Origin of the sequence: Acinetobacter qingfengensis (assembly GCF_008693185.1) — a bacterium.
Taxonomy (GTDB): domain Bacteria; phylum Pseudomonadota; class Gammaproteobacteria; order Pseudomonadales; family Moraxellaceae; genus Acinetobacter; species Acinetobacter qingfengensis.
Genome location: NZ_VXKN01000005.1, coordinates 115,344 through 173,014 on the forward strand (window position 1 = coordinate 115,344; position 57,671 = coordinate 173,014).

General features: G+C 38.8%; 50 protein-coding genes and 1 CRISPR repeat array (2 of these 51 cut by a window edge). Of the genes, 26 read left to right on the forward strand and 24 right to left on the reverse strand.

Annotated elements, in window-relative coordinates:
• Positions 1–742, forward strand: the 3' portion of a protein-coding gene (locus tag F4V57_RS08280) for an AlbA family DNA-binding domain-containing protein (RefSeq protein WP_070070720.1). 722 nt of this gene lie to the left of the window's left edge; 742 of the gene's 1,464 nt are visible here — the last part of the coding sequence; its start codon lies off the left edge, out of view; it ends in the stop codon at positions 740–742.
• Between the two features lie 66 nt (positions 743–808).
• Here F4V57_RS08280 and F4V57_RS08285 read toward each other — a convergent pair whose 3' ends face one another.
• Positions 809–1,939 carry an XRE family transcriptional regulator gene (locus tag F4V57_RS08285; protein ID WP_227515714.1) on the reverse strand — a complete coding sequence of 377 codons (1,131 nt, stop codon included), beginning with the start codon at positions 1,937–1,939 and terminating at the stop codon, positions 809–811.
• A 20-nt stretch (positions 1,940–1,959) separates the two neighbouring features.
• Positions 1,960–2,649 carry a hypothetical protein gene (locus tag F4V57_RS08290; RefSeq protein ID WP_070070718.1) on the reverse strand — a complete coding sequence of 230 codons (690 nt, stop codon included), beginning with the start codon at positions 2,647–2,649 and terminating at the stop codon, positions 1,960–1,962.
• Positions 2,650–2,823: 174 nt separating this feature from the next.
• On the opposite strand from F4V57_RS08290, the gene F4V57_RS08295 reads away from it, so the two are divergent.
• Positions 2,824–3,861 carry a restriction endonuclease gene (locus tag F4V57_RS08295; protein ID WP_070070717.1) on the forward strand — a complete coding sequence of 346 codons (1,038 nt, stop codon included), beginning with the start codon at positions 2,824–2,826 and terminating at the stop codon, positions 3,859–3,861.
• Between the two features lie 595 nt (positions 3,862–4,456).
• On the opposite strand, the gene F4V57_RS08300 is transcribed toward F4V57_RS08295, so the two are convergent.
• From F4V57_RS08300 to gacA, 3 genes are read right to left on the reverse strand one after another with little or no spacing between them, the layout of a single operon-like run.
• Positions 4,457–5,875, reverse strand: coding sequence for a sigma-54-dependent transcriptional regulator (locus F4V57_RS08300; RefSeq protein WP_070070716.1), 1,419 nt, complete (start codon positions 5,873–5,875; stop codon positions 4,457–4,459).
• Positions 5,876–5,913: 38 nt separating this feature from the next.
• Entirely contained in the window at positions 5,914–7,491 is a 1,578-nt protein-coding gene (locus tag F4V57_RS08305) for a sensor histidine kinase (protein WP_070070715.1), read from the reverse strand.
• A 9-nt stretch (positions 7,492–7,500) separates the two neighbouring features.
• On the reverse strand, positions 7,501–8,136 hold the full coding sequence (gene gacA / locus F4V57_RS08310) for a response regulator transcription factor GacA (protein ID WP_070070714.1): 636 nt from the start codon (positions 8,134–8,136) through the stop codon (positions 7,501–7,503).
• Between the two features lie 180 nt (positions 8,137–8,316).
• Between gacA and F4V57_RS08315 the strand changes: the two genes are divergently transcribed.
• Positions 8,317–9,402, forward strand: coding sequence for a D-alanyl-D-alanine carboxypeptidase family protein (locus F4V57_RS08315; RefSeq protein WP_081409267.1), 1,086 nt, complete (start codon positions 8,317–8,319; stop codon positions 9,400–9,402).
• Between the two features lie 120 nt (positions 9,403–9,522).
• Here the strand turns inward: F4V57_RS08315 and F4V57_RS08320 are convergent, their stop codons facing one another.
• Positions 9,523–11,238, reverse strand: a complete 1,716-nt coding sequence (locus F4V57_RS08320; protein ID WP_070070713.1) for an electron transfer flavoprotein-ubiquinone oxidoreductase — start codon at positions 11,236–11,238, stop codon at positions 9,523–9,525.
• Positions 11,239–11,468: 230 nt separating this feature from the next.
• Between F4V57_RS08320 and F4V57_RS08325 the strand changes: the two genes are divergently transcribed.
• From F4V57_RS08325 to F4V57_RS08345, 5 genes are all read left to right on the forward strand, one after another.
• Positions 11,469–12,029 (forward strand): DUF1285 domain-containing protein, encoded by a 561-nt coding sequence (locus F4V57_RS08325; protein WP_141729281.1) that lies wholly within the window; start codon positions 11,469–11,471, stop codon positions 12,027–12,029.
• A gap of 68 nt (positions 12,030–12,097) precedes the next feature.
• A complete protein-coding gene (gene murI / locus F4V57_RS08330) occupies positions 12,098–12,958 on the forward strand; it encodes a glutamate racemase (RefSeq protein WP_070070712.1) in 861 nt (286 codons plus the stop codon).
• Positions 12,959–13,078: 120 nt separating this feature from the next.
• Positions 13,079–14,074 carry a DUF4062 domain-containing protein gene (locus F4V57_RS08335; protein ID WP_070070741.1) on the forward strand — a complete coding sequence of 332 codons (996 nt, stop codon included), beginning with the start codon at positions 13,079–13,081 and terminating at the stop codon, positions 14,072–14,074.
• A gap of 88 nt (positions 14,075–14,162) precedes the next feature.
• On the forward strand, positions 14,163–15,170 hold the full coding sequence (gene hemH / locus F4V57_RS08340; protein WP_070070740.1) for a ferrochelatase: 1,008 nt from the start codon (positions 14,163–14,165) through the stop codon (positions 15,168–15,170).
• 14 nt (positions 15,171–15,184) lie between these two features.
• Positions 15,185–15,823 carry an MBL fold metallo-hydrolase gene (locus tag F4V57_RS08345; protein ID WP_070070711.1) on the forward strand — a complete coding sequence of 213 codons (639 nt, stop codon included), beginning with the start codon at positions 15,185–15,187 and terminating at the stop codon, positions 15,821–15,823.
• 100 nt (positions 15,824–15,923) lie between these two features.
• Here the strand turns inward: F4V57_RS08345 and betA are convergent, their stop codons facing one another.
• The 3 genes from betA to betI form a co-directional block, all read right to left on the reverse strand.
• Entirely contained in the window at positions 15,924–17,618 is a 1,695-nt protein-coding gene (gene betA / locus F4V57_RS08350) for a choline dehydrogenase (RefSeq protein ID WP_070070710.1), read from the reverse strand.
• Between the two features lie 75 nt (positions 17,619–17,693).
• Positions 17,694–19,163 carry a betaine-aldehyde dehydrogenase gene (gene betB, locus F4V57_RS08355; protein ID WP_070070709.1) on the reverse strand — a complete coding sequence of 490 codons (1,470 nt, stop codon included), beginning with the start codon at positions 19,161–19,163 and terminating at the stop codon, positions 17,694–17,696.
• 21 nt (positions 19,164–19,184) lie between these two features.
• Positions 19,185–19,790 carry a transcriptional regulator BetI gene (gene betI / locus F4V57_RS08360; RefSeq protein WP_070070708.1) on the reverse strand — a complete coding sequence of 202 codons (606 nt, stop codon included), beginning with the start codon at positions 19,788–19,790 and terminating at the stop codon, positions 19,185–19,187.
• Positions 19,791–20,202: 412 nt separating this feature from the next.
• On the opposite strand from betI, the gene F4V57_RS08365 reads away from it, so the two are divergent.
• Positions 20,203–22,263 carry a choline transporter gene (locus tag F4V57_RS08365; RefSeq protein ID WP_070070707.1) on the forward strand — a complete coding sequence of 687 codons (2,061 nt, stop codon included), beginning with the start codon at positions 20,203–20,205 and terminating at the stop codon, positions 22,261–22,263.
• Between the two features lie 105 nt (positions 22,264–22,368).
• Positions 22,369–24,016: a CRISPR direct-repeat array (repeat unit 28 nt; unit sequence TTTCTAAGCGGTGTATGCCACCGTGAAC).
• Between the two features lie 132 nt (positions 24,017–24,148).
• On the opposite strand, the gene cas6f is transcribed toward F4V57_RS08365, so the two are convergent.
• From cas6f to cas1f, 6 genes are all read right to left on the reverse strand, one after another.
• Complete coding sequence (cas6f, locus tag F4V57_RS08370; protein ID WP_070070706.1) at positions 24,149–24,754, reverse strand: type I-F CRISPR-associated endoribonuclease Cas6/Csy4; 606 nt, start codon at positions 24,752–24,754, stop codon at positions 24,149–24,151.
• Positions 24,754–25,797 (reverse strand): type I-F CRISPR-associated protein Csy3, encoded by a 1,044-nt coding sequence (gene csy3 / locus F4V57_RS08375; RefSeq protein WP_070070705.1) that lies wholly within the window; start codon positions 25,795–25,797, stop codon positions 24,754–24,756. Before csy3 ends, cas6f begins: the two co-directional genes overlap by 1 nt.
• A gap of 2 nt (positions 25,798–25,799) precedes the next feature.
• Entirely contained in the window at positions 25,800–26,903 is a 1,104-nt protein-coding gene (gene csy2, locus F4V57_RS08380; protein WP_070070704.1) for a type I-F CRISPR-associated protein Csy2, read from the reverse strand.
• Positions 26,904–28,235 (reverse strand): type I-F CRISPR-associated protein Csy1, encoded by a 1,332-nt coding sequence (gene csy1 / locus F4V57_RS08385; RefSeq protein ID WP_070070703.1) that lies wholly within the window; start codon positions 28,233–28,235, stop codon positions 26,904–26,906.
• 387 nt (positions 28,236–28,622) lie between these two features.
• A complete protein-coding gene (gene cas3f / locus F4V57_RS08390) occupies positions 28,623–32,120 on the reverse strand; it encodes a type I-F CRISPR-associated helicase Cas3f (protein WP_070070702.1) in 3,498 nt (1,165 codons plus the stop codon).
• Positions 32,117–33,082, reverse strand: a complete 966-nt coding sequence (cas1f, locus tag F4V57_RS08395) for a type I-F CRISPR-associated endonuclease Cas1f (protein WP_070070701.1) — start codon at positions 33,080–33,082, stop codon at positions 32,117–32,119. The genes cas3f and cas1f overlap by 4 nt, the downstream gene beginning before the upstream one ends.
• A 246-nt stretch (positions 33,083–33,328) precedes the next feature.
• On the opposite strand from cas1f, the gene F4V57_RS08400 reads away from it, so the two are divergent.
• A complete protein-coding gene (locus F4V57_RS08400) occupies positions 33,329–33,715 on the forward strand; it encodes a hypothetical protein (protein WP_150330549.1) in 387 nt (128 codons plus the stop codon).
• Positions 33,716–33,775: 60 nt separating this feature from the next.
• Here F4V57_RS08400 and infA read toward each other — a convergent pair whose 3' ends face one another.
• A complete protein-coding gene (gene infA / locus F4V57_RS08405) occupies positions 33,776–33,997 on the reverse strand; it encodes a translation initiation factor IF-1 (RefSeq protein ID WP_001284370.1) in 222 nt (73 codons plus the stop codon).
• Between the two features lie 228 nt (positions 33,998–34,225).
• On the opposite strand from infA, the gene F4V57_RS08410 reads away from it, so the two are divergent.
• Entirely contained in the window at positions 34,226–35,239 is a 1,014-nt protein-coding gene (locus F4V57_RS08410; protein WP_070070699.1) for an AraC family transcriptional regulator, read from the forward strand.
• Positions 35,240–35,264: 25 nt separating this feature from the next.
• Here the strand turns inward: F4V57_RS08410 and truA are convergent, their stop codons facing one another.
• From truA to asd, 5 genes are all read right to left on the reverse strand, one after another.
• Positions 35,265–36,062 (reverse strand): tRNA pseudouridine(38-40) synthase TruA, encoded by a 798-nt coding sequence (gene truA, locus F4V57_RS08415; protein ID WP_070070698.1) that lies wholly within the window; start codon positions 36,060–36,062, stop codon positions 35,265–35,267.
• Positions 36,063–36,071: 9 nt separating this feature from the next.
• Positions 36,072–37,043 (reverse strand): asparaginase domain-containing protein, encoded by a 972-nt coding sequence (locus F4V57_RS08420; protein WP_070070697.1) that lies wholly within the window; start codon positions 37,041–37,043, stop codon positions 36,072–36,074.
• 48 nt (positions 37,044–37,091) lie between these two features.
• The gene (locus F4V57_RS08425; protein WP_070070696.1) at positions 37,092–38,387 is read right to left on the reverse strand and encodes a hypothetical protein; all 1,296 of its coding nucleotides are present in this window, start codon (positions 38,385–38,387) and stop codon (positions 37,092–37,094) included.
• Positions 38,388–38,468: 81 nt separating this feature from the next.
• Positions 38,469–39,782 carry a type IV pilus assembly protein FimV gene (locus tag F4V57_RS08430; RefSeq protein ID WP_141729279.1) on the reverse strand — a complete coding sequence of 438 codons (1,314 nt, stop codon included), beginning with the start codon at positions 39,780–39,782 and terminating at the stop codon, positions 38,469–38,471.
• Between the two features lie 86 nt (positions 39,783–39,868).
• Positions 39,869–40,987 (reverse strand): aspartate-semialdehyde dehydrogenase, encoded by a 1,119-nt coding sequence (asd, locus tag F4V57_RS08435; RefSeq protein ID WP_070070694.1) that lies wholly within the window; start codon positions 40,985–40,987, stop codon positions 39,869–39,871.
• A 175-nt stretch (positions 40,988–41,162) separates the two neighbouring features.
• Here asd and F4V57_RS08440 point away from each other — a divergent pair, with 175 nt between their 5' ends.
• A complete protein-coding gene (locus tag F4V57_RS08440) occupies positions 41,163–42,260 on the forward strand; it encodes an endonuclease/exonuclease/phosphatase family protein (RefSeq protein WP_070070693.1) in 1,098 nt (365 codons plus the stop codon).
• A 289-nt stretch (positions 42,261–42,549) separates the two neighbouring features.
• Here the strand turns inward: F4V57_RS08440 and F4V57_RS08445 are convergent, their stop codons facing one another.
• The 3 genes from F4V57_RS08445 to F4V57_RS08455 all read right to left on the reverse strand — a co-directional run bounded on the left by F4V57_RS08445 (position 42,550) and on the right by F4V57_RS08455 (position 46,093).
• The gene (locus tag F4V57_RS08445; RefSeq protein ID WP_070070692.1) at positions 42,550–43,083 is read right to left on the reverse strand and encodes a serine acetyltransferase; all 534 of its coding nucleotides are present in this window, start codon (positions 43,081–43,083) and stop codon (positions 42,550–42,552) included.
• Between the two features lie 33 nt (positions 43,084–43,116).
• Entirely contained in the window at positions 43,117–44,055 is a 939-nt protein-coding gene (locus tag F4V57_RS08450) for an LpxL/LpxP family acyltransferase (RefSeq protein ID WP_070070691.1), read from the reverse strand.
• Positions 44,056–44,185: 130 nt separating this feature from the next.
• Positions 44,186–46,093 carry an ATP-binding cassette domain-containing protein gene (locus F4V57_RS08455; RefSeq protein ID WP_070070690.1) on the reverse strand — a complete coding sequence of 636 codons (1,908 nt, stop codon included), beginning with the start codon at positions 46,091–46,093 and terminating at the stop codon, positions 44,186–44,188.
• Positions 46,094–46,125: 32 nt separating this feature from the next.
• On the opposite strand from F4V57_RS08455, the gene F4V57_RS08460 reads away from it, so the two are divergent.
• The 14 genes from F4V57_RS08460 to F4V57_RS08525 form a co-directional block, all read left to right on the forward strand.
• Positions 46,126–46,371: a SlyX family protein gene (locus F4V57_RS08460; RefSeq protein ID WP_070070689.1), complete on the forward strand. Its 246-nt coding sequence runs from the start codon at positions 46,126–46,128 to the stop codon at positions 46,369–46,371.
• Between the two features lie 187 nt (positions 46,372–46,558).
• Positions 46,559–47,128 (forward strand): hypothetical protein, encoded by a 570-nt coding sequence (locus F4V57_RS08465; protein ID WP_070070688.1) that lies wholly within the window; start codon positions 46,559–46,561, stop codon positions 47,126–47,128.
• A gap of 12 nt (positions 47,129–47,140) precedes the next feature.
• On the forward strand, positions 47,141–47,791 hold the full coding sequence (locus F4V57_RS08470) for a hypothetical protein (RefSeq protein WP_070070687.1): 651 nt from the start codon (positions 47,141–47,143) through the stop codon (positions 47,789–47,791).
• A 10-nt stretch (positions 47,792–47,801) separates the two neighbouring features.
• Complete coding sequence (locus F4V57_RS08475; RefSeq protein WP_070070686.1) at positions 47,802–48,689, forward strand: FG-GAP repeat protein; 888 nt, start codon at positions 47,802–47,804, stop codon at positions 48,687–48,689.
• A gap of 126 nt (positions 48,690–48,815) precedes the next feature.
• Positions 48,816–50,069: a glycosyltransferase family 4 protein gene (locus F4V57_RS08480; protein ID WP_070070685.1), complete on the forward strand. Its 1,254-nt coding sequence runs from the start codon at positions 48,816–48,818 to the stop codon at positions 50,067–50,069.
• Positions 50,070–50,087: 18 nt separating this feature from the next.
• Positions 50,088–50,642, forward strand: a complete 555-nt coding sequence (locus tag F4V57_RS08485; protein WP_070070684.1) for a phosphatase PAP2 family protein — start codon at positions 50,088–50,090, stop codon at positions 50,640–50,642.
• Positions 50,643–51,177: 535 nt separating this feature from the next.
• Positions 51,178–51,378: a Fe-S cluster assembly protein IscX gene (gene iscX / locus F4V57_RS08490; RefSeq protein WP_070070683.1), complete on the forward strand. Its 201-nt coding sequence runs from the start codon at positions 51,178–51,180 to the stop codon at positions 51,376–51,378.
• A 130-nt stretch (positions 51,379–51,508) separates the two neighbouring features.
• A complete protein-coding gene (gene ndk / locus F4V57_RS08495) occupies positions 51,509–51,940 on the forward strand; it encodes a nucleoside-diphosphate kinase (RefSeq protein ID WP_070070682.1) in 432 nt (143 codons plus the stop codon).
• Positions 51,941–52,099: 159 nt separating this feature from the next.
• Positions 52,100–53,323 carry a 23S rRNA (adenine(2503)-C(2))-methyltransferase RlmN gene (gene rlmN / locus F4V57_RS08500; RefSeq protein ID WP_070070681.1) on the forward strand — a complete coding sequence of 408 codons (1,224 nt, stop codon included), beginning with the start codon at positions 52,100–52,102 and terminating at the stop codon, positions 53,321–53,323.
• 22 nt (positions 53,324–53,345) lie between these two features.
• Positions 53,346–54,155 carry a type IV pilus biogenesis/stability protein PilW gene (gene pilW, locus F4V57_RS08505; RefSeq protein ID WP_070070680.1) on the forward strand — a complete coding sequence of 270 codons (810 nt, stop codon included), beginning with the start codon at positions 53,346–53,348 and terminating at the stop codon, positions 54,153–54,155.
• Positions 54,146–54,940, forward strand: coding sequence for a helix-turn-helix domain-containing protein (locus tag F4V57_RS08510; protein ID WP_070070679.1), 795 nt, complete (start codon positions 54,146–54,148; stop codon positions 54,938–54,940). Before pilW ends, F4V57_RS08510 begins: the two co-directional genes overlap by 10 nt.
• A 21-nt stretch (positions 54,941–54,961) precedes the next feature.
• Positions 54,962–56,077, forward strand: coding sequence for a flavodoxin-dependent (E)-4-hydroxy-3-methylbut-2-enyl-diphosphate synthase (ispG, locus tag F4V57_RS08515; protein ID WP_070070678.1), 1,116 nt, complete (start codon positions 54,962–54,964; stop codon positions 56,075–56,077).
• 7 nt (positions 56,078–56,084) lie between these two features.
• Complete coding sequence (hisS, locus tag F4V57_RS08520; protein ID WP_070070677.1) at positions 56,085–57,377, forward strand: histidine--tRNA ligase; 1,293 nt, start codon at positions 56,085–56,087, stop codon at positions 57,375–57,377.
• A gap of 24 nt (positions 57,378–57,401) precedes the next feature.
• On the forward strand, positions 57,402–57,671 hold the 5' portion of the coding sequence (locus tag F4V57_RS08525; protein WP_070070676.1) for a YfgM family protein. Its footprint extends 453 nt past the window's final position; the window shows 270 of its 723 coding nt (coding positions 1–270); it begins with the start codon at positions 57,402–57,404; the stop codon falls past the right edge of the window.

Consider the following 57,671-nt stretch of genomic DNA (forward strand, 5'->3'; position numbering starts at 1 on the left):
GCAAACAGAAATTTTTATTAAAAATCATTTGTCTTTGCGTGCCGAAATTCGTGGTTTAAAACGTTACGATTATTTGGAAATTCCAGAAAATGCAATTCGTGAAGCCTTAATCAATGCCTATGTTCATCGGGACTATAGTAATTTTGGGCGTAATATTAAAGTCGCTATCTATGATGATCTAGTCAATATTGTATCTCCAGGTGGATTGCCTAATGGTTTAACCGAAGCAGATTTATTGCAAGGACGTTCAGAAATTCGTAATCGGGTATTGGCTCGTGTGTTTAGAGAACTAGGCTATATTGAGCATTGGGGTAGTGGTCTGCAACGGATAAAACAAATCTGTGAAGCAGAACATTTAACCACACCTGAATTTCTGGAAACTGGTGATTTTTTTGATGTGAAGTTATATCGTCCTGTGATTGAGTCGTTAGGTGGCTCAATCGAAGATTTAGGTGGCTCAATAGGTGGCTCAATCGAAGATTTGGGTGGCTCAATGGTAGACACTGAAATATTGACTGACCGACAAAATAAGATTTTAGTTTTAATTCAACAAAATCCCAAAATTTCTTATCGTGATATGGCGGTACAGTTGGGTATCAATGATTCGGCAGTAAAAAAACACCTCAATCATTTAAGAGATACAGGTTGGCTTGAGCGTGTTGGTGGAACACGTGGGTATTGGCTGGTTAAAAAAAGTTTTAATGTTGATCACCTATCATTAAATAATAAAGATAATGGATGAGTGTGTGTTTATAATCATCCACGTATCTCTATATTTTATCGAGCTATAAGCTCAAATAGGATAGTTTTAAATCACTGTGAGCATACTTCTACGTCTTTCAGCTTCAAGGTTATAACGTTTAGAAGCTATATGGAAAGTAAGATTGTTAATTTCCTCTAGCGTTATATTTAAAGCATTAGTAAGCTCAGATAGCTGAAACTTTTCGTCTGATAAGGCTTGAAAGACTTTATCTAAAAGAAGTGATGTTTCATGGGCTATAGGGTTTGGTTCGTTATTCTTTCCTCTTTGAGCTAATTGTTTATAAATGCTGGTGGCATTCCAAGTCGAAATAATCCCCAATTTATGGTAACGATAAGTTAAAGCAGCAGCAGAAACACGCCAGATACTTTTCTTCATTACAATGCTTTTAAGTGATGGAGATCGGATTGGTTCCGCAGATATGCTGCGCCTCGGCATTAAAAATGCGGATGCAAAAGCATTGGCTTCCTGCTCTTGAATGCCTTCAACGACTCCATGTTTGTGCATTACTAAATGCCCTAATTCATGTGCTAAGTCGAATCTACATCGTTCAGCAGTTTTAGATGTATTTAAGAAGATAAATGGACGATCATTAGTCCATCGGCAACAAGCATCTACGTCTTGAGCATCGTTTGTTAAAGAAAAAACACGAATACCTTTGGATTCTAATAGTGCAATTAAATTACCAATAGGTTGCTCACCTAGCCCCCATGCTTTGCGAAGAGTTTCAGCACATATTTCTGGAAAAGAAAATTCTAAATAATATTGTTCATTATCTTCATCTATCTCATCTAATGATTGGAAATTGTCTATAGAAACATCATTTCGTAATTCATGTAGATCAGGCACATCTGGTGCTGGTAAATCAAAATTCTGATCAATCCATTTGCTGAGCATTTCGGCTAAAATGGTTTGACTAATTGCCATGTCTCTTTTTTTAGCAGTCATTTTTGAAAGTGCTCTAAAACTTACTGCTTGAGCTTCTACTTTCTCAAAATCATCACCATAGAAAAAATTGACAGGAAAATCTAGGATTTCTGCTGCTTTCTGTAAAATACGGTCATCAACTTCTTGATTGCTATACCAATTTGAAATGGTTCTATCGGTTACATCTAAACGATGAGCCAGTTCTCTCTTTGTCAATCCACGGCGTTGACGAGCGAGATCAAAACGACTCATATTAAACATAGTATTGCCTCTTAAGCCTTTTTACGTCTAATTTGAAAATCAATAGACGGTGTAGGGTCTGGAGAATTAGGGGAAAGAATAGTATCAAATTCAGATTCAGGATCAATACTGATTTCTTTCAAAATTATACGTTCATGATATTCTGAAAAATATTTTCCATCTGGCGTTAATTGCGATGGGCATGATAGCTCACTTCTAATTATTTGATTTTTATAATCAATATAATACATTAGAGCCCAACACCATGTATCAACATGAAGTTTCTCTGTAAGCATATCCCCATCTAATTGAGCTTTTGCAATTAAGGAAAACATAGTGCCTTTAGGATTTCGATTTCTTGCTGTTTTAACCTCTTGAAATTGCTCTTCATTAGACGGAGTAAAACCTTTACGCCCGACATTGGCATTGCCTGCCATAAAGTTAATTAATATACCTAAACTTTTATGTTGAACCCATTCAGAATTGCTTCTTGAAAATTTACTGTACCCAAGAGGTATTAGCCTTTCTCGTAAAAAGGCTATGCCTTCAGCATATTGTTTAATTCCCCCATAAATTTTTGGATGATTCTTTGTTGTGCCTTTACGTTCAACAAAGCTATCATCTATAACACCTAAAAGTAGTTTTTGATCAAAATTGAATACTTCTTTTAACCTTGTTTTTACGAAATCTGGATCATCAATTGTTCGATTTAATGGTTGCATAGGATGGAATCTCTTTAATCTCAATCAAACTGATAATAACTAAAAATAAGTAAAAAAAATAGAAAAATTCATAATTTTTGGTGGAAAAAATAGAAATTAATGTATAAGCTTTGTCTTAGTTAATTTAGTAGTTAAGTTATTTTTATAAAAATTTATTAATATTAAAGGGTTGGTATGTTGAATTTTCAAGAGCTTCCTAAGAGTGGAGTGAAATTTGAACAATTAATTAGAGAACTTTTACTTAAAAAAGGACTTAGACCACAATGGACTGGAATAGGACCTGATAGTGGACGGGATTTATTGGTTGAGGAAGAGCTCAGAAGCTGTATAAAGGATAGTAAGCGAATTTGGTTAGTTGATTGTAAACATTTTGCTAATTCAGGAAAGACGGTTGGGGTAGCAGATATTATTGATATTAGGGATAGGTGTGACCGTGTAGGCGCAAAAGGATTTCTACTTGTATGCTCCACCACTGTATCATCTGAACTTTCTCGGAAGTTAGATGAGATTAATTCGAATACTAATATTGTAACAGAAATTTGGGATTCTATAACTATTGAGAAATTATTATTAAATCCAACGTCTTATTCCATTGCTCAGCAATTCTTTCCTGTTTCATTAGCAATCCCTGCTTGGCAGATGTTTTATACTGAACGTGAAGAAAGATGGATGTCACATTATAGAGGTTATTTTTTATATGTAGAAAGTCGTTCTGGTATAGAGCCACCTTGCTTAAGCGATTTAGAGGCAATCATACGTGAGTTAGAGCGTGTGGAGCTAGGCGTAAATGAATCATTGAGAATTCGTGCAATTTGGCATGATACACCAAATGGGCCAATATATAGTGTTTCTGCTGACTATTTAGTTCCATCAGAAAACTTGCCAGTATTGTCACCTTTAGATATTAAATATCAATTAAATGATTATTGTGTTAGTGGTGGCTTTGTTTATTGGCATATTAAATTACAAATAACATTACCTCAATCTGATTATTATTCTCCAGATGATCCTGCTTATTATAGTCTATTTAAGCAACCATTATTTAATGCTTTTTATGGTATAGGTGAGCTTTCACGAATAGCAGAATATAATAAATGGGTCAATCAAGAGCCACCTCTTATTAGAAATTTTAATGATCAGATGATATGGGAACATAATAAGGAGAAGTTTGGATATACAAAATTGGGAGATTTAGCGTGTCGTATATTATAAGTTAAGATGTGATGAGCGTGTTCACAGAAAGTTATTGTCTAAGTTGAGTTTCCAAAGTGGTGAATTGGGAATTATTTAAATCCTACTAAGAAATCCAAACATAGATAAGTTAAAAAGCTATGTGCAAAGATAGAGTTGTTAAAATATGTAAATATTTTTAACAAAAAAATTACGCCATTTTTACGCCATTTTGAAAATATAATTTAATTAAGTTTTTGATTTAATTTACTAAATTTATTTAGAGTGTCCAATCCATCATCGGCGCTACGCTGATTCTGAAATCTTTAGTATTTTTAAGGTTGTCTGATTTAATCATTAAAAATCATCCATTTCTATTAAAATTTATACAATAAGTGTGGGTTCTTCATAGTGTAAATTTTGCGGGCACTATATCATAATTTCATTGAAATTAATGAGTAATCCTTTATTTGGACTAGATCAATAGTGTCTTTATTGTACTGTAAGTCAGGCTATTATTGTGTAATTCAAAATATGGCATTTTTTATGTGAATTCTGCATCAAATAATCTTGATATCAAGTTCATTACGCCAATAAATATAATTGATATGCGCTATAAATTTTGGAGAACTTAATTTCATAGTTCTTCATCATCTAGCCCAAATTTTTTCAGACGATAACGTAAAGAGCGAAAACTCATGCCAAGTTTTTTTGCTGCTAGCGTCCGATTCCAGTGAGTGGAATCCAGAGCTTGAATCAATAATTGTTTTTCAATATTCGCGAGATACTCTTCTAGTCCTTCTTTGGGTAATGGGGTTTTTTCAGCGGCAGATTGAATTGATAGAGTATTAGGTGATGCTGAATTAAAGGGAGTTTGAGGAATATTTGAGATCTGTGGTTTGGTAACTTGTAAATGTTCAATATCAATCAATTGCCTATCACATAAGGTGACAGCACGCTCCATAATATTACGTAACTCTCGAACATTGCCTTCGTAGTAACCATTGAGAAGGTGTTGTTTTGCCTGCTCAGTTAGATAAAGTCCTTCAAGTTGCCAATCAGCACAAATTTGTTGTAAAAAATGTTCTGCTAGGATGATGATATCTTGTCCACGTTCACGTAAAGGTGGAATAAGAATATCAATCACGTGAATACGGAAATATAAATCCTGACGAAATTTACCATCTTGAATAAGTTGTTCCAGATTTTTATGGGTAGCACTTAGAATACGGATATCTACAGCAATTTCCTGATCACTACCAATTGGGCGAATTTTCTTCTCCTGAATGGCGCGTAATAATTTTACTTGCATGGTCAAGGGTAAATCCGCAACTTCATCCAGAAATAATGTGCCGGTATGTGCTGCCTGAAATAAGCCGATTTTATCCTGATGCGCACCAGTAAAGCTTCCTTTTTTATGGCCAAAAAATTCACTTTCCATCAATTCCTGTGGAATGGCACCACAGTTTACAGGCACAAAAGGTCCCTGATTACGGTTACTCAATTGATGGATCAGTCGAGCAACAACCTCTTTTCCTGTCCCGGATTCACCAGAAATATAAACCGGTGCCTGCGAACGGGCGAGTTTATGCAGTGTACGTTTGAGTTGCTGCATTACTGCTGATTGACCGATTAGGGTTTGATCTTCAATTTGTAAATCCAGTGCTGTAATGGGATGGTGGCCAACATCTAGAGCATGTTCTAGTAAAGCTTTGAGTTGAGCTTTCTGGATAGGTTTACTGACAAAATCAAACGCACCTGCTTTTAATGCAGAAATCGCAACATCCATATTGCCATAAGCACTGATAACAGCGACCGGTAGACCTGTATAATGTTGCTGAATATGTTGTACCAGATCAATGCCATTGCCATCAGGCAAGTTTAAATCAGTCAAACAAATACTAAACTGATGTTTGGCCAGTAAATGTTGTGCATGTTGCAGATTTTCCGCAGTTATGCACTGCACACCTAGACGTTTTAGTGTCATGGTCATGAGAATACGTAAATCCTCTTCATCATCCACAATAAGCGCTGGTAAATTCTCGTAAATTGTCATTATATTAAATCATTAAAATTCAAAGATTAAATTCATATTTAAGACTTATCTTCAGGTAAACATTCGATACGAAAACATGCTCCCTCAGATTGAGAAATATATTTTAGCCGAGCATGATTGGCTTCACAAAATGTTTTGGATAGATAAAGTCCTAAGCCTGTACCACTGGTTGCTGTACTGTAAAATGGCTCGAAAAGATTGTGCCGTTGCCGTTCAGATACCCCTTGTCCCTGATCCATAATATCTAAAAAAACCAGATCTGCAACTTGATGTGCTGCAATTATTACCTGACTTTCAGGCGATTTTTCATGTCCATGACGAATGCCATTACGAATCAGGTTAATGAGTACCAAGCGTAACTGATTTGGATCAAAAGTGATACATACCTTGTCTTCAATAGTCAAATGTAAATACTGTTGAATATCTACTAAATCCTCCTGAATAAAAGCTTTTAGCCATGGATACAATACAATTTGCTCAGGGTGTGTCTGATTCTGCCGTGACATGTTTAAAGTGTCTTCAATAATATGATTAATTCTGGAACATTGGCGTTGAATCATTTTGGTTAGAACTTGTTGTTCTACTTCGACCTCACTATCAAGAAGTTCATTGGCTTGAGCAATTGCGGCAAGTGGATTACGAATTTCATGAGCAATACTTGCAGAAAGTTGTCCTAACGAAGCCAATTTTAACTGTTGGACTTGTTGATCAATTTTAATTAGGCTTTCAATAATTAATAACGTCAGTTGCTGTTGATTGGAGCTGATTGGACGGTATTGAATGGACAGTTCTTCGGCCTCTGGATGTGGTTTAAACTGAAAAATACCCCGTAATTGTGCCTGAGTTTGTATTTGTAATAAATGATATAGCTGAGGATGAATTTGTGATAACTGATGTAGATGAGCAGAAGTATAAATTGGTAAAAATAATAAAGTACGTGCTGATTCATTAAAGGTAATAATTTCTCCTTTAGTATCAATCACCATAAAACCAGTATCAAGCTGTTCAATAATATTTTGATTAATGTGCTGTAACTGGACAATTGCACTACGCTGACTGACTGCAATCGACTCAACAAAATGCAGGCGTTTTACCGCAGCCTGCCCAAGGGCATAAGTCGCTAGAAATACCAGCGTAATAATACTGGAAGTACCAACAAAAGTGATGTGTTCACTTTCAAAAATACTGTAAAAAAATTGCTGATAGACTACAGCAATGATACTGAGTAAAGTTAGGGCTAAAGCTTGTTTAGAACTGAGCAGCATATTGGCTGCCAAAACCACCACAATAAATAGTAATATGGTAACAATATTGGGACCAGAGCTGATATACAGCATAATGGTCAAATGTAAAACATCAATAATCAGATAAGTAAAAAGCTGGCGTTGTAAGAGTTTTCGATAAAATTTGAAGCTGAAAAAGTTGATAAAACAAATAACAAAATAAGTAACACACAGTGCAAAATACAATGCAGGATATTTTTCGCCGAGGAAAGTATCATGTTGTGTTAATAGGACAGTAAATAATAATCCTGAAGCCAGAAATAAGCGATAACCCGTATAGGAAAGACCTAAGCGGTGTAGGGTTTCGTCTGCAATAAATCTGGTTTGACTCATGTAAATAGATTAAGGTTTGATTAATCCATAACGTACAGCAAGATGAGTCAATTTAACATCACTATCTACATTTAACTTTTCAAAAATACGATAACGATATGTATTTACAGTTTTGACACTCACAAACAATTTTTCGGCAATTTCCTGTGCACTAATACAATTAACCACCATCATTGCCACCTGCATTTCTCGCTCGGATAAAATATCAAAAGGCGATTGTTGTGTTTCTGATAAGTAAGAACTGGCCAATTGTTCGGCAATATCTGCACTAAAATATTTACCACCTTGCATTACTTTTTTAATGGCTTTGACCATTTCGATGAGCGGTGCTCCTTTGGTGATATAACCTTTGGCACCAGCTTTAAGCAATAATGATGGATAAGGTTCTTCTGCCAAGCCACTTACAGCCAATATATGTGTTTCGGGAACAGATTGTAATAATCGCCGAGTCGTTTCTACACCACCGATGCCCGGCATATTCACATCAAGTAACACCACATTAGGATGAAGTTGTCGAGCAACCTGAATGGCATCTTCTCCTGATTCAGCCTGACCAATCACATTAATATCGGGATGATCCTCAAGCATACGACAAATGCCTGTGCGGACTAATTCATGATCGTCAACAACTAAAACAGAGATCACATATTTCTCCTTAAAAGACGGGATTTTTGTTACATAAAGCAAAATTTGCTTGCAATTACACCACGATTTTAGCAATCCTAGTACAGTAGCCTCCACCTGCACCCTATGATTTCCCCGAGTTGTGGTCTAATTACGACAACATTGAGGTGGCTGGCACACTATTCAATAGGAAGCTGAGATATGATCGAAAGTCGTGTAAAAGTCATACATAATCACAAACCGCAATCAAAAAAGACCTCAAAAATCAGTCTGATATTACTGGGGCTGTTGAGTTGTAGCGTGAGCTTTGCTGACATTACAGTACATCAGAGTGTTGCGCCTTCGGCTACAATGGCATGGTCAGACGCACAAGCCAATCAACTGTTAAGTAATGATCAGCCAGCAGCGCAGGTTACGGTTCAGATACAACGTACAGAAAGTAAACCACGTACATCAGGCACAGTGCTAAACAATAGCACGGTTGCGAATAAATATCCAACAACAGCAAACAATTACAATACCGCCCGCGCAGGTCAGCCAAATGTGAGTGCACGTGCTGCAATTGTAATGGATGCACAAACCGGTGAAGTATTATATGGTAAAAATACCAGTTCTACGGTTCCGATTGCGTCAATTACCAAATTGATGACAGCGGTGATAACGGCGGATGCCCGTTTGAACATGTCAGAAAAAATCACTTTGCAGCCAATTGATTTTGCTGGTGCGGGTGGTAAAAACTCTTCTTCTACCTTACGTGCTGGTGATACATTAAATCGTGCAGAAGTCTTATTGCTTGCTTTGATGAAGTCTGAGAATCCGGCAGCTGCAGCATTGGCACGTACTTATCCTGGTGGCCGCCCTGCTTTTGTGGCCGCAATGAACGCTAAAGCTCGTCAATTGGGGATGACATCAACACATTATGTTGAGTCTACTGGTCTTGATCCAAGTAATGTATCTTCGGCTCGTGATTTGGCGATCCTAGTTAGCTCTGCATCACAATATGGCTTAATCCGTCAATTTTCAACTACAGCACATTATGATTTTAATCTTGGATATCGAGTGTTAAAGTCAAATAATACTAATGCATTAGTACGTAACGGTGCCTGGAATATTAATATTTCTAAAACAGGTTATATTAATGAAGCAGGACGTTGTGTGGTAATGTCTGCAACGGTAAATCAGCGTCCAGCTGTTATCGTATTATTAGGTGCATCTTCTACTGTTGCACGAAATAATGATGCAACTAATCTTCTTAACTGGTTAAGTAGTGGAATTACTACATTATAGTTTATAATTTTTACACGACTGAAACCTGTGTCAAACCACAGGTTTTTATTTTTCCAGCAAAAATCCGATTCATAATGAATCGGATTTTTAAATTTAAACTGGCTTTATTCATACTTCAAGTTACATATTCGGATAGTTAGGTCCACCACCACCTTCCGGTGTTACCCAGGTAATATTCTGTGAAGGATCTTTAATATCACAGGTCTTACAATGCACACAGTTGGCAGCATTGATCTGGAAACGCTTTGAACCATCCTCATGGTCCATGACTTCATACACACCAGCAGGACAATAACGCTGTGCTGGTTCATCCCATTTGGGTAAATTGACCTGAATTGGAATCTCTGGATTGGTCAATTTTAAATGTGCTGGTTGATTTTCTTCATGTACTGTGTTGGATACAAATACTGAAGATAAACGGTCAAAGGTCAGTTTGCCATCCGGTTTTGGATAGTTCGGTTTAAAGTGTTCGGCATCTACTGTTTTAATCACAGCAAAGTCTTGTTTCAGGTCATGTAAGGTAAACGGTACTTTAAAAATATTTTGGTCGATAAAGTTAAATGCACCGCCAACCCACTGACCAAATTTATGCATGGCTGGGCCAAAGTTACGGGCATTGTAAAGCTCTTCTTTTAACCATGAGTTGTTATACTTTTCAGTATAACTCGTCACTTCCTGAATAAAATGATCCTCGCCCTCAATGACACGAGCCACCATCAAATCACCACCTTTTTCGGCACCCGCTTGAATGGCTTCAAATACCGCTTCGGCACACAACATGCCGGACTTCATGGCCGTATGTGAACCTTTGATTTTGGAGAAGTTTAGGAAGCCTGCATCATCACCGATTAGGCAACCACCCGGGAAAGTGAGTTTGGGTAGGGCATTAAAGCCGCCTTTAACCACAGCACGAGCACCATAAGAAATACGTTTACCCCCTTCAAGGTATTGTTTGATCAGTGGATGGGTTTTCCAGCGTTGCATTTCCATAAATGGATACATATGTGGATTTTCGTAGGACAAATCCACGATCATGCCGAGTGTGACCTGATTATTCTCGGCATGGTACAACCACCAGCCGCCAGATGAGCCGGTTTCAGACAGTGGCCAGCCGGCACCGTGCATCACCAGACCCGGTTTGTGTTTGGCAGGATCAATTTCCCACAATTCTTTAATACCAATCCCGTAATGCTGTGGATCTACATCCTGATCAAGATTGTATTTAGCAATCAAGCGTTTACCTAGATGTCCACGACAACCTTCGGCAAACAGGGTGTATTTGGCATGTAGTTCGTAGCCCGGCGTGAAATTGTGAGTAGGTTGACCATCTTTGCCAATGCCCATGTCACCAGTCTGGATACCTTTGACGGTTGAGCCATCTTCATGATAGAGAATTTCGGCAGCAGCAAATCCGGGAAAAATAGATACTTCCAGCTCTTCGGCTTTTTGTCCTAACCAACGGACGACATTGCCTAATGAAATGACGTAGTTGCCTTCATTATGCATGGATTTTGGTACCATCCAGTACGGCATTTTCTGGGATTTTTCATCTGACAGCAGGAAATAGGTGTCATCTTGTGTGACTTCAACTGTTACAGGTGCGCCTTGATCTTTCCAATCTGGAAATAATTCGTTGAGTGCACGAGGTTCCAGTACTGCACCGGACAAGATATGTGCGCCAACTTCAGAGCCTTTTTCCACGACACATACGGACAGGTCAGGTAAATTATTTTCAATCGCAAGCTGACGCAAACGGATCGCAGCCGATAGACCGGATGGGCCTGCGCCTACGATGACAACGTCAAACTCCATCGCTTCGCGTTCGATGTGCTCCATGCAGAACTCCTCAAAATGTAAAGGGTGGCAACCGTAATACATTCGGTGCTGCCTTGAGTATGCAAAAAGAAAAGACACAAAAATCGTGTCAGAATAGAAATTACGATAGTATAGTTACAATGGGCAATGAAGCCAAATGGCAATGTACATTATTTTTACTGTCAATCGGGCAAAACGCAGTGCTGGTAAAGCGTTTTGATAAAAATGGACGCACCAGTCAGAGATCAACAATGAAAGATAAACAAACATTTGCCAATCTGAGCGATTTTTTACAACAGCTTCAGACTACACCAACAATTCCACCAGTACATTTATGGCAACCTGAATATTGCGGAGAAATGGATCTGGTTATTAAGGCCAATGGTGAATGGTGGCATGAAGGGCGGCCGATTTTGCGTCAACGCATGATTGATTTGTTTTCTAGAGTGTTATGGAAAGAAGGTGAGGACTATTATTTAAAAACGCCTGTAGAGAAAATCAAGATTGAGGTTGAGGATGTCCCGTTGTCGATTACTTGCGTAGATCAAATTGAACAACAGGGACAATCTTACATCCGTATGCAAACTGCAAATCAGGATGTATTTATCCTGAATGAACAACATCCACTCAGTTTGCGTGAATTTAAAGGTGAAATCCGACCTTATGTCAGAGTACGTTACGATTTGGAGGCTTTAATTCAAAGGCAGGCATTTTATCATCTGGTCGATCTAGGAGAGTTATTTGAACAAGAAGGTAAAACTATTTTGAAGCTATCCAGTGGTTCAACTTTCATGGAATTGATCGTGGCATAAAACAAATATCGGTGTATTATTTCCGATAATCCATTTTCTTTATATTCTCTCATTTCGCTATGCATGTGATGACCGCTTTTAGCCAACATAATTTAGCTATGCCGACTCCCGATATCAATGCGCCAATAGGTATTTTTGACTCTGGAATTGGCGGCTTATCTGTTGCTTTGGAAGTATTAAAATATCTTCCCAATGAGCGAATTCTATTTTATGCCGACACAGCAAATGTTCCTTATGGCTCCCGTGGCGATGCGGAAATTCAGCAATTAACTGCGCAAGCTATTGAATGGTTGTATCAGCAAGGATGTAAGATAGCGATTGTTGCCTGTAATACCGCATCAGCATTTAGTCTGGATTATTTGCGTGAACATTATGGTGAAAAATTCCCCATTATTGGTTTAGTTCCTGCGGTAAAACCTGCGGTAATCCAGTCTATCACCAAAGTTATTGCTGTTTTAGCTACGCCAGCCACGTTTCGGGGTAAATTAATTCGGGATGTGATTGATCATTTTGCAGTGCCAGCAGGAATAAAAGTTTTACCAGTGACTTGTCTGGATTTAGTACCATTGATTGAGCAGGGAAAAGCCATGAGCGCTGAATGCTTATTGATATTACAGCAGTTATTACAACCGGTAATGGATGCCGGCGCAGATTATCTGGTGTTGGGATGTACACATTATCCATTTTTGCGTCCTGCAATTGAGCAATTGTATCAGGATCGGTTGATTATGGTGGATTCTGGATTGGCAGTTGCACGGCAAAGTGGACGAATCTTGGCAAAACAGAATTTGCTTACCAGTACCATGATGCTGGGGCCACGACTTATTTGTGTGTTTAGTGGTAATAATAGCCAGGCCATGCGGCCGATTTTACAAAAAATGATTGGTGTACGAAATGATTGGAAACTTATTGATCTTTCCAACAGTTAAAAAATAGTGCATTCTGGTAAAATTTTTATCATAAAAAAAATTTTTGGGGTTGTGGTATTGGGGGTTGTTGCAAAGGGTAATTTTAAACCTTTTGTGTTTACCTTAGCTAAGGATTTAGTCATGGCAAATAAACGCTATTATGTTTATCTCTCTTCTTTTTTTGATGATGTGAAAGTTGAGCGATTGAAATTAGAAAATTGTTTATTGAATTTGGATACATTTCCCTGGGGCTTACATGAGCGCCGTTCTTCCTTGAATACAGCATTAGTTCGCCGTCAAATTGATGATAGTGATTATGTAATTGTTTTATTGGGAGGTAAATATGGTGACTTATCTGCTTCTGGATTAAGCTATTTACATCTGGATTTTTTATATGCGCTTAATAAACAAAAAATTATGATTAGTTTGGTGGATATGTTTCCTGACAAACGTTCAAATCAGGAACAAGATCAGCACCCTGAATTAATTAAGAAACTTGATCATTTTCGTCAATTGCTTAAAAAAGACAGCCAGTATTATTATGAATTTAAAAGTACACTGGATTTAGAAAGCTCTATGCGCCGTATTTTTGCTCAAGTGGTACAGACACATCCAGCTTCAGGTTGGATTAAATTAAATGAGCATGAAGCACAAGATCAGGCTTCACATATTAATACATCAAAATTTATCACTACAGCCGTAAAAAAATTGCCAGAACGTCATACTGTATTAGATACATTAGAAACAAAAGTCAGTGGAGATGAAAATGTCATTGTACGCTATCATGCTCATGCCTATCAGGATGGTAATTTACAGGATATTCGGCCACAAAGACACCTAGGCTGGTTTCAAATTCTACAAATCTTATCTACACATTTTCAGACGCCTGCACTTGAAAATAACTTTGCCAGAGCACTAAATCAGTATTTGGAAAGTACAGCATTATCTGATGCCCGCCAAATATTTCCTCGGGCACATGCTGTTGCCAGAACACAAATTGATGAACAATGTTTACAGGAAATTAAATTACAAATGAAGTGGAATAACTGGATTGTCCCTTTAGCACAACATCAAGCGGGCGCCAGAACATATTGGGAATTAACCATGGAAGCCAAAAAATTACTACAGGTAATGTAGTTTTATCGCATAGTGATTCTGGCAGAAGTGTTTAATTCTCCAAAAAACTGTTATGGTAAGGCAGTTTTTTGATATGCAGAATGCTTCTATGGCTTATCGACCTAAAATTGCGGTGATTATGGCAAATTTGGGCACACCTGATGCCCCGACACCAGCAGCAGTACGAAAATTTTTAAAACAATTTTTATCGGATCAACGCGTGATTGAGATCCCAAAGTTACTCTGGCAAGTGATTTTACGTTGTTTTGTTTTGCCTTTTCGTCCTAAAAAGGTTGCACAAGGCTATGCTGCAATTTGGCAAACTGATTCACCCATGCGGGAAATTTTATTTCAGCAAGTTGGATTAACACAACAACAGATCAAACAGGATTTTCCTGATCTAGAGGTTAATGTTATCGCCGCCATGACTTATGGCAGCCCTAATATTCAGGATATTCTGCAGAATATTGCGCAACAAAATTATGATCATGTATTATTGCTGCCATTATTTCCACAGTATTCAGCTACATCAACAGCACCACTGTATGATGCTTTGGCAAAATGGAGCGTAACCCAGCGAAATTTACCCGGAATTTCAATTATTCGGGATTATTATGCGCATCCGGCATATATCGATGCATTGGCACAAAGTGTACAGAAATTTCAGGCAGAACATGGCCCAGCAGAGAAATTACTGATGTCTTTTCATGGTATTCCACAACCTTATGCTGATAAAGGCGATCCTTATGCAGATCGTTGTCAGGAAACGGCTAAACGTGTTGCTGAGAAATTAAATTTACAGACAGATCAATGGGCGATTAGTTTTCAATCCAGATTTGGTAAACAGGAATGGGTAAAACCTTATACCAATGAATTGCTTACACAATGGGCACAACAAGGCATCAAGTCTGTACAGATTATGAGTCCGGCATTTTCTGCCGATTGTCTGGAAACCCTGGAAGAGTTGGCCGTAGAAAATAGGGGTGTTTTCTTGACAAATGGTGGACAAGATTACGCCTATATTCCGGCACTCAATACTGATTCAGGACATCTTGATTTGTTTCATGCTTTACTTGCACCGCAACTTACTGCCTTATCCGCTCAGTTTGCTAAATAAATAAGGAGATCGTCATGTTACATTGTCAAATCGTAGCGGTGACAGCATTTTCACAGAACTGTAGTATTCTTTGGGATGATGAAACCATGCAGGCTGTATTGATTGATGCAGGTGGCGAGGCCGAAAGATTACAGCAAATGATTACAGATTTAGGTGTAACGGTTATTGCGCTTTGGAATACACATGGACATCTGGATCATATCGGTGCAGTTGGTGCTTTGGCGAAGACTTATAATGTGCCCGTGATTGGGCCTAATCAACAAGATTCATTCTGGATTGACATGTTGCAGGATGTGAGTAGGCAATATGGGTTTCCAATTCCTGAACCAGTACAGGTTGATCAATGGTTAGCTGGCGGTGAAATACTAAGTTTAGGTAAATATCGTTTTGAAGTTCGCTTTACTCCGGGGCATACTCCCGGACATGTTGTATTTTACTGCGCAGAACTGAATATGCTCTGGACGGGAGATGTATTATTTAAAGGTTCTATTGGACGTACCGATTTTCCCAAAGGAGATTTTGATACGTTAATACATTCCATTCAGACACAATTGTTGACTTTGCCTGATGAAACACAATTTATTTCTGGACATGGTGCAACCAGTAGTATTGGCTTAGAAAAACAATTTAATCCTTTTTTGAAGGGCATATAAATTTTATTTATTCAGATATTTTTTAATTTCAATAAACTGTTTTTTATTGGTTAAAAGTACAGCATCTTATCAATAAAGATGCTGTAAGGTTAATATGCCATTATTTAAATGGGCGTATTGGTGTCTGCCGTACAGGTGTTTTACCTGCTCTAAAATAGGGTGCATCAGAATGTGGTAAAGATTGCCCGCGAATTTGATCTGCAATTTTTTCTGCCATCATAATGGTTGTCGCATTAAGGTTTCCTGTGATGATGACTGGCATGATTGAAGCATCGATGACACGTAATCCTTGTAAACCGTGGACACGCCCCTGACCATCAACGACTGCCATCTCGTCTTCACCCATTTTACAGCTACAGGATGGGTGATAAGCTGTTTCAGCATGATTTTTAATAAAATCATCAAGTTGATCATCAGATTTTAAATTTAGGCCGGGACTAATTTCTTCACCACGATAGGCATCAAGCGCTGGTTGATGCATGATTTCGCGGGTAATTCGAATGCTATCGCGAAACTCACGCCAATCCTGTTCTGTAGACATATAATTAAATAAAATACTTGGATGTTCAAAAGGATCTTTGGATTTCAGTTTAATTCGGCCACGTGATGGAGAACGCATCGAGCCGACATGTGCTTGAAAACCATGTTCATTGACTGCGTTACTGCCATTATAGTTAATTGCAACAGGTAGAAAGTGGTATTGAATATTGGGCCATTCAAATTCTTCAGAAGAACGGATAAATCCACCCGCTTCAAATTGATTACTGGCGCCTGTACCTGTTCCGGAAAATAGCCATTCTGCACCAATAGCAGGTTGGTTATACCATTTTAATGCAGGGTAAAGGGAAACAGGTTGTTTACATTTATATTGTAAATACATTTCTAAATGATCTTGCAGGTTTTCACCCACACCAGCCAAATCTTGTACGACTTCAATATCCATCGATTTAAGAAAAGTGCTTTGTCCAACACCTGAACGCTGTAAAATTTGTGGAGATGCAATTGCACCAGCACAGAGCAGTACTTCACGTTTGGCATAAGCCTGATGAAGACGATTTTGATTCGCACCAATCATATATTCTACGCCAATGGCTTGTTTCTGATTAAATAAAATTTTATTGGTCATGGCGTGGGTAATAATATTCAGATTTGACCGCGATTTTGCCATATCCAGATAACCACGCGCTGTACTGGAGCGTCGACCATTTGGTGTTACCGTGCGATCCATGGGGCCAAATCCTTCCTGTTGATAACCATTCAAGTCATCAGTCCGAGGATAGCCTGCCTGTACTCCAGCTTCAATCATGGCATGGAATAATTCATTATTTCCCTGTTTGGGGGTTGCTACAGAAACCGGTCCGTTGTCACCATGATAGTCGTTTCCGCCAATATCACGAGTTTCAGCTTTTTTATAATAGGGTAGACAATCAGTATAACGCCAGTTTTCCAGTCCTTTGAATGTTGCCCATTGATCTAGATCCATGGCATTACCACGAATATAACACATACCATTAATTAGGGATGATCCACCTAATCCTTTACCTCGACCACATTCCATGCGTCGATGATTCATGTGAGGTTCGGGATCGGTTAAATATGCCCAATTATAGCGGCGTCCTTGTAAGGGAAAGGCTAAAGCAGCAGGCATTTGTGTGCGGAAATCTAATCGATAGTCAGGACCGCCAGCTTCCAATAATAGAACGGAAATATCGGCATCTTCTGTTAATCTAGCTGCAAGTACATTACCGGCTGAACCTGCACCAATAATAATATAATCGTATTCTTGCTTAGTCATAATTGTCCTGAATTTATATATAGAGAAGAACTGAATGACTGCTGTCATCCAGTTTAAGAAAAAGAAGATAAAGAATTAAAAAATACTTTGGTAATCACCAAGTTCAACTTGAATGGATTTAACACGAGTATAATGCATCAATGTACTGATGCCATTTTCTCGACCAACTCCGGATTGCTTATATCCTCCTACTGGCATTTCCGCAGGAGACTCGCCCCATGTATTAATCCAGCAAATACCAGCTTCAATTTGGTGAATAATACGATGTGCTTTATTGATGTCAGGTGTAACAATGCCAGCTGCCAATCCAAAGGTCGTATGATTGGCACGTTGAATGACTTCATCTTCAGTTTTATAACTTAAAATACTCATGACAGGACCAAAGATTTCATCCTGTACAATTTTCATATCATCATGACAATCTGTAAACACCGTGGGCTGTACATAGGCACCTTCTGAAAATTCGCCTGTTGCACGTTTACCACCAATGAGTAGTTTTGCACCTTGTTGTTTGCCTGATTCAATGTAAGACAGGACTTTTTCCAGATGTGAAAAACTGGTCAGTGGCCCAAAATTGGTTTGATTGTCAAGAGGATCGCCCATACGAATGCGCTGGACACGTTCAACGATTGCTGCCTCAAAGGCTATTTTCATGGATTCTGGTACAAAAACACGAGTTCCATTGGTACAGACTTGCCCAGAACTAAAGAAATTTGCCATGACAGCAATATCAGCAGCTTTATTAATATCTGCATCATCACAAATAATGAGTGGTGATTTACCACCAAGTTCCATGGTGACTTCTTTTAGTGTAGAGCTGGCAGCACTTGCCATGACTTTTTTACCTGTTTCTACTCCACCAGTAAAAGAAATTTTTTCAATGGCAGGATGTTCGGTAAGCCATTGCCCGATATCACGGCCAATACCCTGAACGACATTGAAGACGCCATTGGGTACGCCTGCTTCGGTATATATTTCTGCCAGTTTATAAGCCGTTAATGGTGTGATTTCACTGGGTTTAAAAATCATGGCATTACCTGCTGCAAGGGCAGGAGCTGATTTCCAGAGTGCGATTTGAATCGGGTAATTCCAGGCTCCGATACCTGCAACTACACCTAAAGGTTCATGGCGCGTGTAAAAAAAACTGCTGTTTCTTAAAGGAACTTGCTCACCTTGAATTGCAGTTGCAAGACCTGCGTAATATTCAAGTACATCTGCTCCTGTAACAATGTCAACGGTTGATGTTTCGCTATAAGCTTTACCCGTATCTAGTGTTTCCAGCTTAGCCAGTTCATCATTACGTTCGCGTAAAAGATCGACTGCACGGCGTAGAATTCTGGAACGTTCCATTGCTGTCATTGCCGCCCAGACTTTTTGTCCTTCCTGAGCACTTTGTACTGCTTTTTCAATATCCTGTTGAGAAGCCTGTTGAATGGTGGCAATTACTTTACCATTGGCTGGGTTAATACTGTCAAAAGTTAAAACACTGTTTGCAGGGGTATATTGACCATGGATATATAATTGATGAATATTCACATCATTCACGTGATTTTTCCTCTTATTTATTCATTTAAGTTTGGCTCGCTGAAACTGTATTTCCAGATAATCATAGGCAATGTGCCGAACTGCTTGTTGATCAAATTGATCATGCTGGTTTAAACCACCACGTAACCATAACCCGTCAATTAGGGCAGCCAGGCCACTTGCAGCAATATCTGCTTGATGCTCTGGGAGTAGTTTTAGAAACTGATATTTCAGATTCGAATATAAGCGCCGATCATTAACCCGTTGTAAACGGGCAAGTTCAGGTGTATGCATACTGGCAGACCAGAAGTCTAACCAGACGCGCATGGCTGTTTTATTCACCTGACTCAAATCAAAATTGGCATTGACGATTGCCTTGATGTAATGCTCTGGTTGTGGATCATTAACTTCGGACTTATATTGCTGGGTAATTTGATACAGTCGTTTCAGCATTTCTCGCATACAGGTGGTCATCAGCCCTTGTTTGTCACCAAAATAATGACTCACAATACCTGTAGAAACCTGAGCTTTTTTGGCAATTTGTGCAATCGTTGTATTCGATAATCCAACTTCATAAATCACAGCAAATGCCGCATTGATAATTTCTTCACGTCGCTCATGCTCAGGTTTCACTATGCGTTTTTTCATACTCTGATGCCATAACTCATTAAAATTTAAACCGATAATAAAACATTTACAGAACACAACAAGTCGTGATCTATATCTAGCATACCCCTTATTGATTGAATGTTCAATCAATAAGGGGTATGCTAGATAATAACAGGGTTTTTATATCATCATTTTAAAGATCATCGGGTGTGACTATTAAAGTGTTGACGTAATGATCAGTATCTTCAATTTATAGAGGAAATGTCTATTTTTATGATGAGATAAACTTTTGATTATATTTTTAATGTATCAAAGGTAAGCAGATTAAAGTCTGATTTTTATAAACTGGTTGAACGATCTAGTATCGCTTGATTTTTCAGATGTTATGTTTGTCGCAGCTATTTTAGGTTAGGCAAACTAACATATATTTTTTAATTTACTTGAGGATTGTATGGTGACAGATAATCCAAGAGCAGTTGACAATTCATCCATTCAAACCAAAGATCATTTGAATCGTGTGGTCTTTTATGTTTCAGCGCTCATTATTTTAATATTTTCATTAACCACGATTTTCTTTAATGATTTTGCCAATCAGGTCTTAAATACAGTGCTCGCTTGGGTCAGCTCCACGTTTAGCTGGTATTACTTGCTGGCAGCTACATTATATTTAATTTTTGTCATTTTTATTGCTTGTTCACGTTATGGTGATATCAAGCTAGGTCCAAAACATTCCAAACCAGAGTTTAGTTTGCTCAGTTGGTCAGCAATGTTGTTTGCTGCAGGAATCGGAACAGATCTAATGTTCTTCTCTGTGGCCGAACCATTATCTCATTATATGAATCCACCTGTAGGTGAAGGGCAGACGTTTGAGGCTGCTCGACAAAGCATGGTATGGACGTTGTTCCATTATGGGTTAACAGGTTGGGGCATGTATGCTCTGGTTGGGATGGCGTTGGGCTATTTTAGTTATCGTTATAACCTACCCTTAACGATTCGCTCAGCGTTGTATCCGATTTTTGGTAAAAGAATTGATGGTGCCATTGGACACAGTGTTGATACTGCTGCAGTAATTGGTACGATTTTCGGGATTGCAACAACCTGTGGGATCGCAGTTGTTCAGTTAAATTATGGACTACACGTTTTATTCGATTTACCTGAAAATTTATGGGTACAAACCATCTTAATTTTAGTTGCGGTGATTGTCACAATTATTTCTGTTACAACCGGTGTTAATAAAGGAATTCGAATTTTATCGGAAGTTAATGTTTATGTTGCAATTGGTTTAATGCTATTTGTCTTGGCATTAGGGAATACGGAATTTTTACTCAATGCACTGGTACAAAATTTTGGTGACTATATTACCCGTTTCCCTAGCTTGGCACTGGAAAGTTTTGCTTTTGAACAACCTAAAGATTGGATGAATAGTTGGACAATATTCTTCTGGGCTTGGTGGGTTGCATGGTCACCTTTTGTTGGCCTCTTCTTGGCACGAATTTCTCGTGGACGAACAATTCGTGAGTTTGTATGTGGCACCTTGATTATTCCATTATTATTTACCATGACATGGTTATCTATTTTTGGAAGTAGTGCTTTATATAGTGTAATTTTTGAAGGTAATACTACACTGGCCGAAACGGTACTCGTTAATCCTGCACATGGATTTTATGACTTATTGGCACAGTATCCAGGGTTCTCATTTATTGCCGGTGTTGCGACAATCACCGGATTATTATTTTACGTTACTTCGGCAGATTCTGGTGCATTAGTCTTAGGTAATTTTACAACTAAATTTTCTAGCATTGACAATGATGCACCTCGCTGGTTAAGAGTATTCTGGGCAGTTGCAATCGGTGTATTGACGCTTGCAATGTTAATGGCCAATGGAATTACTGCATTGCAAAATGCAACAGTAATTATGGGGCTGCCTTTTAGTTTTGTCATGCTGTTAGTCATGGTAGGGTTATATAAATCCTTGCGTTTGGAAGATTATCGAAAAGCAAGTCGTAGCCTAAATGCTGCTCCAGTGGTTGGAAATGTTGATATTCTGAATTGGAAACAACGTTTATCTCGAGTCATGCAGCATCCGGGCACAACAGAAACCCTTAAAATGCTAAATGAAATTTGTTATCCAGCAGTTAATACTGTTGCTGATGAATTAATTAAGCAGGGTATGCAGATTGATGTAACAACTACACCACTTGATGAAAGCGAGGTCCTGTATCACCTCGATCTAACAATCCATCTCGAAGACGATCATAATTTTGTCTATCAAATATGGCCTGTTCGTTACACTGCACCACAGTTTAGTGAAAGAGGAAAGTCAGGCAAACGGTTCTACTATCGTCTAGAAACCTTTCTTTACGAAGGTTCACAGGATAATGATTTGGCCGGTTATACGAAAGAACAAGTGATTAATGATATTCTGGATAAATATGAACGTCATATGTCATTCTTGCACATGAATCGTATTCAACCAGGAAATCGTCCATTATTTCCTGATTCTTACGATTAAAAAGGTGATTTAAAAAACCAATCATTTACTGAATCTATAAATATGGATTCCACACAAATATAACTTATTTATGTGGAGTCTTTATTTAGGTCAATCGACTAAAAAATTTTAAGCGGTGTATGCCAGCGTGAACGTTCTGATCATTTTTAGAATCCTTGCTTTTACTTTCTAAGCGGTGTGTGCCACCGTAAATAGCGGAAGCTAATCTTCGGAGAGCCAATTTTTTTTCTAAGCGGTGTATGCCACCGTGAACCATGACTGGATGCACTGGTCAATCAGTGCTTTTTTCTAAGCGGTGTATGCCACCGTGAACAGTTTGAGGAAAATATCGTCTCAAACTTGTTGTTTCTAAGCGGTGTATGCCACCGTGAACACAGATCAGGAAAAACTTGAATATGAGCATCATTTCTAAGCGGTGTATGCCACCGTGAACAATGCTCACTAGCATCTATAAGAGCATTCAAATTTCTAAGCGGTGTATGCCACCGTGAACTTTGGCAGGATATGTCTTTGATTTTATTTATTTTTCTAAGCGGTGTATGCCACCGTGAACGCCATGGCACCCCAAGCAATTTTTATATCTTCTTTCTAAGCGGTGTATGCCACCGTGAACTATTTATACCCGTTTTCTGGGTTAATGTAATCTTTCTAAGCGGTGTATGCCACCGTGAACCAACAAATGATTGTTGCGACAAAGTCTTTTCTTTTCTAAGCGGTGTATGCCACCGTGAACATGAACCAAATAATTCAACTTCTTGTTTTACTTTTCTAAGCGGTGTATGCCACCGTGAACGCATTGGTGGTTTTGCGGCATCCGGGCTAAAATTTCTAAGCGGTGTATGCCACCGTGAACCTGTACTGATTGTTGAAAAAGCTATTTTTGATTTTCTAAGCGGTGTATGCCACCGTGAACCCCATAAGCCAAAGGGAACTTTAGCTTTCTGCTTTCTAAGCGGTGTATGCCACCGTGAACTGAGTATTTAAGAGCGGTGGCGTGATGGATAATTTCTAAGCGGTGTATGCCACCGTGAACTAATTGTCAGAAATCTACTTGATGGCGTTGAGTTTCTAAGCGGTGTATGCCACCGTGAACGGTGGTACTTTCCCAAGACCCTCATGCCTATCTTTCTAAGCGGTGTATGCCACCGTGAACGATCGGTGATGACTGCATCAATTGAATTTTCTTTTCTAAGCGGTGTATGCCACCGTGAACAACAGCTTCATCACTGCTTCGTTTCATGTAAATTTCTAAGCGGTGTATGCCACCGTGAACAGACATAAAAAAACCCAGCTTTTGCTGGGTATTTTCTAAGCGGTGTATGCCACCGTGAACTAGATCGTCTCGGTGAAGCACGCCGTGGTGAATTTCTAAGCGGTGTATGCCACCGTGAACATCGAATGGCCCAAAGTTACCAATTTTTTACCTTTCTAAGCGGTGTATGCCACCGTGAACTGAAAGCTGATTATTTAAAATTGCTTGATGTCTTTCTAAGCGGTGTATGCCACCGTGAACTTAAAGATCTGTATGATCACAGGGTTGATAATTTTCTAAGCGGTGTATGCCACCGTGAACTGAATCACTAGGCTTAAATCAGTTTCCAGTTCTTTCTAAGCGGTGTATGCCACCGTGAACTAGAGTCTGTAAATCAGGACAAGGCTGCGTCATTTCTAAGCGGTGTATGCCACCGTGAACGAATTTCTCTCGTTATCGTCGGTGCGCGTGTATTTCTAAGCGGTGTATGCCACCGTGAACAGTGATAATAAAGTAAAAATATAAGTTACAACAGGTATTTATCATGGATTTTTGTGTCTTACCCAATGAAAAAATGACCAGTTGTAACTTATTGATTTTATTAAGCTGTTAAAGAGTTAGAAAAATATTGGGTTAAAACTCAGGGACTGTTGCCGTTCGGCTTAGTCCATATGTTCCAAATTTACCATCTCTTGCCTCATCAGCAGGGGATTTACCAATATAAAGTCGGTATTCTCTATCAATATTTTCCTTACGTTTTGCACTCAGGCTTTTTAAACTAACATAAGGCTCAACGATTGGTTGTTCAACATATTCCTTAAAGTATTGTCTGGCTTCATCTAAAGAAATGTTATGACGTTGTGCTTGATGAGCAATCCGTTCATCTAAGCCCATTTTTGGATTGACACGATAATAAAAGGCATAGCCTTTGATATCCTGTGGAACTTTGCTTGGTGTTTTAATATGTACATAATCCATCAATCGTTCTAGCCATTTTTCTAAATGAAGCTGTTGTAATTCATTTTCTGAATTGGCAAAGATACGAATTTTTGTACCCAAAGAAAGTTGCTTTCGTTTGTTCATACGATATTGGGGAAAAGATACGCCAAAAGGTATCTTTTCTTGCTCATCAATATGTTCAACAAAAGCAATATGTAATTGGGTATAAACTTTTGACCAAAGAAAATATGCAGAGGTATCTTCATTGGGTAAAAGTGTAAGCTCAATATAATATTGCATTATTTATCACTCTCACCAAAGACACCACCACGCACTAAAACAGCCATAACATAGTGTTGTTGTTCAATTTCAGGGGTTTTACCTGTATTTACCCAACCATCGAATAGGGTATAAAAGTCTTGATTTTCTTTAGGTTGACGATAGGCTTTGCCTTCCGAAGTGACTGAGCCATAAGGTTCAACTGCAATAGGTTTAGTTGCATCTGGATACCATGTATCAATGGTACGCAGGGCGTTACCAATTTTTTGTGAGTGAATGCCTGCTTCTTTATCTTTAATTGCATAAAGGGTTTTACTTTTTTTACCTTTAGTATTACCAGTATCAAGAATTAATTCTTGAGATGGATAAACTTCTTGTCCTTCACCTAAACGGGCAAAACCAGTAATGCTTAATAAAACGTGTTCATTACCATTTAAACCAGCTTGAATCCATTGAGCCAACTGTTCTAAAGATTTTTCTTGCTCTTGATGAACAGTGATTTCATTTAGGCGGTTTACTAAGGCATCAAAACTTAATTTTTCGGTGGGTTTTCCATTAATGATACGCTCAATGCTAACATTGACATTTTCTGCACCAATACGATTACGCCATAAAAAACGACCATTAGCGAGATTTACCGCATAGCGTTGAGCAAGTTCCTGAAATTGTGTTGCAGATTTATAGCTTGAAACCACAGCATCAAGACGTTGTGCAAAACTTTCATCATTACATGCTGATGGTTGCCCCACATTTGGTAATACACGCAAAGTAAAAGTTACAGCAACAGTATCTTTGCCTTGTGGTAATGCAGCAATATCCACTGTTTGTAAATTAGCTTTTTCAACTGCGGCATTAATTGCAGCCGCATCAGCTGCTTCTTTGGCATTTTTAGGACGGTTAGAAATTGTACCTCGTACAGATTTTTCCTGAATTTGAATTACTGTTGTACCTGCACCGTGTTGAATATCATTCCAATTTACCGCAGTCATACGTCCATCTGATGGATCTAAATGACGGTTAAATGATAATACTGATGCAGTTTTGATTTTTGGTTCTTTAGCCATGATTAATGTTCCTCATCTTCGGAATTTGGGTAACTATCAAATGAATCTTCTTCAAAATCATCTGATGTCAGTTGAATAATTGATTTTGGTGCAAATGGTTGTACTAATTCATAAACACCATTTTGGGGTGCAGGGTTATATGTCCATAGAATGTGTGTTAAATCCTCAATACGATGTGGACTTTTCCATTCCCCTAAACTTAATAACGTTTCTACAAAAGTTGCAGGAAATCGATTATCCCGTATTCCTGTAATTGAACCTTTCTCTTGTAATGTGGTTAAAGCAGCATAACCAATCGGAATAGGAACGAGCCAACCTTTAAGATGTTCGGGGCGAGGGCGGACTTGCCAATCGCCTTTTTTTTCACCATCAGGGGTAAATTGATTTGTCGCAACGCTATTCAGGTTTAAACGGCTAATATCAAGTAAAGTATCCAGTAAATTGGGTGCTTGTCCTTGAGTGTTTAAACAAGGTTGATATTGGCTTAGCCATTGTTGATGTGCTGTTAGAACTTCATGTCGATGAAGTAATGCAAAACTAGGTAATAACCAATGACATAACTTTTTAGTTTTTTCCGCAGCTTCTGATAACGACCAGTGAATAAATCTAGGCTTAACTCGTTTATGAGGAAAAATTGAACCACCTGCCAATCGCATACCATAAACAATTTGATTAAGCTGTTGAATCAAACTTTGTGTAACTGAGTTAAGCTCATTATCATTAGCTGATAAATGTTGGTCTAAGCCATCACCTGTTAAACCAATGATTAGACTCACATCAAGATGACCTTTGCCTTCTTCCACCATTGCAGGGGGAGAACCGTCAGATTCTAAAGGGTGTCGAGCAAGATTAAGTTGATATGGTGAATAACGGTAGTCACTGCTTTTGGTCATTTGAGGACTAAACTGATGACAGAGAATCCCCACCCCACAACATTCAATATCATGATATTGGTCAAAGGTATTGAGTTTACGTTGTAGAGCATGGGCAAAGCCTGTAAATGCACTTGGTGCAGGAAATCCCCATGTTAAATGACTGCTGATGATAGAGGCATTTTCAATCTGTAAACGTATAATATACAATGCCTTAGGATAGCGATAACTCATTTAGGCAAATTCCTCTTTTAGCAGTTGTAATTTCTCTCGTAATGCCAATGACCAGACACGAGCTTCATAATCATCTAAATCAGGTAACTTGCCTTTAGTGGTTAAGATTTTATTTAACCAGTGACCAAAGTTATAACCCACGTCTGTATGCCAATCTCGTTCACGATAGGCTTCTAACCATTCTGCTTCCTCATTAGTTAGTTCATTTTGGTCTTCTTTGTCAAAAAGTTCTTCACGATAGGTACGGTCTAACCAGAAACTCTCTGCCTGATTAAACTTACGATGTGGTTCAAGTGTCCAACCTGAAATTGTACTTTGTTGCAGTTCAAGGCTCATATCAATGACACAATCCACCAGTTGATTGACTAAATCATTTCTTTTATCACGGAATTCAATATTATTTCGCTCATATTGATGACGGTACATATGAATGATGGATTTTAAAATCGGTTTAACATCTTTACGATTAGTCAGATAGCCTGTAAATACTGAACCTGATTTTGGTAATTCCACCACTTGACCTTGCCAAACAGGAGGTAAAGAGGGTAGTAACCACATAGAGCCACGACGGTCACTATTTAATTGTGAGATATTCTGTGGTTTTGAGCCGCCATAGTTATGTACCAATAAATTTGGATATTCTCGGCTTTCCTGTGTTTGATGTAGCTTTTTAAAGCGTGCTTCACGCAAGATTTTATTCTGTTCACCAAAACGGTCATTTAAAATCTGTTGATAGGCACAATGCACTAAAGCACTTGGATATAAAAGAACCAAGACATGATAACCCTCTTTATAAACAGGAAAATAAACTTGTTTAGATAATTTACCTGCATTGAGTTCAGAAGGAAGTTCACTAAATGCCAAAAAGCGTTTATAACGAATTTCTGCTTGTTCATGATTTGTAGAAAGGGCAGAAATTAAATCTTTATCTGCTTTAAGTAAGCGTTCAAGCAATGAAATATGGTTAAACTTTTGCCGTAATAATTTAAAAACATCTAAAACCGCAGCATTCCCAATCACATCAGGTTCAAGCACAATATTTTGTGAGCCAACAAAATCATGGGTTTTATTTTGTTGAACGTAAAACATTGCGGACGCTTTAGAGCTTGGATGATGTTGTTTTGGCGTATGCGTTGCTAGACGAATTTGACTAATTCGTAAACTGGCATCTTCTAGCCATGTTTCAGGTTCATACTTTGCCAATAGCTTTTCACGTTCGGCAATGTCATCGGCTTTGAGTTTATCCAACTTTTCATTTAAACGTCCCTGAATGTATTGCTCAATCAAGGCTCGAATGGTTGGGGGTGAAGCATCTTCAATTTCTTCCGTCATTATTTTTCCTTAATGTTTACAAAGTAAAGTAGCCTTTTAAGGTTTATGTTTGTTATCATTCACGATAGTTTAACTACCGTAAATGATGTGAAATACAAAATGGTTAGACCCTTCTAACCAAATGTGTGCCAAACATTATTTCCTCCTTACCCTATTGGGTGATGTGATGATCCTGCCAGATCGGTAGTTAGACTATATTTTAAAATAAACCTAGTCTGTAACTTATATTAATTTTTTAATATTTACTCAAAATAAAACATTTTCTTTGGCTTTGCAATACTGCTTTATGTAATAATTCTAATATTACCGTATAAGTAATTTAGAAATAGTCTGTACATATCACTTCTCTCTACCGCATAGGTAGCCTAAAGCTAAGGATATAAGGGGTCATTCCCTTATAAATCCTAGCCAGTCATGGTATAACCATTTCTTTTGATCTTTGAGTTTAGGTAAATTTAAACTTAAATAGCGAGAACAGCTTTCAACCCAACTACGTTCTGATAAAGTTGTATCCAAATATTTCTGCAAAGCCATTTCAGGTTTTTGATTTATCCAACAATGAATTTGTGGATTTTTAGTGAGTTCAATTCGTTTGACTTGACTTTCAACCAACAACCAATTTCCTGTTTTTTCATTGTATTGATACAGTTTTAAGGGCTGTTCTTGGTCTTCTGACCGTAATGCAGTAAAACTTTCAGCTTGTGATTGTCTAAAACGGCTTAGCGTTTGCAAAATTCCTGTGTAGTGAATTTTACTATCCCAAAATCGATAAGCAGGGAATTTGATTGGTGATGTACCACTTGGATGTATTTCAGGATAAATACCATGACCTAATAAAATATGGTGCATCCGATCATGTTCCAAATCAGCTAAACGAGGATAGCCATTTTTTTCATAGAATTGCTTTGGATAAATTGTTGGAGATGGTTGTACTAATCGAGGAATGGAATCGAGTTGTTTAAAATGTTTGAGATCCATTAGACCTGCATTTTTAGTATCATCTTTACCTCGTAAAAAATGCCGATTTATATGAAATTTAAAATTTTCTGCTTCAAAACCAGGGCGAGAAAAGCAGGTCTGTTGAGAATATTTAAAATGACGGATATTGGTTTCCATAATAAATACATTCGGTTGCTGATATGCATCAAGGCGGTGTCGTCGTACCCGACCCGAGGCTTGAATAATCGAACGCATAGATGAGGGTTCAATCATCATCCAGTCATAGTCGTGGTCTCGACCAACTTCACAAACAGGGGAAGCGAGAATTAAAATAATGTGATTTTGTTCGGGATATTTCTGCAACCAATTTTGCACTAAATGATGGTCATGGGGGTGTTTTCCATGATTACGATCTAAGATTTCATCTAGATATTTTTCAATATTTGTTCGTATTAAGAGTGGAAACCGGGAGTGATAAACACATAAATGAATTCGAGTATTGGCATCAATCTTTTGCTTTAATAAGTGTTGAGCAATTTCCGCCATTGGATCAATATTGGCAAAACGTACCAATCCTACAGTATATTGTTTATGCGTTTTTGGGTCAGTAATCGCATTAAGTTGATGAGCTTTTTGGCTTGTCGCTAAAATATGTTGAGTAAAAATATCTTTCCATGTGTCAGGAAAATTAATTTGTCTAGGTAATCCTACCCATTCTAAAGTACGTCTTTGTGTAGATTCAGCATGTTCATTTAAGTAAGTTGCTCGTTTTTTGGTAAATTGCCGATGTGCTTTTTCAAATACAGGATTTACTTGCGAATTTATAGCTGTACTATCATATGGAATCACATGATGACAAATACTTTTTTCATTTTCATCAAACCATGCGGCAATAATGGGTTGATTGGCTTGTGTGCGATGCAAATTATAAAATTTTCGTCCAGAACTATAGGCAAGATATAAACCGTTAATTTCAGCAGGTGTTAAAGTTGCCGATGAGAGTAATACTCGACTACCTAATAAACCAGCCCAGTAAACTAATCGGCTAAGAGCATAATAATCATCAGGTGAAAAATCATCAGGCTCATCAAAAACCAAATCTGATGACATTAATCGCAACATTGGGGCGATTTGTCGTCCGCCTCGTGTACTTTCAGTAGCAGGAATTAAATGGTCAATCGTGCAGCATAAAATTGGACTTATCAGCATTTTTCTAACTTGATGATTACCTTTTAACCATTTAGTAAGTAAATGGTCATTATTTAAAATGCCCTCAAAATCTAATTCAAAGTCTGCAAAGTCGATTTCAAGGTCAGGTTCAAATAAACCTGATAAAGATTCAGAACCCATATTTTTAGCCAATTCAAGGTTTTTCGTTGGGTCAATGATTTGACTATCATCATTTAATAATTGTTCTGAGTTTGCTTGGCTATAAGTTTCAAATAATTCTTTAACCGCACCACCACCCACCATAATGGCTAAATCAGTTTCATCTAAATTTAATCTTTGCCGTAATGCCTTACCTGTTTGTAAGGTCAGCGTCCGTAAACCTAACGCAATATTAAAACGAGTACCTTTTTCTGGGTCAGCTAAACCATACATGATTCGAGTATTGGCTAAGGTTTTCCCCCGTCCTGTGGAAGCCAGATTCACCCCAAAAAATCCATGATTTGGATAGTTTTTTTGGATTAAACAAGCTTCCTGATAGGATTTATCTTGCCATTTATAATAAGGGTGATTGGTTTTGCCTTCTAAGGCTCTTTGTTGTGGTAAACGATTAAATAATTCATCTAGGCGAGTTAAAGCCCCCATGAGTTGCCGTACTGATTGACTTACCCCAACTAAGTGGTCATCTAAAGGTTGTTTTAAGTCACCAAATTTATCGGTATTGGCATAGCATGGATATGTTGCATCATGATATTTAGTAGTTGGGTCAGCACTTGAATAGTAATGGTCGGACAACATTAAAACTAAACGGGAAACGTGGCTAAGATAAGGGTCTGCTAAACTTTTATGCTGATAAGCAGGTAATAGTTGCATAAGTTTTGCTGCACAATTATTAATTTCCTTGCACCAAGTTTTACTATTAAAAGGTAGATGTTCAGCTTTAATATTCCAACATTGTTTGATCTCTTTATCTTGATTCTTATCGTCTGCATCATATTGACGTGGATAACACCATTTAAAATTTAAATCCTCTAAGACAGATTCAAATTTTATTGCAGAATATTCACGATTCTTTATAGTCTCTATAGAGATGGGTAGTCGATGATGAGAAACAATTAACCATGCCACTAGTTGAGCAATGTCTGGAAGTTTATAAAAAGGTGATGAATGTTGTTCTTGACGAGGGTTATCTTTCACCATGTTTTCTAACCAAGAATAATCCTTATCTTGTGGTGAAATTGTGATAAGTTTTTTAATCCATAAGTTATCGGTATTACCGCATGATTTTACAAATGCTTCAAATAATCGTAAAGAAACCCATTCATGTCGAAATGGATCAGCAATTGGTTTTTTATTGCGTTTGGCATTGCCAATTTTTTTAGCAAAGAAAGGATTAATTTTGCCAAAATCATGAAATAAAGCGGCTATACGGCTTAGGGCTGCAATGAGAGGGGCAGTCTGCCAGTTTGTATCGCTATAAGCTAATTTAATGGGTTTAGTTATCCGATTTACAGGCACAATCCCTTCAGTATTAAACTTATTCCGATTTCCCACGATCCACATGAGTTCGCTGCGACGACGACTACGTATCCAGTGACAAGAAACGGCGGTATTCTTAGTGACTGTTTTTCTTAATAATCGTTTAACTGCCAACAAACCATCTTCAGTGATCACCGTTTGCCATGTATTATCGCCAATTCGATCTGCAAAAGCATCTAACACTCGGCGAGTACGGGACAGGGCTTTCTTTTCGCATTGGGAGATGAATGTCACGATCATAATTCATTTTCCCCTGTCACAATGGTTTTACAAGCTTGCAATTTCACCTGATCAAACATCCAATCCAAACATTTATGTTCGGTAAATTTTTGCAATATTTGTCTTCTAAAGTCTTGCTCGGACATGCCTTCTTTGGCACAGATAAAAGCGTAGGGGAGAACCACTGCATCTTTCACCAGATCAGCAACATCAAAGACCAATGCACCACGCCGGGTTTTACCATGCATTACAGCAAAACCATGTGGAATGCCCAAAACCCATAATGTTGTGGCAGCAAGGCCGTATGCGAGATAATTGCCATGATTGAGAAAGTCATTGGCTAAATCGCCTTGTTCGGGATTACGTTCAAATCCAAGTTTGCAACGGGTGGCAGCAATTTTATAAAGTTGTTTGGTCATCGCTGCTTCGGCAAGCAGTAAATCACCAACTTTGCTTTGCAAGGGCATTTTCTTTTCAAAACCATTTAAAGCCTGTTGAATATCAGCATCATCGAGATAGAAGCCTTCAGCCTGTAAATCACGATCTTTCGTCCAGACTTTACGGATAAATTCGATACGTGCATGCTGAAAATTTTTAGCGACTTCTAAGCGTTTATTTTCATCAAACCAAAACGATAGCCAGCCCTGTACATATTCGGTAGGGCGGTATTCACTTTGCGGGGTGAGCCATTCAACCTCTGCACCATTGAATAATGGTGTACCACCGCCACCACAAAATCCGACTAAAACACCGGCACTGCATAGCATACGCATGGCAGCCTGTGTAATTGAGGTACCCGTTCCGAGCAAAATCACAGTGGTATTTGCAATGGGAATATTCCAGTATTGGTTTTCATTTTTTGCTTCGGTCAAATAAAGTACCCGACCATCTTTTTGCATCACTCGACAATGTTCGAGATAATACAGATTGGCGCGTTTGGAATGTAAAATTGCTTTTAAATCTGATGGGTTAAGTTGTTCCATTTTTTATATTCACCCTGATGTTATGTATTTTATGATATTAATTTTTGTATAAAATAAAAACAATATATTTGTCTATTTATCACGACGTAATATGTCGCACATAAATCTGATACAAGTATAATTCAGATTTTGACACAAATTGCACAATGTATAATAAAAAAATGATATTCAATGAAATTAAGCAATTTCAATAGGTCAAATCAGTTGGTGAAAAATTCAGTTCTTTTATTGTCAGTTGCTCTTGTTATGCCAATTTCATTATATGCACAAACAGATACTCAAACCAATCAAGGTTTGCCTGATAATCCCGGATTGTTGCGTGTTCTGGTATATAAAACAGGGCAAACCATCAGTCGGACAGGCAATGCAATTCAGCGTACTGCAGATCGAACAGGCCAATCCATTCAGGTTGCAGGAGAAAGTGCTGGACAGCATATTGATCAAGGCGCAACACGTGTTACCACATTTACCAGAGAAAAATTGCAGCAGGGAAAGGAGATGGTTACGGGTTCATCTGATGGACAAAACCCGGTACCTATCCAACAAGGGAATTTAAGTAAGCCTGAAAATCCTAGCTATACACAAATGAATGGTACGGCAACTACAGCACCGCAAATCATTAATCCAAATTAATCTTGTATAAATAAAAAAGCTGCATGGTGTGATGCAGCTCATTTACATTTCTGATGAAACTTAACGTGCGCGATAGGTGATACGGCCTTTGGTTAAGTCATATGGCGTCATTTCGACTTTTACACTGTCACCTGTCAAAATACGAATATAGTGTTTACGCATTTTCCCAGAAATATGAGCAATCACTTCGTGACCGTTTTCTAGACGCACACGAAACATGGTATTTGGAAGCGTTTCGGTGACAACGCCTTCAAACTCGATGAGCTCTTCTTTATTGGCCATAGCCTACCTGATGAGTTGAAAAATTAGAGGCGCAAATTATAGCCAATCATGTCGGTTTATTCAAGTTTAGTGTCTAGGATCAAATGCTCGAATGATTGAAAAGATTGCAAAAACAGCACAAAAAATCAGCCGCTATTAGACCAGTGACATTGTCAGTTTGGTCAATAAAAAGTAATCTGGACAAGTCTGAACCTGACAAAATTATTGAAGAATTAAGGATAATATATCGTGCCACAATTAACAGATGCATCAGTCGTTTTGCGCTTGGGGTATCAAGCAATGCGCCGTGCAGGATTACCTACAGAAGAGATCCTGCATAAGGTTGGGGTTGCGCATAATCAGATTGAAGGTACGACCAGAACGCCGTTAAGTGCCCAGCATACCTTTTGGAATGTTTTAGAACAAGTGACACAGGATCCTGATATTGGCTTACATTTAGGCGAATATTTGCCACTATATCGTGGTCAGGTACTGGAGCATCTATTTATTAGCAGTGGTAACTTTGGTGCTGGTTTACAGCGTGCATTAGCATATCAGCGATTAATTAGTGATGCTTTACGCGCTGAATTAGTGATTAATGAAGCGCATTGTTATGTTGGTAATGGGCGGCAAAATATTACCGATCAAATGGTCAATCGTCATTTTACCGAATGTTTTATGTCAGGGATTTTACGCTTTTTTAAATTTGTAACAGAAGGGCGTTTTGAACCTACATTCATTGATTTTAATTTTTCTGAAGGGGCAAGTGCAGATGAATATTTACGCATTTATGGCTGTCCTGTCAGTCTAGGACAAAAAGAAACCCGAATTTATTTTGATCATGCGATTCTGGATTATCCATTATGGCAAGCAGAACCTGATCTTCTTCAGCTCAATGAACAGCTTGCATTGGAAAAACTGCAGGAATTAGCACGTTATGATCTGGTAGCAGAAGTGCGCCGAGCAATTGGTTCAACGTTGGAAAGTGGCGAAACAACACTGGAAACTGTTGCTCAACAATTAAAAATTACCCCAAGACGATTACGTACATTATTAAGTGATGCCAATACCAGTTTTCAGCAAATTTTATCAGATTACCGTTGTCGGTTAGCCAAGAAATTATTGGCGAATACCAATGAAAATATTGAAAAAATTGTTTATCTCACCGGGTTTTCTGAACCTAGTACTTTTTATAGAGCCTTTAAACGCTGGACCAATGAAACCCCTGTTGAATATCGCAAACGTAAGCAACAGGCGGTTTAACCCATGATTTGATCCAACCATTGTTTTAGTCAGGTAAATTTAACCATAAAGGGCCAAGAGCAGTTTTAGGAAGCTGAAATTGTTCTGGATAATATGCATTAACAAAATATAAGCCATGAGGCGGTGCTGTAACTCCGGCAGCTCGCCGATCTTGTGCGGCAAACATTTCGTCAATATGGTCAATGTCATATTGTTCCTGACCGATTTCCAATAAACAGCCCATAATATTTCTAACCATGTGATGTAGAAAACCGTCAGCTTGAATGTCGAGTACCAAATAAGCACCATGTTGGAATAGATGACAGTGTTTCACATGGCGTACGGGCTGATTTGACTGGCAAGCCGCTGCCCGAAAAGTTTCAAAGTTATGTGTGCCCTCAAATTTTTTGGCTGCTTCAATCATTCTCTGGACATTAAGTGGATAATAGGCATGAGTGACTTGTCCAAATAACAGTGCCGGACGATAAGGTGCATTATAGACTACATAGCGATAACGCCTTGCACAGGCTTTAAAGCGTGCGTGGAAATCCAAATCCATTGGCTGAATCCATTGTAGCGCAATATCTTTGGGTAATATGGAATTTGCCCCCATCATCCAGCCTCGTTCGGGACGAATGGCATGCGTATCAAAATGCGCAATCATATTGGTCGCGTGTACACCAGCATCAGTACGACCTGCACCATGAACAATAATAGTTTCATCGGCAATTTTACTGAGGACTTTTTCCAATGTTTCCTGAATACTTCTCACACCGGGTTGCTGTGTTTGCCAGCCTTTAAAACGTGTACCACAAAATTCTATACCAAGTGCATAACGTTGCATAAACACGTCCTATGAGTACCAGAGAGAAGGCCAGTTTTGAGATTGTTCAGATTGTAAATACAATAAAATGGCACGAGCATAAGTATCTGCTTGACTGTAATGCGGATCAAATACTACACCGACTTCATTTAGCCATGAGCCAGTCGCATATTGCTGAGATAATTCACCAAATAGAACCTGACTACTTAAAATTATCCAACATCCTTGCTGAAGTAGTTGTTTCAGATTGTGCTTAATGGTTTCGGAATAGGGTAAATTTCCCGAACCAAATGCTTGTAAAATTAAAATATTTGGTGGATTTTGAGCAAAGAGTGCCAGATTTTCAGCAAGGTGAGTGCTGCAATCTGGAGAAATATAATAATTCAATAAACGGATTTGCTGTGCTTTGCCAATATGTTGTGGTTGCAATTTCTGGATAAAATGCAGACTAGAATTGGAAACATGCTGTATTTCTTGTCCATAAAATGCCTGATAATTTTTGGTATGTAGTTTATAAACCTGATTGGCTGCAAAAAGTTGTTGATTAAATCCTACATAAATACCAGGAGGTATTTGATCAATTTGCCGTATTGCAAATTGTAGATTTAGCCAAGCATCTGATGTTCTGTGTAGACTTTGCCCTTGTGTATCGAATAACGGATATTGACTGCCAGTGATAATCAGTGAAATATCCTGAGCGAAAATATGATGTAAAAAAGCGGCTGCATAGTTGAGCGTATCTGTACCATGGATCAATACAAAATGCTTAAAATTTTGATGAATGAGCTGATGAATGAATTGTCCTAATTCAAGCCAGTCACTAGCCTGTAATTCGGTACTGTCTTTAATGCTAGGCGCTGCAAAATAATGTAATGGTTTTTCATTCTCAAAATGACAGGATTGTTGTAATAATTCAATGAATGTAGATGCGGGCATAGGTGTTAATGGTTCGCCAACACAACCAAATGTTCCACCCATATAGAGAATTGCAGTATTATTCATAAAAATAAGCAGCCATGAAAGCTGCCTATTTTACCCATTTTTTTTAAGTCAGGCGATTTTCTGTAATAAATCCTGTGTTCTAGTTGCCTGTTCTTGCGTCAATTGATGTTGTTGAGCCGTGATTAATTGTTTGGCTGCATCAATCGCTCCTAGTCCAATATAATGTTCAGCCAATTCTAGGTTGAGATCGACCTCATTAATATCTGCTAATTCAGGAAAGCTTTCCAGTAAAGGGTCATTACGAAGTTGTTGATCCGATTGAGTAAGATTCGGAAGCAAAGAAAAAGTGTTTGCTAAGGTTTGATCAGATTTGATACTTGTCGCTGTTGGTTCACTAAGATCAAAATTTAATGTAAAAGCCGGTAATTCAGCTTCAGGTGTATGTTGTTCGGTAGGCTTTTGTTCTAAATCAAAATTTAATTCAGCCTTATGATCAGATAATTTTATGGAGTCTTTAGCATTCAAAGATTGTGTTAAATCTTCTGTTGTACTTTTTACTGGCGCTACAGTATTGGATAAATTAAATTCCAGTGGTTTTTCTGTAACGACCTGATTTTGAGTTAGATTGATTGATTGATCTTGTGGGTCTGAAGTAGGCAGAGAAGGTTTTTGTTGATCTAATTCAAAATTAAAGGTTGGTAGTTCTTCAGCTTCAGTTGCTTTTTTGCTGGAACGATGATCCAGTTCAATGCCATCAAGATTAAATTCTAGGGCATCTTCAGCAATATAAGTGTTTTTAACGGGTTCAGTGCTAAAATGATTTTCAGATTTTATATCTGTGCTGAAGTCAATGTTATGTGATACTGGATGAGTGGTAATGATCTCATCTTCAGGTATGAATGGCGTGGTATTAATATTTTCTACAGTATAATTTTTTTCAGCAATGGGTTGATGATCCTGCTGTTCTTTATAATCAGTATTCGCATTATATAACTTTTGATACAGTTCATTTAAATTAAGTTTTTCTACAGTGTCCAGTAATTGTTTGATCGCAAAATTATCATCTTGAACATGATAAATATTTAATAATTTAAAGTATAAATCTTCCTGTTTATAATCCTGATTAAGTGCCATATTAATCAGGCCTTCAGCCTTACTGTAATCTTTATTGGCAATATGAAGATCAATTTTTGCAACAAGTTGTTTTAATTCAATCTCTTTCTGATCTGGTGTTGCTTTGGATATTTTGGTACTGTTATTGGTTGAGAGCGTTTTTTTACTTAGTCTAGCCTTATCTAGATTTGTTTTATTTCTGGGTTCATGAGTACTTTTATTTTGTTTTGCACGAAGCACCAGTAACACGGCCAGTGCAATAACAGCGATAATAATAATGGTCGTTGGCATAATTGCGTTACTCCTCAATGATGTTGAGCATATATTTCAGGATCTAGATTAGAGAAATATCATGCAATCAACAGATTACCCCTAAGATTTTGGCGTTGATGTTGCCAGAGTTTTCTTTGCCTTTAACTGTTTTTGCAATTCAGCCAGTCTGGCATTTAAAATCTGAATACGTTGATTTTTCACTTTTAATTGCTGATCAAGCTGTCTGACCTGACCCTGTAATTGTAGGGTGATATGACGTTGCGTATAAATTTGATTACTCAAGGTTTGTAATGCATGACGTTCAGCCTGGGAAAGTTTTTGGCTACCTTGTAAACTACCTTCAGGTGTATTGGCAACAATACTCATGTGTGCCTGATCGAGGCGGACAGTGGTTGGCGCTTTTTTTGCTGTGGCTGTGTTTGGTGGATTTTGTGTAGTCTGAGTCTTGGGCTGAACCACCTGATATTGTGTTGGAATGGTGAGAATAGCACCTTGTTTTAAATAGTTTGCCTGACCATGAATAAATGCTTGTGGATTGTTGTTTTTGATTTGTTGCATGACATGCTGAATGGGTACATTATTTAATTGTGCGATTTGCGCTGAGATACCCCATAACGACTCATTTGCTTTCACTGCATGCTGTGAAGTATCTTTTTCTGATTTCGTATGGACTTGTGGTGTAAACAAATTTTTTTGTGCTGAAATAGATTGATTTTTTATGCTTTGTACGGCTGATGTTGCCTGTGTCTTGACAATGGGTTTAGCTATTTGATTGGCTGTAGTAGCATTATTGTTCTGGGCTGTGGTATTGGTTAGAGTATTGTTTGCTGATCGCTGTATGTTCAGTTTGGGTGGTGTTTGCTGACTGACTATTAGGGCTTGATCATTTTCATTTGAAGATCGAGTCTGTATAGGTCGGTCTTTAACAACAGGTAAATTTAAGGCAATATCTTTTTCATTACTAATGGAACGTGGTTGTAAAGTTGTGTCATTTAATCGGCTTTGCAAACGATCTATACGATTAGGTAAAACAGAGCGAATTTGTTGTAAACGAGTTTGGTTACCATCGTTAATTTTTAAAACCAGATCAATACTATTGTCTTGTATTGGCCGAGTCGAGATGATTACAATCACGCCTTTGCCTTGACTATTCTGGCGAACATATGTATTGAAATATGTGGATGAAGGATTCGCATTAGCATTGATGCCGAAAGTATTTAAGTCCTGACTTTGTGCGATCGAAACCTGTATAGGTGTTGTACTTTGTGCATAATTAAATGGAATTTCAGCATATAAAGGCTCACCTTGTGACGAATCAATTTTAATTGGTTCAATCACTAAAGCATGTCCGATTATGGGTAGGCATAAATTCAGCCCAAGACAGTAAACCCCTAAACGTAACCTTAACCCCATACCATGTACCGACTTATAAATTATATTTAACCATCACATATATAAACTATAAGGTTACCTGCTCAAGAGCAAGTAACCTGAAACAATTAATGTTGTTTATATTCTATCAGAATGCGCAACATCCGGCGTAAAGGCTCTGCAGCGCCCCATAATAACTGGTCACCTACAGTAAATGCCCCCAGATATTCTTTGCCCATATTGAGTTTGCGCAGGCGTCCAACAGGTACAGATAATGTGCCAGTCACTGCAACAGGGGTTAAATCAGTCATGGAAGCTTCTCGAGTGTTCGGTACAACTTTGGCCCATTCATTGGATTGACGGATCATATCCTCAATTTCATCCAGCGGTACATCCTGACGTAATTTAATGGTTAAAGCCTGAGAGTGGCAACGCATTGCACCTATACGTACGCAGTGGCCATCAATCGGAACAATCTGTGAATTACCCAGAATTTTATTGGTCTCAGCCTGACCTTTCCATTCTTCTTTGGATTGACCACTTTCAAGCTGTTTATCAATATAAGGAATTAACGAACCTGCCAGTGGTACACCAAAATTGGCTTTGGGAAAATCATTACCACGTTGTAAATCAGCAATTTGACGATCAATATCCAAAATAGCTGATTTAGGATCATCTAATAATGTTTTGGTGTTATTGTACAAATAACCCATACCAGTAATCAATTCACGCATATTCTGTGCGCCAGCACCTGATGCAGCTTGATAGGTCATTGCTGTCATCCACTCCACCAGATTTTTCTGGAAAAGTGCTCCTAGACCCATCAACATGAGCGATACAGTACAGTTACCTCCTGCAAAGGTATTGATGCCTTGAGTCAAGCCATTTTTAATCACTTGATCATTCACAGGATCTAATACAATGATGGAATCATCTGCCATACGCAAAGTACTTGCAGCATCAATCCAATAGCCTTTCCAGCCTGCGCCACGAAGTTGTGGATAAATCTCGGAAGTGTAATCACCACCCTGACAGGTGACAATAACATCCATATTTTTCAGGTTGCTAATATCCTTGGCATCAATGAGGGCAGGTGCGGTCTTTCCACCAAAAGCTGGTGCTTCGCCACCTGCATTACTGGTAGAGAAATAAAATGGTTCAAAATGCGCAAAGTCATTTTCTTCAACCATACGTTGCATCAGGACGGAACCGACCATCCCACGCCAACCAACCAGACCTACTTTCATCTCATTGTGCCTCGATAAAATATATACAAATTAAAAGGGCTTCAAGTGTAGCAAAAGCAAAACCATCTGCACAGCATATACAGAATCAAAACAGCGATAATCTTGCATGATTATGCAACTTTATGTTATTGGGAAAACTCATAAAACAAAAAATATCACAAAGTACGGAGAATATATGCTGTTGATAGAAATTGTGTCTGGACTGGTGATATTTCTCACATTCTGGTCGTTGATTCCACGAGATGAATGGTGGATTCGTGGCACAGATTTTCCCCGTTTACAATTGTTGGGCATTGGCTTTTTGACATTGCTTGCCTTGTTGTTTTGGCCTGTAGCATGGGATTTTATGCGATACTTCTGTCTGGTGGGATTGATGGCGGCTTTGGCGTATCAATTAAAAATGGTTTTACCCTATACGTTTTTGTGGAAAAAACAGGTTGTACAGGTTAAACCAGAACAAAAAAATCCAGAAAAAACCATTTCTTTACTAGTATCTAATGTACTGATGCCAAATGATCAATACCAACTTTTACTGGCACATATTGAACAACTTAAACCTGATTTGGTTTTGACTCTGGAAACTGACCAAAAATGGCAACAGGCGTTAGAGGTGATAGAACAAGACTATCCTTATCACGTTAAAGTTCCTTTGGATAATTTGTATGGTATGCATCTTTACAGTCGTTTAAAACTTAGAAATAGTGAAATAAAATTTTTGTTAAGTGATGAAATCCCATCCATTCATACCACGGTGATACTAAGAAATGGTCAACCTGTAGATTTATATTGTTTGCACCCCAAACCACCTAGCCCGACTGAAGCCAGTGAATCAACACTAAGAGATGCAGAATTATTATTGGTGGGGGATCAGGTCAAGGATATAAATCAAAGTTGCATCGTTATGGGGGATTTAAACGATGTAGCATGGTCCAGAACCACACAATTATTTCAACGGATCAGTGGATTATTAGATCCCCGTGTAGGACGGCATTTTATTAATACTTTTCATGCTGATTATCCTTTTATGCGGTGGTCACTCGATCATATCTTTCATAGTGTAGATTTTGCCTTGGTAAAAATGCTTCGGTTATCGCATATTGGATCAGATCACTTTCCTGTTTATACCGTTTTGCAAACAGGACGTCAGTTTGATGCTATACAGGAAGAGCTGGACGAAACTGCATCAGATCAGCAGGAAGCAGATAAAAAAATTCAGCAAGGTTTTGAAAAAGCACAACAAGAAAATCAGCAAGCGATATCTGAATTAAAATAATGTTCTAACCAAAGGCTAAATTTGTAAGTTAATGCTTACAATATTTGATGTAATTAGCGACTGTACGATCACATCAGATTTACATACTATGATCACATCAGCACAGGATATGAGAAACGGATTTTTCTCACTAGGGATGGGTTAACGCTGAAGGGAAAGTATCAAGGAATTGATCAGGAATGGAAACCACCGTTAAAAATTAAAAAATTCGCACAACCGCATAATTACCCGAGTTAAACAGGATGTTTACTCGGGTTTATGTTTTTTAGATTTTGGTTTCATGTCTAATTTATTCTTGCCATTGATGTTGAATATAACGTGCCGGATGCTGATAATTCAGTACTTTGGCATAATTACCTGCCGCAGTAGCATTATCCGGAATATCTTTGGTGACAATACTACCTGCACCAATGGTCACATTATTGCCAATTTTAACGTGTTCAATCACACATACATGAGGTCCTAGATAAACATTATTTCCGATAATGGCTGCTGGTCCATCTATGGCACCGATAGTACTGTATTGGGATAAATTGACATTATTGCCGAGAATAGCTGTTGCATTAATAATCAGTGGTCCACCATGCCCAATATATAAACCATAGCCAATTTTGGTGGTATAGAGAATATCAATGCCGTAGTGACGTTTTTTAAACCAGTAAACAGGATAAGCAAGTTTGCTATACCATTTACCTGCCGCAGTTAGGCGCAACCATACACTGAAATTAAAACCACGATGCGTTAAATACTGTTTGATAAAGGCCTTAAGCGATACTTTGCCAGTATAGCGAAAGAGGTCACTTTGAATATAATTCCAGGCCATGCTCGAATTATCCTTTTATAAAATTTAAATAGGTTAATAAATACTGTCGTAACCTTTAGGGCGAGTTTTAAAACGGGAATGAAACCACATCCATTGCGTTGGCGCTCGGCGCAATTGCATTTCAAGTAACTGATTGACTCGTGTTGCATCGGCAATTTCATCAGTTGTTGGGTAATTTTCCAATTCTGGTTCGATAATAATCTGATATTTTGGATCTTTTTCACCGATACGATAAAAATGTACCGAAAGTACTTTGGCTTTGGTCACTTTGACCAGTCGGCGTTGCGCAGTAACACTGGCCGCAGGTACACCAAAAAATGGTGCCATGACGCCTTGTTTTAAACCAAAATCCTGATCGGGGGAATACCAGATAATATGCCCTTGTTTTAGCCTTTTGACCAGAAAACGAATGTCATCATGATCAATTTGTTTACCATAAATGGGTTCTCGTGCGGTATAAATTAGCCAGTCAAGTAAGGGATTGTTTTGCGGGCGGTAAACGACATCAGGCTCAAAATAGCGACTACAAATATATCCACCAGCATCTAGCAGGGTACTATGTGAACCAAGCAAGATAATCCCTGCACCATTCATTTGTGCTTGTTGTAAATATTCCAAACCTTGAATATTGATACGGCCATCGAACCAGTGGGGTTTATACCAGGCATTCAATGTTTCAAAAGTACCTAACATCATATCAATAAAAACTTGTCTGGCATGTTGCTGTACTTCCTGTGCTGACCATTCAGGAAAACAGACTTCCAGATTGCGTACTGTAATGTCACGGCGTGATTTAACCAAGCGCCAAGCCAATTTTGCTAGTACATCAGCAAGCCGGCGTTGGATTACCCAAGGAAGTACAGTAAGGAGCAACAAGAAAATTAAACCTAACCATATTCCCCAATATTTAGGTAATAAAAAAGACCATAAAAATCGTGGTTGTGCAGCAGTGTGCTGAGTAATGTTGCTCATGTATTAATTCATTGATGCCTAAATGAAAATCAAAATTTAAACCTGCCCAAGGTTGGACAGATTTAGGCAAGTTTAACAAATTTCTTTCATTGGGTTGTCATTGATATATTTATCAATATGTTAAATGAATTTATTCAACATTCAACTGAGCTTCCAATTCAGTCCAGCGTTCAAGTTTTTCCAGAAGTTGCTCTTCAATTTCGGCTAAGCGCTGACTGGCCTGTGTTGCTGCATCGGCATCCTTGATAAACCACGAACCATCGGCCAATTGGTCTTCCAGTGTTTTCTGTTCACGTTCCAATTGAGCAATCACTTCAGGCAGTTGCTCAAGTTCACGTTGATCCTTATAACTCAATTTGATTTTTTTGGCTGATTTAGTGTTGCTTGATGTTTTGGTATTGGCTGATTCAACTTTATTTTGTTTATTTGCCATTTTCTCAGATTGTAGTTGAGGGCGTTGTGCTAAATAATCCTGGTATCCCCCAATATATTCTGCAATCTGTCCCTGACCATCAAATACCCATGTAGATGTTACGACGTTGTCCATAAAGGCACGGTCATGGCTGATAAGAAGAAGGGTTCCTTTATATTCTGCCAGCATGTCTTCAAGTAATTCCAGTGTGACCATGTCCAGATCGTTAGTTGGCTCATCCATCACAATAAGATTAGATGGTTTGAGTAATAATTTTGCCAGCAAAACACGATTACGCTCACCACCAGATAAGGCTTTTACCGGTGTTCTGGCACGTTCAGGTGCAAATAGAAAATCCTGTAAATAACTGAGAATATGCCTGCGCTGGCCATTTACATCGACAAAGTCTGAGCCTTCGGAAACGTTATCTGCTACAGACTTTTCCAATTCAAGCTGATTACGCAACTGATCAAAATAGGCAATTTCAAGTTGAGTTCCAGTTTTAACCGTACCCTGATATGTAAGTTCTCCCAAAATGGCTTTAATTAATGTGGTTTTTCCTACGCCATTATCACCGACCAGACCGATACGATCCCCACGTAATACAATACTGGAAAAATCTTCAATTAATGGCTGTTCGCCATAACGAACAGATAAATGTTCAATATCAAACACCAATTTACCTGAACGAGAGGCTTCTTGTACGCCCATATTGACTTTACCTTGCTGAAATCTCCGCGCTTTAGATTCTTCACGTAAGGCTTTTAAGGCACGAACACGTCCTTCATTACGGGTACGGCGAGCTTTAATCCCTTGACGGATCCATGTCTCTTCTTCGGCCAGTTTTTTATCAAATAAAGCATTTTGTTTTTCTTCTGCTTCCATTTGTTGAGCTTTTAATTCCAGATAACGAGAATAGTTGCCTTCAAAACTGCGTAAATTTCCACGATCCAGTTCAACAATACGAGTCGATAAACGATCTACAAAAGCACGGTCATGCGAAATAAACAGTAAAGTTAAATTATGTTGTTCAAGCAAGAAATTTTCCAGCCATTCGATACTTTCCACATCCAAATGGTTGGTAGGTTCGTCCAATAGTAAAACATCGGGTTGTGTTAATAATGCACGGGCCAGTAACACACGGCGTTTACGTCCCCCGGATAAATCAGCAAGATCCGCATCAGGATCCAACCCCATTTTTGCCAAAATAGTATTGACTTGATTGTCCAGTGACCAGCCGTCTAGCTGATCCAGTTGATGTTGTAATTCTCCCATGAGATCACAGGCAGCAGTATTACCGTCGATACAGGCATTGGTCGCATCATGATATTGTTTTAAAACTTTGGCTGCTTCTCCAGCACCATCTGCTACAATATCTGCAACACGTCCTGAAGACATTGGAACATCCTGTGCCAGCATGGCAATGGTGACACCATTTTGAATGGCAACCTCACCCTGATCGGGCGATAGACTGCCTTCAATCAGTTTGAGTAGTGTGGATTTACCTTCGCCATTTCTGCCAATTAAGCAGACACGTTCACCGCGTTCCAGAGTGAAATTTGCGCCATCAAGCAGGGCGGGTCCGCCAAATGCCAAGTGAACATCTCTTAAGGTAATGTACGCCATATTTTTTAAACCCACGGTAATGGAGAAATTGCATGTCTAAAGTGCCATCTACAGATGACTATGCGACATTGTGCAAACTCATTGAAGATTTGCAAGTAAGAATTACATTTTTGGATGATTTAGTTGAACAATTGAATGATCAAGTGGCTCAGCAAAGCAGTGAAATTCTTGATCTGCATAAAAAAATGCAAATATTGTATCAACGTGTTGAAGCTTCAGATCTTTCTGATGGAATCGCACCATTTGATCCATTGACCAATAAACCACCGCATTATTAGTCAATATTTTATTTGAAAAGTATATGTAAAGTTTAAGTGTAAATTAAAAAACGTATTAATTTGAAACATATTTATTGACCACTTGTAGGTTTTGTTGTTTTTTTTAATGGATATTTTTGTTAAATGTATTCATTCTGTTTGGTGGTTTTTTGTTCTATTCTAATAATTATTCAGGTTTGATAAAGATATGGCAGCAGATGGCGTAATACAGGTTCGGGGTAAGAATTACAGTGTATATGAATTTACTGGTAAGGTTGCGCACAGCAATAAGCAACTGGAAACAGTTGTATCAGGAGGCGGTGGTGGCGGAGCAACTTATCAGGGTACAGGTGGTAGTGCACCTGTAAGTATTCGTTCAACAACCTATACACATGATGATATTTTTCTAGTCAACACAGAAGGACAGGAACAGGTCATTCGCTTACTGGATTGGAATATTGCGACACGAGAAGGACATGAAATTCAGGCGATCTGGTTGATTAAACAAGGTAAGGACACAGGCCCATATATCATTATTAATAATCTGACAACGAATACTGTGCAATGGAGTGATAAAAAACTGGGAGAATTGTTGCGTTTGGAATGGTGGCGGATTTTTGTTGTGCCGATTGCTATTCTGATTCTTGGTGGAATTATTCTTGGATGGATTGTGATTTTTGCTGTTATTGCTTATTTTTATTTTGGTGTGCATAAACCTTGGAAAGATGATATTCAATCTGCAAAAGAACAGCTTAAACCGTTTATTCAATCAGCATAAGGAAGTATGGTGATGGGTGATAACATTACGGTGCGGAATAAACACTACGACGTCAACCAGTTCATCGGCGTAGTAACGCAGCGTGAGAAACAGCGGGAAACCAGAATATCCAGTAGTGGGGGTGGAGATGCCCCGATACATAGCAATTCCAAGACCTATATCCACGATGAGGTATTTCTGGAAAATGCAGCAGGTGAAGAAAAAGTACTGAAACTGGTGGACTGGGATCTTTCGGTGAAAGCGGGAAATACGGTACAGACCATTTCTGCAAGTCAATCGGGTAAAAAACAACAGTATTATGTTGCGGTGCAGAATATCAGCACGGGTTCCTTATATTGGGCAAAAAAAGAAACATTACGCCGTGTATTTGGTTATCCAGCACTCAGTGCTGCTGCACTGTTTTGGTTATTACTCATTATTTGTCCTGCGATTGGCTATTGGCTGGGTGCTGATGCACAGACAGTATATTCCTATAATAAATGGGGTGCAGTGACCGGCAAACACGGTGCAATGAGTTGGACGTATTTTGCTGTGCCATTTCTTTTGGTGTTTGCTTATATCGGCATCTTTCAAATTTATATGACCAATCGTGCGATTGGAGAAGCAAAAGAAAAGTTAAAATCATTGTTACAGAAAAAATCACCATTAAATAAGTCAGTGTAAGAGGTGTGAGATGGGAAAAATCATTTATGCGTTTTTATTGGCGGTGTTTACTGTCTCTGTGCACGCAGCAGTAGCTTTAACCTCTGCACAGGACAAAGCGGTAAAAGCTTATATTGCCAAAGAGCAAAAAGAACGGACTGCCAATCGTGAAGAAGTTGAGGTCAATAATACGATTGTGACTGACTTAAATGGCGATGGTAAAGCCGAAGTGGTGTTAGGCGTATCTTTTCTGGGTGGGACATGGTGGAGTAATGGTCTGGTTATTCTTAGTGATAAGGGTAAAGGCTATCAAGTTGTGGCAGAGGAGGGATTGTTGGGGTCAGTACAATCTATTGACGTAAAAAATAGTTTAATTCATGTGAACTCATTGCAGGCTGCGCCTAATGATCCACGTTGTTGTCCATCTATAAAAGAAACCACTATTTATCAATGGAATGGTACAAAATTACTGGATGTAACGGGTAAAAAAACCGTAACTTCGCCTAAACAATCTGTACCGGCAATCACTTCCAATATTAATAGTGAATGGAAGCTTACAACAATAAGAGGCGTAAAGTTGGCAAGTGTCAAGCAGAACGGCAAGGGCATACAGGAGCTTACAGTGCTTTGTGAAGATCGCCTGCCAAAATTGGCTGTACGTTTAAATGTGCCACAATCAGATCCTTTGCGTTTAGAAATACAGATTGGTCAAATGATTTATCCTTTTTTGACAACACAGAAAAGTAATGCAACAGGGTATCGTGTTTTTAATCTTAGTCCGTCCGCATTGCCAAAAGGATTGCTTACAGGGCACCAATCTGCACAAGTGAAAATCAATGGGATCGCTTATAGTGCGTTATCTTTACGTCATGCAGCAGCGACCAGTAAACAGGCTTTATCAGGGTGTTATCGCTATTAATAACGGTAATTTAGCTGTGTTTTTACAAAATATGGGTAATTGTCAAAAAACTGTCATCGTTTGATCATCTGATAGTCAAGAACTATTGCTATTTTGGAATAAATAGAAAAATAGGAATAAGTCGAGATGACGCAACAATTACCACAATCCATATTCACACAGGTTAAGGGTTATTTTTTACAGCTAGCAAATTATACCAGTATTGATCATCAGGTACATACGATAAGCGATACATTAAATATCGCCATCGTGACAGAAACATGGCCACCTGAAATTAACGGTGTTGCATTGTCTATTCTGCAGTTGGCAAAAGGTTTGCAACAGCGTGGGCATCGTATTTTACTGGTTCGTCCTGAACAGAATGTCAAAACATCAGGTTTTGAGCCGGAGCAGGAATGTTTGGTTCGGGCACAGTCTATTCCGAAGTATCAGCAATTGAATTTTGGTTGGCCACAGGTAATCAAGATTGGTCAGGCATTTGATCAGTTTCAGCCAGATATTGTACATATTGTGACTGAAGGGCCTCTGGGCTTAGCCGCAATGAATCAGGCTAAACTACGCCAGTTACCCATTTCCAGTGGGTTTCATTCTTCCTTCCATGATTTTAGTCGTTATTTTGATCTGGCATTTTTAATCCGTCCATTAAGACAGTATTTAAAATGGTTTCATAATAATACCCAGTTGACTTGTGTGCCTAGTCAGGATACTGCCGATACTTTAAGAGATTTTGGTATTCATTGCCCATTAAAAGTGATTAGCCGTGGTGTAGACGCACAACATTTTCATCCAAAATTTAGAAGTCAGGAACTACGACAATCTTGGCAGGCAGATGAAGATACAACGGTAATATTGTGTGTAGGTCGGATTTCACCAGAAAAAGAGTTACCAGTAATTTTTTCTGCCTATCAACAAATATTACAACAACAGTCGCTACGAAAATATAAACTGGTCATTGTTGGGGATGGCCCAAATCTTGCTGAATATAAAGCAGAATATCCCGAAGTCATTTTCATGGGATTACAGGTGGGAGATGGATTATCTGAATGTTATGCCAGTAGCGATGTTTTTGTTTTCCCAAGTCAGGTAGAAACCTTTGGTAATGTTGTGTTGGAAGCAATGGCAAGTGCTTTGCCCGTATTGGCATTTAATTATGCATGTGCCAGTCAGATGTTAGAACATGGTCAAAATGGATGGCTTGTCCCTTTGGGAAATGTCAAACAATGGCAACAACAGATGTTACAGTTGCCTGATTTATACGAATTGCATCACATGGGCGATCAGGCAATGCAACAAGTTGCTGATCGGGGGTGGGATAAACCCGTGACAGATTTTGAAAATGCACTCAAGCAATATGCCAAACCTTCGATCTGGCTGGCATAACATGAGAGGAGAATCCTCATGAGTAAAATAAGACATGCACAAAAAGCGGTACTGGATTGGGATTTACGCAGTTGCATTTATCTAAATCACTGGTCTGAAAATATCAGAGTTGCTAATTTCTTTAAATTAATTAGTCGATTAGGTGACGGTATATTTTGGTACGTCATGCTTGCCGTGGTTTGGCTGATTCATGGTTTAACTTATTTCTTACAGGCCATTTATTTATTATTGGCAAGCAGTTTTGGCACCATTATTTATAAATTATTGAAACGCCATACTGTTAGACCTCGTCCATATCAGGTACATCAGGTGATTCGTCTGGGAGAGCGGCCATTGGATCATTTTAGTTTTCCATCGGGCCATACTCTGCATGCCGTTATGGTCACAACGGTATTAGGATCAATTGTTCCGGCACTATTAATGATTATGTTACCGTTTAGTTTACTGGTTGCCATATCACGAATGGTATTGGGATTACACTATCCAACAGATGTGATCGTGGGTGCAACTTTGGGTTTATTGGTTGCATTGATCACTTTGTGGCTGGCACCAGTTTTTGAGATTATTCTATAAATATTTTATTTATATGGCGTAAATTTAATAAAGTTTGTTTGGAGTATTTGTCTTTGTTGTAGGCAACCAACAGGCTCTGCATGGAAGATGAGATTTTCATTCATATCTTTGGTTTTTTGGGTAAGATTTTGTAATTAAAGTGTTTTTGGTTATTGATTTAAATTAATTTAAGATTATATGTTGTCTAAAATATAAATGTTTTGGTGAAAGTTGTGTTAATAAAATTAATGATATTGATGATAATTTTATTTAGCTATGTATTTATGAACTATATTCTTTCAAACTTTGCCATTAAATATGATTTAGAAAATAGCATTTATTCATATATTTTCAGAGGAATATCTGTATTTATACTTGTATTTCTGTTGGTGAGGTTTATTGCTTTGAATGCTGGACATATTGTACATGGTGACTCACTTAAAAAGGATCGGTAGTTTTTTGAGCTAACTGGAAATTCTTTCGTTAGAAATTTAGATATTCGTCAGCATCTAGTTTTGTTAAAGTATCTGCCACGATAAAATTTAGGTAAATGATCATGGCATTACGCTGGACAGATGCAATCGATATCGCAATTGAACTTTACGAAGCTCATCCTGAGATTGATCCACAATATATTCGCTTTACAGATTTACACCGCTGGATTTGTGAATTACCTGATTTTACTGATGATCCGGAAAAATCCAGTGAAGGTATTTTGGAAGCCATACAAATGGCATGGATAGATGAGGCGCGTTAAGCAGTTTGAAGTGAGAGAGTCGATTTAAAAATTCTTTTGAATTACCGAATTACCCTATATCTATCAGACGTGCTCGTATATAATGTCGCAAAATTTTTTAAACTCACTTTAAAATTGTAGGGAGCCAACCATGGCGATTGAACGTACTTTATCAATCATTAAACCTGATGCTGTTGCTAAAAACCACATCGGTGACATCATTGCACGTTTTGAAAAAGCTGGTTTAAAACCAGTTGCAATCAAATACAAACAATTAACTCAAGCAGAAGCTGAAGGCTTTTACGCAGAGCACAAAGAACGTGGTTTCTTTGCTGATTTAGTTGCATTCATGACTTCTGGTCCAGTTGTTGTATCAGTACTTGAAGGTGAAAATGCAGTACTTGCTCACCGTGATATTCTAGGTGCAACTAACCCTAAAGAAGCAGCACCAGGAACAATCCGTGCAGACTTTGCGGTAAGTATCGATGAAAATGCAGCACATGGTTCTGACTCTGTTGCATCTGCTGAGCGTGAAGTTGCTTACTTCTTCGCAGCTGACGAAATTTTCCCACGTACACGTTAATTCTTTAACCGTACACCAAACCAGATAAGTGCTATACTTATCTGGTTTTTTATTTTTTGAAATATTGTCCCGACACGTTTATACTGCTTAGCTTTTTTGATTAACCATTTTTAAACCCACTTTTACCCCAATAGCCCATAGCGAAATAGGTTTCCGTACATGAATTCTGCAACTTCAGCTTCCGCCACAGCGTCAGCATCCCGCTCACACGCTCAGCCTGCATCTGTGGAAAAAGTGAACCTGCTTGGCATGACACGTCAGGCGCTTGAGCAATTTTTTGAGCAAATGGGAGAGAGAAAATTTCGTGCCGGTCAGGTAATGAAATGGATTCATCAATATGGTGTCACTGATTTTGAGCAAATGAGTAATATTTCCGGGAAACTGCGCAGTCAATTGGCAGAAAAATGTGAAATTATTGCTCCAGAAGTGGTGCATCGTCATTATTCAAAAGATGGCACGCGTAAATGGGTATTTCGTGTTGGTGATGGTGACGGTTCTCTGGTTGAAACCGTACTGATTCCTGCTGATGATAAAACTGGTGCCCGTAAAACCTTGTGTATTTCTTCTCAGGTTGGCTGCGCCTTGGATTGTTCATTTTGTTCAACAGGTAAACAGGGTTTTCAGCGTGATTTGACGCCGGCAGAGATTATTGGTCAGCTTTGGGTGGCTAATCAGTCTTATATGGAAGATGTGCCAATTGCAGAGCGTACCCGTTCAGTGACCAATGTAGTGATGATGGGCATGGGCGAACCATTGCTTAATTTTGAACCAGTTGTGGCGGCAATGTCATTGATGCTGGATGATTTTGCCTATGGCATGTCAAAACGCCGTGTCACTCTGTCTACTTCCGGTGTAGTGCCGATGATTGATAAACTAGCAGAAACCATTGATGTGGCATTGGCGATTTCCTTACATGCACCTAATGATGCATTACGTGATGAATTGGTACCGATTAATAAAAAGTATCCGCTGGAGCAACTGATTGCCGCAGCACAACGTTATTTGGCAAAAAATGGCAGTGATAGTCAGCGTAAACACGTCACGATAGAATATGTCATGCTGGATGGCGTTAATGATCAGGCAGAACATGCTCAACAGTTACTAAAATTACTAAAAAATTTGCCAAGTAAGATTAACCTGATTCCATTTAATCCATTTCCACATGCACCTTATGGACGTTCTAGCCGAAATCGAATTATGGCCTTTCAAAAAACTTTGTCAGATGCCGGATTTGTGTGTACGATTCGTCAGACACGTGGCGATGATATCGATGCGGCATGTGGACAGTTGGTTGGACAGGTGGCAGACCGTACCAGACGAGCAGAGCGCTGGAAGAAAAAAGTAGCTGACCAGCACAGTGAAATTTTAAGAACACAAGGTTAATACGATAACGAGGTAGCGTCTGATGACCCTTAGATTGTTCGGTTATATCGCATTATTGGGCAGTATTGTTCTGACAACTGCTTGTCAGACCACCACATCATCTAACTCTACCTTAGGCGAAAAAAATCCGGAAAAAGCCGTACAGTTAAGAACACAATTGGCTGCCGAATATATTCGTAATGGACAGTTGGATAAGGCAAAAAACGAATTGGACAATGCATTGACAACCAACAGTCGTTCAGTTGAAGCCAATGCAATGATGGGTGTATTGTTACAACAGGAAGGCAGTCCGGCCAATATGAAAAAGGCTGAAGATTATTTTAGACGTGCTTTATCAATAGAAAGTGGCAATGCTCAGGTTCGTAACAATTATGGTACATATTTATTTCAGCTACAGCGTTATCAGGAAGCCGCAGAACAATTTAAAATCGCAGGCTCGACATTAGGCTATCAGCAGCGTTATCGTTCACTGGAAAATCTGGGGCAGGTGTATCTGCGTTTAAATGATAAGGTTAATGCCGAAAAGTCCTTTAGACAGGCCATTCAGGTCAATCGTAATGCAGTGAATGCCAAACTTGAACTGGCTGAGTTGCTTTATGGGCAGCAGCGCTTTACATTGGCAGGCCAAATGTATGAAGATTACGTCCGTAGTACGGATCAGCGTAATCAAAGTGCACAGGCTTTATGGCTAGGTGTGCGTTTGGCACGTGTGCGCCATGATGATATGGGGATGCAGGTTTTGGCAAACCAGTTACGTGCGCAATATCCCGAAAGTGTGGAATACAAAACATATTTACAATTAAAGAATGGTTCTGAGGCGGTATGGAAATAAACTCAAACTCTCCTAATCCCAATGCAACACCTACACCAACAGGCTTAGGAAATGTCCAGCGACCTGGTGAGTTTTTACGTCAGATCCGTTTGTCTCAGAATAAACAGTTATCTGATGTTGCTCAGGAATTAAAAATTTCAGAGAAACAATTGATTGCACTGGAATCAGATGATTATAAGGCGTTGCCAGAAGCTCCCTTTATTAAAGGATATTATCGAGCCTATGCAAAATTTTTGAATACCGATGCTGCGAGCCTGATTCAACGGTTTGATGAAATTTATAAAAATGATACTGGTCTACCGCCAAATCATGCTTTAAAAGACTCGCCAATCAAAACGATGGGACGTTTGGCCAGTAGTGGCCGTCGAGGCATGAATAAATGGGTAAAGCGTGTGATTATCCTCATTGCGGTTATTGCCGTAATTTGGGCACTTTGGGCGGTACTTAGCCATTGGATGGATAAAAAAGACAGTACAGAAGAAGTACGAAATACGGATCAAAGCGTTGAGATTGTTGCACATGACACCAGTAATCCGGCAAGCATGGCGGGTGATCAATTACAGCTTGAATTTAGTACACCAACCTCAGTTATGATCGTTGATGCTACTGGTAAAATGCTGGCACAGGGCCGCCAGTCATCGGCATTGACTTTACAGGGTCAGGCACCATTTAGTATCCGAATAGATGATGCATCTGCCGTAAAACTGAAACTCAATCATGAGAATATCAGTCTAGGCAGCTATACCAATTCAAGTGGTTCAGCAGATTTCAGATTATCGCCATAATCGCCAAGATAGGACAATTGCATGATACACAATCCAATTCAGCGTCGCCCAACACGAAAAATTCGTGTCGGTTCGGTGTATGTGGGCGGTGATGCACCCATCAGTGTGCAAACCATGACCAACACCGAAACCTGTGATGTTGAAGCTACTGTTGCGCAAATTCAACGGTGTGTAAATGCTGGTGCAGATATCGTTCGTGTATCTGTACCATCAATGGAAGCCGCTGAAGCTTTCGGTAAGATTCGTAAACAAGTAACTGTGCCATTGGTTGCCGATATTCATTTTGATTATAAAATTGCATTGGCCGTTGCCGATTACGGTGCAGATTGCCTGCGTATTAATCCGGGAAATATTGGTTCAGAAGACAAGATCCGAGAAGTTGTTGCAGCAGCAAAACATCATGATATTTCCATGCGTATTGGCGTGAATGCAGGTTCACTGGAAAAAGATTTACAGAAAAAATATGGTGAACCTACAGGCGAGGCCTTATTGGAATCAGCAATGCGTCATATTGATATTCTGGATCGTTTGAATTTTCATGAATTTAAAATCAGCGTCAAAGCATCTAATGTATTTTTGACTCTGGATGCATATCGCTTGTTGTCTAAACAAATTGATAATCCACTTCATCTGGGTGTAACCGAAGCAGGCATTTATCGTACAGGAAGTGTTAAATCAGCAATTGCTTTAGGTGCATTGTTGCTAGATGGTATTGGCGATACCATGCGTATCTCTCTGGCCGCAGAACCGGAAGAGGAAGTCAAAATTGGATTTGATATTTTAAAATCATTAGGTTTGCGTTCCAATGGTATTAACTTTATCGCTTGCCCAAGTTGTTCACGTCAGGAATTTAACGTGATCAAAGCCATGCAAATGCTGGAAGAGCGTTTGGAAGATGTACGTACACCAATGGATGTGTCGGTGATTGGCTGTAAAGTTAATGGTCCAGGTGAAGCCAAGGAAGCTGATATTGGTGTTGTGGGAGCAAGTCCACGTTCACTGGTCTACCGTAATGGAACCAAAAGTCATTTAATTGACACCGATCAACTGGTTGACGAAGTGGAAACAATGGTTCGTCAACGCATTAAAGAGCTTGAAGAAGCTAAATCTAAAGAGATCATTCGCACAAGTTCCTGAGTAAGTCATGAGTTCAATTACAGCAATTAAAGGTTTTAACGATATCCTCCCAACGCAAACGCCTGCATGGCGACGTCTGGAGCAACATCTGGCAGCATTAATGGATGCCTATGGCTATCAACAGATTCGTCTGCCGATTGTTGAACAGACCAGCTTGTTCAAGCGTTCCATTGGCGATGCCACAGATATTGTCGAAAAAGAAATGTACACTTTTCTGGATAAGGGAAATCCACCGGAATCTTTGACTTTACGTCCTGAAGGCACAGCCGGTTGTGTACGTGCCATGCTTGAACATAATTTATTACGTGGAGCAACACCACGAGTGTGGTATGTGGGGCCAATGTTTCGGTATGAAAAACCACAAAAAGGTCGATATCGTCAATTTCATCAATTTGGCGTAGAAACTTTTGGTGTTGCTACACCAGATATGGACGCTGAATTAATTTTAATGACAGCTCGTTTATGGCAGCGTATGGGCGTTGCAGATAAAGTTCAATTGGAACTAAATACTTTGGGTGAGTCTGATGAACGTGCTGAATATCGTGCGGCATTGGTTGATTATTTGGTTCAACATAAAGATGCACTGGATGAAGATTCACAGCGCAGATTAAGCACGAATCCATTACGAATTTTGGATTCAAAAATTGAATCAACACAAAAAATTTTGGAAAATGCACCTAAATTGCATGATTTCCTTAAAGAAGATAGTTTGAATCATTTTGCCCAGTTGCAACAATATTTAACCGATGCCGGAATTAATTTTGTCATTAATCAGAAATTGGTGCGTGGACTGGATTATTATAATAAAACCGTATTTGAATGGACCACGACATACTTAGGCTCACAAGGTACAGTATGTGCTGGTGGGCGGTATGATGGTCTGGTTGGACAACTCAAAGGTAAACCAGAACAATCTATTCCAGCAGTGGGTTTTGCCATGGGAATGGAGCGCTTGTTATTATTGCTTGAACAACAATTGACAGAAACCGTAACCGACTGTGAAATCTTTTTGGTGGCTGAACCTGCATATCAAGGTAAAGCACTGGTTTTGGCAGAACAATTGCGTAATCAGTTTGAGCAGGAGCGATGTAATATTCGATTAAAAACCGGGTCACAGGGCAGTATGAAAAGTCAGATGAAAAAGGCTGATCAATCCGGCGCCAAGATAGCGGTTATTCTGGGTGAGCGCGAATGGGATGCTCAGCAGGTTCTAGTAAAAAATCTGACGAATGCAGAACAACAACATCTTGCCATTGATGACCTTGCTGCGTATCTGGCAGCACAGCAACTTTATATTTAATATTAGCGATTAAAGGACGTATACATGAGTGCAATGACAGACGAAGAACAGAAGGAACAATTTAAATCCTTTGCCAAAAGTTATGTGCTGCCTATTGTTGCAGGGATCCTGATCGCCTTGTGTGCGTTCTTTGGTTGGGAATGGTATCAAAAACGCCATACCGTAAATGCTGCCAATCTTACAGTACAGTATCAAAATTTATTGAATCAATCTGAAGCTGCTGCAGAGGATGAAAATGCATACAAAAAAATCATGGCTGATGGCAATAAAATAGTGGCTGATAGCCCAAATACA

Coding starts and splice junctions, on each gene's coding strand:
- iscX (WP_070070683.1), top strand. CDS start 51,178: ATGGCATTACGCTGGACAGATGCAATCGATATCGCAATTGAACTTTAC.
- hisS (WP_070070677.1), top strand. CDS start 56,085: ATGAGTTCAATTACAGCAATTAAAGGTTTTAACGATATCCTCCCAACG.
- F4V57_RS08295 (WP_070070717.1), top strand. CDS start 2,824: ATGTTGAATTTTCAAGAGCTTCCTAAGAGTGGAGTGAAATTTGAACAA.
- F4V57_RS08365 (WP_070070707.1), top strand. CDS start 20,203: ATGGTGACAGATAATCCAAGAGCAGTTGACAATTCATCCATTCAAACC.
- F4V57_RS08455 (WP_070070690.1), bottom strand. CDS start 46,093: ATGGCGTACATTACCTTAAGAGATGTTCACTTGGCATTTGGCGGACCC.
- pilW (WP_070070680.1), top strand. CDS start 53,346: ATGACCCTTAGATTGTTCGGTTATATCGCATTATTGGGCAGTATTGTT.
- F4V57_RS08445 (WP_070070692.1), bottom strand. CDS start 43,083: ATGGCCTGGAATTATATTCAAAGTGACCTCTTTCGCTATACTGGCAAA.
- F4V57_RS08420 (WP_070070697.1), bottom strand. CDS start 37,043: ATGAATAATACTGCAATTCTCTATATGGGTGGAACATTTGGTTGTGTT.
- betI (WP_070070708.1), bottom strand. CDS start 19,790: ATGAAAAAACGCATAGTGAAACCTGAGCATGAGCGACGTGAAGAAATT.
- betA (WP_070070710.1), bottom strand. CDS start 17,618: ATGACTAAGCAAGAATACGATTATATTATTATTGGTGCAGGTTCAGCC.
- F4V57_RS08480 (WP_070070685.1), top strand. CDS start 48,816: ATGACGCAACAATTACCACAATCCATATTCACACAGGTTAAGGGTTAT.
- F4V57_RS08510 (WP_070070679.1), top strand. CDS start 54,146: ATGGAAATAAACTCAAACTCTCCTAATCCCAATGCAACACCTACACCA.
- F4V57_RS08440 (WP_070070693.1), top strand. CDS start 41,163: ATGCTGTTGATAGAAATTGTGTCTGGACTGGTGATATTTCTCACATTC.
- F4V57_RS08400 (WP_150330549.1), top strand. CDS start 33,329: ATGCCAATTTCATTATATGCACAAACAGATACTCAAACCAATCAAGGT.
- hemH (WP_070070740.1), top strand. CDS start 14,163: ATGGCTTATCGACCTAAAATTGCGGTGATTATGGCAAATTTGGGCACA.
- F4V57_RS08485 (WP_070070684.1), top strand. CDS start 50,088: ATGAGTAAAATAAGACATGCACAAAAAGCGGTACTGGATTGGGATTTA.
- F4V57_RS08470 (WP_070070687.1), top strand. CDS start 47,141: ATGGGTGATAACATTACGGTGCGGAATAAACACTACGACGTCAACCAG.
- ndk (WP_070070682.1), top strand. CDS start 51,509: ATGGCGATTGAACGTACTTTATCAATCATTAAACCTGATGCTGTTGCT.
- F4V57_RS08320 (WP_070070713.1), bottom strand. CDS start 11,238: ATGGAGCACATCGAACGCGAAGCGATGGAGTTTGACGTTGTCATCGTA.
- F4V57_RS08290 (WP_070070718.1), bottom strand. CDS start 2,649: ATGCAACCATTAAATCGAACAATTGATGATCCAGATTTCGTAAAAACA.
- F4V57_RS08345 (WP_070070711.1), top strand. CDS start 15,185: ATGTTACATTGTCAAATCGTAGCGGTGACAGCATTTTCACAGAACTGT.
- F4V57_RS08425 (WP_070070696.1), bottom strand. CDS start 38,387: ATGCCAACGACCATTATTATTATCGCTGTTATTGCACTGGCCGTGTTA.
- F4V57_RS08305 (WP_070070715.1), bottom strand. CDS start 7,491: ATGAGTCAAACCAGATTTATTGCAGACGAAACCCTACACCGCTTAGGT.
- ispG (WP_070070678.1), top strand. CDS start 54,962: ATGATACACAATCCAATTCAGCGTCGCCCAACACGAAAAATTCGTGTC.
- truA (WP_070070698.1), bottom strand. CDS start 36,062: ATGCAACGTTATGCACTTGGTATAGAATTTTGTGGTACACGTTTTAAA.
- cas1f (WP_070070701.1), bottom strand. CDS start 33,082: ATGGAACAACTTAACCCATCAGATTTAAAAGCAATTTTACATTCCAAA.
- F4V57_RS08430 (WP_141729279.1), bottom strand. CDS start 39,782: ATGGGGTTAAGGTTACGTTTAGGGGTTTACTGTCTTGGGCTGAATTTA.
- F4V57_RS08465 (WP_070070688.1), top strand. CDS start 46,559: ATGGCAGCAGATGGCGTAATACAGGTTCGGGGTAAGAATTACAGTGTA.
- csy3 (WP_070070705.1), bottom strand. CDS start 25,797: ATGGCTAAAGAACCAAAAATCAAAACTGCATCAGTATTATCATTTAAC.
- F4V57_RS08315 (WP_081409267.1), top strand. CDS start 8,317: ATGATCGAAAGTCGTGTAAAAGTCATACATAATCACAAACCGCAATCA.
- asd (WP_070070694.1), bottom strand. CDS start 40,987: ATGAAAGTAGGTCTGGTTGGTTGGCGTGGGATGGTCGGTTCCGTCCTG.
- csy1 (WP_070070703.1), bottom strand. CDS start 28,235: ATGACGGAAGAAATTGAAGATGCTTCACCCCCAACCATTCGAGCCTTG.
- F4V57_RS08335 (WP_070070741.1), top strand. CDS start 13,079: ATGGCAAATAAACGCTATTATGTTTATCTCTCTTCTTTTTTTGATGAT.
- cas6f (WP_070070706.1), bottom strand. CDS start 24,754: ATGCAATATTATATTGAGCTTACACTTTTACCCAATGAAGATACCTCT.
- csy2 (WP_070070704.1), bottom strand. CDS start 26,903: ATGAGTTATCGCTATCCTAAGGCATTGTATATTATACGTTTACAGATT.
- F4V57_RS08300 (WP_070070716.1), bottom strand. CDS start 5,875: ATGACAATTTACGAGAATTTACCAGCGCTTATTGTGGATGATGAAGAG.
- F4V57_RS08325 (WP_141729281.1), top strand. CDS start 11,469: ATGAAAGATAAACAAACATTTGCCAATCTGAGCGATTTTTTACAACAG.
- cas3f (WP_070070702.1), bottom strand. CDS start 32,120: ATGATCGTGACATTCATCTCCCAATGCGAAAAGAAAGCCCTGTCCCGT.
- F4V57_RS08450 (WP_070070691.1), bottom strand. CDS start 44,055: ATGAGCAACATTACTCAGCACACTGCTGCACAACCACGATTTTTATGG.
- infA (WP_001284370.1), bottom strand. CDS start 33,997: ATGGCCAATAAAGAAGAGCTCATCGAGTTTGAAGGCGTTGTCACCGAA.
- murI (WP_070070712.1), top strand. CDS start 12,098: ATGACCGCTTTTAGCCAACATAATTTAGCTATGCCGACTCCCGATATC.
- rlmN (WP_070070681.1), top strand. CDS start 52,100: ATGAATTCTGCAACTTCAGCTTCCGCCACAGCGTCAGCATCCCGCTCA.
- F4V57_RS08285 (WP_227515714.1), bottom strand. CDS start 1,939: ATGAGTCGTTTTGATCTCGCTCGTCAACGCCGTGGATTGACAAAGAGA.
- F4V57_RS08460 (WP_070070689.1), top strand. CDS start 46,126: ATGTCTAAAGTGCCATCTACAGATGACTATGCGACATTGTGCAAACTC.
- F4V57_RS08475 (WP_070070686.1), top strand. CDS start 47,802: ATGGGAAAAATCATTTATGCGTTTTTATTGGCGGTGTTTACTGTCTCT.